Annotated in this window: 43 protein-coding genes; 22 read left to right on the forward strand and 21 right to left on the reverse strand. The window is 66.5% G+C overall.

All coding sequences use genetic code 11. The annotated features are described in order from the left end of the window. Positions 1-321 precede the first annotated feature (321 nt). Positions 322-4986: a hypothetical protein gene (locus HY699_22355; GenBank protein MBI4518550.1), complete on the reverse strand. Its 4665-nt coding sequence runs from the start codon at positions 4984-4986 to the stop codon at positions 322-324. 177 nt (positions 4987-5163) lie between these two features. Here HY699_22355 and HY699_22360 point away from each other — a divergent pair, with 177 nt between their 5' ends. Beyond that, positions 5164-8118, forward strand: a complete 2955-nt coding sequence (locus HY699_22360; protein MBI4518551.1) for an AAA family ATPase — start codon at positions 5164-5166, stop codon at positions 8116-8118. A 65-nt stretch (positions 8119-8183) separates the two neighbouring features. Here the strand turns inward: HY699_22360 and HY699_22365 are convergent, their stop codons facing one another. Next, positions 8184-9503 (reverse strand): transporter substrate-binding domain-containing protein, encoded by a 1320-nt coding sequence (locus HY699_22365; protein ID MBI4518552.1) that lies wholly within the window; start codon positions 9501-9503, stop codon positions 8184-8186. A 92-nt stretch (positions 9504-9595) separates the two neighbouring features. On the opposite strand from HY699_22365, the gene HY699_22370 reads away from it, so the two are divergent. Both HY699_22370 and HY699_22375 read left to right on the forward strand, forming a co-directional pair. Next, on the forward strand, positions 9596-10054 hold the full coding sequence (locus tag HY699_22370; protein MBI4518553.1) for a hypothetical protein: 459 nt from the start codon (positions 9596-9598) through the stop codon (positions 10052-10054). A 46-nt stretch (positions 10055-10100) separates the two neighbouring features. After that, on the forward strand, positions 10101-11588 hold the full coding sequence (locus HY699_22375) for a UDP-N-acetylmuramoyl-L-alanyl-D-glutamate--2,6-diaminopimelate ligase (GenBank protein ID MBI4518554.1): 1488 nt from the start codon (positions 10101-10103) through the stop codon (positions 11586-11588). Between the two features lie 27 nt (positions 11589-11615). Here HY699_22375 and HY699_22380 read toward each other — a convergent pair whose 3' ends face one another. From HY699_22380 to HY699_22420, 9 genes are all read right to left on the reverse strand, one after another. Further along, positions 11616-15227: a hypothetical protein gene (locus HY699_22380; GenBank protein ID MBI4518555.1), complete on the reverse strand. Its 3612-nt coding sequence runs from the start codon at positions 15225-15227 to the stop codon at positions 11616-11618. Continuing rightward, positions 15227-15589 (reverse strand): hypothetical protein, encoded by a 363-nt coding sequence (locus HY699_22385; protein MBI4518556.1) that lies wholly within the window; start codon positions 15587-15589, stop codon positions 15227-15229. The genes HY699_22380 and HY699_22385 overlap by 1 nt, the downstream gene beginning before the upstream one ends. A gap of 627 nt (positions 15590-16216) precedes the next feature. Beyond that, entirely contained in the window at positions 16217-17359 is a 1143-nt protein-coding gene (locus HY699_22390) for a hypothetical protein (GenBank protein ID MBI4518557.1), read from the reverse strand. After that, positions 17349-17981: a cobalamin B12-binding domain-containing protein gene (locus HY699_22395; GenBank protein ID MBI4518558.1), complete on the reverse strand. Its 633-nt coding sequence runs from the start codon at positions 17979-17981 to the stop codon at positions 17349-17351. Before HY699_22395 ends, HY699_22390 begins: the two co-directional genes overlap by 11 nt. Positions 17982-18116: 135 nt before the next feature. After that, a complete protein-coding gene (locus tag HY699_22400; GenBank protein ID MBI4518559.1) occupies positions 18117-18593 on the reverse strand; it encodes a MaoC family dehydratase in 477 nt (158 codons plus the stop codon). Positions 18594-18604: 11 nt separating this feature from the next. Further along, positions 18605-19075 (reverse strand): biopolymer transporter ExbD, encoded by a 471-nt coding sequence (locus tag HY699_22405; GenBank protein MBI4518560.1) that lies wholly within the window; start codon positions 19073-19075, stop codon positions 18605-18607. A gap of 3 nt (positions 19076-19078) precedes the next feature. After that, positions 19079-19591: a biopolymer transporter ExbD gene (locus tag HY699_22410; protein MBI4518561.1), complete on the reverse strand. Its 513-nt coding sequence runs from the start codon at positions 19589-19591 to the stop codon at positions 19079-19081. A 22-nt stretch (positions 19592-19613) separates the two neighbouring features. Next, positions 19614-20348, reverse strand: coding sequence for a MotA/TolQ/ExbB proton channel family protein (locus HY699_22415; GenBank protein ID MBI4518562.1), 735 nt, complete (start codon positions 20346-20348; stop codon positions 19614-19616). Positions 20349-20396: 48 nt separating this feature from the next. After that, positions 20397-21149, reverse strand: coding sequence for an energy transducer TonB (locus HY699_22420; protein MBI4518563.1), 753 nt, complete (start codon positions 21147-21149; stop codon positions 20397-20399). 416 nt (positions 21150-21565) lie between these two features. On the opposite strand from HY699_22420, the gene HY699_22425 reads away from it, so the two are divergent. Beyond that, on the forward strand, positions 21566-22777 hold the full coding sequence (locus HY699_22425) for a CoA transferase (GenBank protein ID MBI4518564.1): 1212 nt from the start codon (positions 21566-21568) through the stop codon (positions 22775-22777). A 32-nt stretch (positions 22778-22809) separates the two neighbouring features. Beyond that, positions 22810-24030, forward strand: coding sequence for a CoA transferase (locus tag HY699_22430; GenBank protein MBI4518565.1), 1221 nt, complete (start codon positions 22810-22812; stop codon positions 24028-24030). On the opposite strand, the gene HY699_22435 is transcribed toward HY699_22430, so the two are convergent. After that, positions 24005-24211: a hypothetical protein gene (locus tag HY699_22435; GenBank protein MBI4518566.1), complete on the reverse strand. Its 207-nt coding sequence runs from the start codon at positions 24209-24211 to the stop codon at positions 24005-24007. The genes HY699_22430 and HY699_22435 overlap by 26 nt on opposite strands. Positions 24212-24583: 372 nt before the next feature. On the opposite strand from HY699_22435, the gene HY699_22440 reads away from it, so the two are divergent. The 8 genes from HY699_22440 (at position 24584) to HY699_22475 (ending at position 31781) form a co-directional block, all read left to right on the forward strand. Next, positions 24584-24922 carry an EF-hand domain-containing protein gene (locus tag HY699_22440; protein ID MBI4518567.1) on the forward strand — a complete coding sequence of 113 codons (339 nt, stop codon included), beginning with the start codon at positions 24584-24586 and terminating at the stop codon, positions 24920-24922. Positions 24923-24985: 63 nt separating this feature from the next. Beyond that, positions 24986-26038: a cell wall-binding protein gene (locus tag HY699_22445; GenBank protein ID MBI4518568.1), complete on the forward strand. Its 1053-nt coding sequence runs from the start codon at positions 24986-24988 to the stop codon at positions 26036-26038. A gap of 70 nt (positions 26039-26108) precedes the next feature. Then, on the forward strand, positions 26109-26321 hold the full coding sequence (locus HY699_22450; GenBank protein MBI4518569.1) for a hypothetical protein: 213 nt from the start codon (positions 26109-26111) through the stop codon (positions 26319-26321). Between the two features lie 274 nt (positions 26322-26595). After that, the gene (locus tag HY699_22455; protein MBI4518570.1) at positions 26596-27066 is read left to right on the forward strand and encodes a MarR family transcriptional regulator; all 471 of its coding nucleotides are present in this window, start codon (positions 26596-26598) and stop codon (positions 27064-27066) included. Continuing rightward, positions 27063-28556, forward strand: a complete 1494-nt coding sequence (locus tag HY699_22460; protein ID MBI4518571.1) for an efflux transporter outer membrane subunit — start codon at positions 27063-27065, stop codon at positions 28554-28556. The genes HY699_22455 and HY699_22460 overlap by 4 nt, the downstream gene beginning before the upstream one ends. After that, the gene (locus HY699_22465) at positions 28553-29851 is read left to right on the forward strand and encodes an efflux RND transporter periplasmic adaptor subunit (GenBank protein MBI4518572.1); all 1299 of its coding nucleotides are present in this window, start codon (positions 28553-28555) and stop codon (positions 29849-29851) included. Before HY699_22460 ends, HY699_22465 begins: the two co-directional genes overlap by 4 nt. A gap of 32 nt (positions 29852-29883) precedes the next feature. Then, positions 29884-30573, forward strand: a complete 690-nt coding sequence (locus HY699_22470; protein MBI4518573.1) for an ABC transporter ATP-binding protein — start codon at positions 29884-29886, stop codon at positions 30571-30573. Further along, positions 30573-31781, forward strand: a complete 1209-nt coding sequence (locus HY699_22475) for an ABC transporter permease (protein MBI4518574.1) — start codon at positions 30573-30575, stop codon at positions 31779-31781. The genes HY699_22470 and HY699_22475 overlap by 1 nt, the downstream gene beginning before the upstream one ends. Positions 31782-31794: 13 nt before the next feature. Here the strand turns inward: HY699_22475 and HY699_22480 are convergent, their stop codons facing one another. Continuing rightward, positions 31795-32166 (reverse strand): hypothetical protein, encoded by a 372-nt coding sequence (locus tag HY699_22480; protein MBI4518575.1) that lies wholly within the window; start codon positions 32164-32166, stop codon positions 31795-31797. A gap of 135 nt (positions 32167-32301) precedes the next feature. Between HY699_22480 and HY699_22485 the strand changes: the two genes are divergently transcribed. Next, positions 32302-32628 (forward strand): hypothetical protein, encoded by a 327-nt coding sequence (locus HY699_22485; GenBank protein ID MBI4518576.1) that lies wholly within the window; start codon positions 32302-32304, stop codon positions 32626-32628. Continuing rightward, a complete protein-coding gene (locus HY699_22490; protein MBI4518577.1) occupies positions 32628-33029 on the forward strand; it encodes a type II toxin-antitoxin system VapC family toxin in 402 nt (133 codons plus the stop codon). The genes HY699_22485 and HY699_22490 overlap by 1 nt, the downstream gene beginning before the upstream one ends. Before the next feature lie 38 nt (positions 33030-33067). On the opposite strand, the gene HY699_22495 is transcribed toward HY699_22490, so the two are convergent. The 7 genes from HY699_22495 to HY699_22525 form a co-directional block, all read right to left on the reverse strand. Continuing rightward, the gene (locus tag HY699_22495; GenBank protein ID MBI4518578.1) at positions 33068-34303 is read right to left on the reverse strand and encodes a CoA transferase; all 1236 of its coding nucleotides are present in this window, start codon (positions 34301-34303) and stop codon (positions 33068-33070) included. A 181-nt stretch (positions 34304-34484) separates the two neighbouring features. After that, the gene (locus HY699_22500; protein ID MBI4518579.1) at positions 34485-35555 is read right to left on the reverse strand and encodes a CoA transferase; all 1071 of its coding nucleotides are present in this window, start codon (positions 35553-35555) and stop codon (positions 34485-34487) included. A 165-nt stretch (positions 35556-35720) separates the two neighbouring features. Next, complete coding sequence (locus tag HY699_22505) at positions 35721-36914, reverse strand: CoA transferase (protein MBI4518580.1); 1194 nt, start codon at positions 36912-36914, stop codon at positions 35721-35723. Positions 36915-37032: 118 nt separating this feature from the next. Next, on the reverse strand, positions 37033-37575 hold the full coding sequence (locus HY699_22510) for an acetone carboxylase subunit gamma (protein ID MBI4518581.1): 543 nt from the start codon (positions 37573-37575) through the stop codon (positions 37033-37035). Positions 37576-37597: 22 nt separating this feature from the next. Beyond that, the gene (locus HY699_22515; protein ID MBI4518582.1) at positions 37598-39820 is read right to left on the reverse strand and encodes a hydantoinase B/oxoprolinase family protein; all 2223 of its coding nucleotides are present in this window, start codon (positions 39818-39820) and stop codon (positions 37598-37600) included. Next, positions 39817-41967, reverse strand: coding sequence for a hydantoinase/oxoprolinase family protein (locus tag HY699_22520; GenBank protein MBI4518583.1), 2151 nt, complete (start codon positions 41965-41967; stop codon positions 39817-39819). Before HY699_22520 ends, HY699_22515 begins: the two co-directional genes overlap by 4 nt. A 325-nt stretch (positions 41968-42292) precedes the next feature. Further along, positions 42293-42532, reverse strand: a complete 240-nt coding sequence (locus HY699_22525) for a hypothetical protein (protein ID MBI4518584.1) — start codon at positions 42530-42532, stop codon at positions 42293-42295. 141 nt (positions 42533-42673) lie between these two features. On the opposite strand from HY699_22525, the gene HY699_22530 reads away from it, so the two are divergent. The 6 genes from HY699_22530 (at position 42674) to sppA (ending at position 50830) form a co-directional block, all read left to right on the forward strand. Then, positions 42674-43291, forward strand: coding sequence for a TetR/AcrR family transcriptional regulator (locus tag HY699_22530; protein ID MBI4518585.1), 618 nt, complete (start codon positions 42674-42676; stop codon positions 43289-43291). Then, positions 43291-44184: a haloalkane dehalogenase gene (locus HY699_22535; GenBank protein ID MBI4518586.1), complete on the forward strand. Its 894-nt coding sequence runs from the start codon at positions 43291-43293 to the stop codon at positions 44182-44184. Before HY699_22530 ends, HY699_22535 begins: the two co-directional genes overlap by 1 nt. A gap of 160 nt (positions 44185-44344) precedes the next feature. Next, a complete protein-coding gene (gene parC / locus HY699_22540; protein ID MBI4518587.1) occupies positions 44345-46633 on the forward strand; it encodes a DNA topoisomerase IV subunit A in 2289 nt (762 codons plus the stop codon). A 40-nt stretch (positions 46634-46673) separates the two neighbouring features. Beyond that, the gene (locus tag HY699_22545; GenBank protein MBI4518588.1) at positions 46674-47312 is read left to right on the forward strand and encodes a class I SAM-dependent methyltransferase; all 639 of its coding nucleotides are present in this window, start codon (positions 46674-46676) and stop codon (positions 47310-47312) included. Positions 47313-47354: 42 nt separating this feature from the next. Beyond that, positions 47355-49124 carry a DUF4838 domain-containing protein gene (locus tag HY699_22550; protein ID MBI4518589.1) on the forward strand — a complete coding sequence of 590 codons (1770 nt, stop codon included), beginning with the start codon at positions 47355-47357 and terminating at the stop codon, positions 49122-49124. Continuing rightward, complete coding sequence (gene sppA / locus HY699_22555; GenBank protein ID MBI4518590.1) at positions 49121-50830, forward strand: signal peptide peptidase SppA; 1710 nt, start codon at positions 49121-49123, stop codon at positions 50828-50830. Before HY699_22550 ends, sppA begins: the two co-directional genes overlap by 4 nt. 3 nt (positions 50831-50833) lie before the next feature. Here the strand turns inward: sppA and HY699_22560 are convergent, their stop codons facing one another. Continuing rightward, the gene (locus tag HY699_22560; GenBank protein ID MBI4518591.1) at positions 50834-51808 is read right to left on the reverse strand and encodes an NADPH:quinone oxidoreductase family protein; all 975 of its coding nucleotides are present in this window, start codon (positions 51806-51808) and stop codon (positions 50834-50836) included. Between the two features lie 325 nt (positions 51809-52133). Here HY699_22560 and HY699_22565 point away from each other — a divergent pair. Next, the coding region (locus HY699_22565) for a GIY-YIG nuclease family protein (GenBank protein MBI4518592.1) at positions 52134-52332 on the forward strand (199 nt) is incomplete at its 3' end.

Raw genomic sequence — 52332 nt, forward strand, 5'->3', positions numbered from 1 at the left:
GGTTTTTCGGCCAAGTACGGCGTTGACAAGCTGGTCTACTACGAAGCGCAGGGCTGCGCAGAGACCGCAATCGTGCGGGAGAAGCAGCTGAAGAAGTGGCGCCGCGCCTGGAAGATGACAAATTGCGTCCGTTTCGGCCATGGGCCTCGGCCTGACAGTACACAGTACTGCCAGACTGGTGAGGATTTGCCCGGTCGGCTGTACGTTACCCACAGATTTGTCGCACACCCCTCGAAGGGCGGCAACCTCTATTCGTTCAACGGGCTGTACAGCTCACCGGTATTGGGACACGGATACAAACCAGGTGCCGACAGCTGTCCCCTACTCACACCCGTTGACGTGATGCCCCACAGCCGCAATCAGCTCCGCAGCGCTCATGCGGCCGTTGCGGTCGCGGTCGAACTGCGGGCAGTCGGGCATGAGGAAGGGGTCGAAGGGAATCGCGACGCCGCTGTCTAGCTCGGGCTGCTCGACCACACCGTCACCGTCGCAGTCGCCGGCGCAGCGGCCGGGATCGGAGGTGGCGATGAAGAAGCGGTTGAACGGCGGCACACCGCCGGCGAGGCCGTCGGGGTTGGTGACGAATGTCTGGCGCGGGCCGAGCGGGGCGGCGTAGTCGACGTCGATCCTCGCGCGGATCTGCGTCGGGCCGTCGTAGCCGTAGTCCGGCGGCCGGGGCGGAATCACGTGGATGCCCGCCGCCGGCGAGAAGCTCACTGCCACGCCGGGCTGGAAGCGAATGCCTTTGATGGTGATCTCCAGGTCATGCACGCCCTGCTGCGTGAAGTCGGGCGAGATGCTGGTGATGGCCGGAAGGAGCGGTGTGGGCGTGGGTGTCGCCGTCGGCGGCGGATCCGGGACGCGCGTAACCGTGATCGTCCGCGTCGGGGTCGGCGAAACCGTCGGCGTTGGCGAGAAGCTGGGAGTGACGCTGGCGGTCGGGCTCGGTCCCGTGCGCCGGTTGCCGAAGTTCACCTCGTGCGGGCCCGACGGGCAAACCTCGATCGCTTCGAGATCGGTCTCGCCGTCGTCGGGGAAGGTGGGCTCGAACCCAGGTTTTTGCACTTCCCGGACGTGATACGGCGTGAGATGCGGGAACACCGGCGCGCGCAGGTCGTAACGGCCGCGCTGACCCAGCCTGGTGACCGTGAACGCCACGTCGCGCACCGTGCCCTCGTTGTCCAGCACCTCGATCGTCCACAGGTCTAGCCCCAGCTCGCCGGGGTCCTGGAAGCCGTCGCCGTCGAGGTCCTCGAACTTGACGCCGCTGATCGCCGCCTCGCAGGCGTTGGCAAAGTCGGCACCGGCCCGGTCGGGACAGTCCACGCTGAAGAGCAGGTCGTCGACCGAGTGCGCGACCGTGCGCCGCGTCCAGGCCCGCCAACCGCTGGGCACGGCCTCTCGCAGCACGAGACGGTGCCAGTCGGGATCCAGCGTGCGCGGTCCGAAGTCGTAGTGCCCGTCTTCGTCGGTGATGGTCTCGGTGAGAAGCTTGAAGCAGCCGGTGGTGTCGAGGTCGCAATCGTCCTGGGTGTAGCCGAGCTGAATCGTCCAGCCGCTGAGCCCGGGCTCGTCGCTGTCGCGTTCGCTATCGCCGTCGAGATCCTGGAAGGCCACGCCGTCGATGGTCGGCCGGCAGACGTTGCCGAAATCATGGATGCGCTGCGGTGGGCAGCCGTCCTCGTTGATCAGCCGGAGCACGTCGTGCCTGTGCACGGTCGTTCCCGTGGCGGTCCAGCCGGCGCGCGGTGGTGCGCGCAGGACGAGGTCTTCCCACGCCGGCTCCAGCTCGACGAAGCCGAAGTCGTAGCGGCCGTCGAGGCCGCTGATCGGCCGCGTCGTCTGCCGGGCAATCTCGCGGCCGGCGCGATCGGCCATGATGACGTCCCAGCCGTTGAGGGCGCGCTCGCCGAGGTCGCGGATGCCGTCGCCGTCGGTGTCGTAGAACGTCCGCCCCTGGAAGCGCACCACGCAGGGCCCCACCTGCACTTGATTGAGATCGACGTCGAGGCTGCCGAGGGTGGTGAAGAGCGGCCAGCACACCTGGGCACGCACGAAGCCCGTGCCGCGACTGGTACCGGTGACAGTGCCGTAGGTCGGATCGACCTCCGCCACGATGTTCGGCGGCGGGATCGACCACGAGGTGATGCGGGGAAGATTGGGGGTGTAGAGCTGGAACTGCCACTCGCGGATGGTGATCGACGGCTTGGTCGGGTTCACGTCGGCGGCGAAGCGGACGAAGTAGTTGCCGCCGGTGAACACGCCGTCGGTGAGCGTGGCGCCCAGCGGACAGCAACTGGAGTCGACCAGGCCGATCGAGAGATCCTCCGACAGCTCGCCCAGCCCCGGCAGCAGGCTGTCCAGCTGCTCCTTGATTTCCTCCGCCGCAGCGCTCACCGGCTCAAAGGTGATCTCGACCGGCTCGGTGCCTTCGCGGAAGGCGTTGAACATCGCCACCGTGTGCAGCTCGCGCCTGCCGCCGAGCTTGAGCTGGATCGGGCTCTCGACCGTACCGTCCTCAACACGAATGTCGACGCGCTGAAGCTCAGGCGTCACCCACACAATCATGCTGTCGCTGGCCTTCCCGAGGCAGTATTCCTCCAGATCCAACGTCGCCGTCACCGCCGAGAGCCCGGGCCGCAGGGCGGTGACCGTTCCCTTGTAGATAGGCACGGTGAGGCTGAACTCGTCCTTGACCTGGATGACGTTGTCCATGGTCACCGGCGGGGCGCCGTCAGCTTTCTCCGACCCCGTGGCCGCCTTGGAGGTAACCTCGAAGTCCATGAACGCCCGCAGGGCGAAATCGAAAGCCGGGCCGGCGAGCATGCGGCCGAGCAAGACGTATGGATTACCCGACTTGGGGATGGCGGAGATGACCTTCTGCACCACCGCAACCAGATCGAAGTGGCCGAGCATTCCCCCCAGGATCTCGAACTTGAGGCTCTCGATCTCCACCGTCCCCTCGCGGAAGAAGCGATCCTCGATCGAGCTGGTGCAGGCGGGGCCGTCGGCGAGCAGGATCATGGGCGGATCGGGCAGGTCGCGCGGGGTCATCTTGTCGAGGGCGGCGGCGATCGGGTCGGCGACGAAGCGGTTGGCGAGCGAGCCGGATTTGATCGAGAGCGACTTGGCCCCTAGCAGGCGGATGCCGGAGATGACTAGGGCGTAGTTCGAGCGTACGTCGACGCCGCCGACGTTGCGCACCGCCTGCAGGAGGTTGATGCCGATCCCCTCAGCGCCGGCGGCGAAGACCAGGGTGCCGTCGACGACGCTGAACGCCGCCGGTCTGATCTCCGGCAACGGCGGTGTCGTCTTGGTGCGCAGCTCGTCGATGGCGACCTTCAGCGCCTGCCCGAGCAGCGTGTCCTCGTCAACGTCGATCACGCGCTCCCAGCGGACGTCCGGGGCGGTGGTGATCGGCATACCGGTATCGGCGTCGGTCAGCTCGAGGTCGACCGGGCGGTCGCCGCACAGGCCGCCTCCGATGATGAGCAGCGGCTCCAGGCGGATCTGGAGCCGGCAATCGGCGGGGCAACCGTCGCCGCCCTCGGTGTTGCCGTCGTCGCAGCTCTCGCCGAACTCGGGATCGTCGTCGATGACGTCGTCGCCGCAGCGCGGCTTGGTGCAGTCGGTGCGGCAGGCGTTGGCTTCGGTGTCGCTGTTGTCGTCGCCGTCGTCGCACTCTTCCTCCGGCGCGTCGACGGTGCCGTTGCCGCACAGGATCGGCGTCGGGGTGTGCGTGGGCGTCTGCGTCGGCGTCGCGGTCGGCGTGAACGTCGGCGTGCGGGTCGGCGTGCGGGTCGGCGTCGATGTCGGTGTCAGCGTCAGCGTCGGCGTCGGCGTGTGCGTCGGAGTTCGCGTGGGGGTCGACGTCGGCGTTCGCGTTGGAGTTTGCGTCGGCGTACGGGTGGGGGTGTAAGTCGGCGTGCGGGTCGAGGTGAGCGTGGGGGACCGCGTCGGCGTTCGCGTTGGAGTTAGCGTCGACGTACGGGTCCGGGTCCGGGTGGAGGTTTGGGTAGGCACTGCCCCGCCGCAGTCGAGGCTCAACTCGAACACGCCGTCGGGCTGCAGCAGGTTGATGATCCGCACCTCATAGGTCCCCGCGTCGAGATCGGAGCAGGTGAGCGGCGATGGCCCCGCGCAGCGCAGCCCGCCGCCGAGCCGCAGCTCGATGAAGTTCGGCGTGTCGCAGAAGAGGAAGCCGCAGACGTTCGAGGTGATAGTGACCTCGGCGCCCTCCGGCAGGGCAAGCGCATAGCGGGCCTCGCCGTCTTCTAGAACTTGGCCGTCGAGGTCGGTGGAGGGGCAGTGGATGGCGGGGTTGACAGTCGGGGTGGGGACCGTGGGCGTTGGTAGGGCGGTGGGCGTGCGCACCGCCGTCGGCGTGGCGCCTGCGGGTACGCGGTCGAACTCGAAAGTCACTACGGCGCGGCTGAAGCCAAAGCCCCCGTGGCATATGGTAAGGTACCACTTGTTGCCTGTTAGCCCGGTGAATACGTTTCCATTCAACATCCCGTCGGAGCCGAATTGGCCGGGAGGATAAAGGCCAGAATTTGGGATCACGCCGAAGCCGTTCCTGCAGGCACTATGGATGTCGCCACCGCTGTCGAGCGAGTAGATGCTGAGAGCAATCAACGTGTTACACGGACCGCCGGCCAGCACCTGCGAGCGCAACCGCATCTCGAACGGCGCGCCGAGAGGGACCTCCACGGGGGGATCGTTCCAGCTGAAGCGCACGCGACAGACGATCGGCGTGGGCGGGGGCGGCACGAGGGCAGTCGTCATCTGGTTGCGCCCCGGCTCGTACTCGACCGTTGGCCGGCCCGGCGCCGGCGTCGGCGGGGTGAACGGGTAGACTTGCGCGCCGACGAGTCGCCACACGGTGTCCTGGGCGCACACCTCACCGCTGGCAGCAAGGACGGCGGCGAACGCGATCCACAGCCTCGCGCCGGCTGCGAGCGGTCTTCGTACTTCAGCCGACCGCATGCCGGCTCTATCCCTCTAAACGCTTGGATTTCACAATCGCGTGCCGGTAAGATAACGGTAAAATCTGCTGAAGTGAGGAATAAGGACCGTCGATGGAAGCCATGTCTACTTCGACTGGCCGGGTGCACGGGGCGGCACCGAGAACGGCGCCGGCGCTCGCCCTCGGCCGCTGAGCGTATGCGCGGCGTGATCCACATCCCGCCCTACCGCCTCGATGGCGAGACGCGGACGCTGTGGCGCGGTAGCAGCCAGATCCCGTTGCGCGCGAAGAGTTTCACGGTGCTTGCGTATCTGGTGCGCAGCGCCGGCCACGTACTATCCAAGGCGGAGCTGCTGTCGGCGCTCTGGCCCGGCGTGCATGTCGCCGACGCCGCGCTCAAGGTCTGCGTGCGCGAGATCCGCCGGGCGCTCGCCGACGACGCCGGCGCGCCACGCTTCATCGAGACGGTCGGCCGTGTCGGTTATCGCTTCGTCGGCGAGACCGCGCGCGACGAGGCAAGGGCACAGGCGGCGGGCGACGCCTTCGTCGGCCGAACGGCTGAGCTTGAGCGCCTGGGCAGCGCCCTGAGGCGCGCTCTCCACGGCCGCCGCCAGTTTGTGTTCGTCACCGGGGAAGCCGGCATCGGCAAGACGGCCCTCTTGCAACGCTTCCGCCAAGTTCACCTGCGCGGTGTGACTGTGGCCCGCGGCCAGTGCGTCGAGCAAGCGGGCGGCGACGAAGCCTACGGGCCCCTCTTGGAGGCGATCCGCGCTCTGTGTAGCGAGGACGGCGGTCATCTCGTCGCCCTGCTCCGCCGCACCACCCCCGCATGGCTTACGTATCTGCCGGGGCTGATCAGCGATCATGAGCGACTGACCCTGGCACGCGAGCTGTGGGGCACAGGCCAGCAGCACCTGCTCCGCGGTCTGGTCGGCGGTCTCGAAGCCATCGCCGCGCACGAGCCGCTCATGCTGCTGATCGAGGACTTGCACTGGAGTGACCGCCCGACGCTGGAGCTGCTCACCGCGCTCGCCCGGCGCACCGAGCCGGCGCGGTTGCTGGTGGTAGGCACCTACCGCTCCGAGGATACGGCCGTGGCGACGGCTTCGGTGGCGTCAACTGTCGCCGAGCTACGACTTCGCGGCAGCGCCGACGAGATCGCCCTGTTAGGGCTCGCGCCCGCCGAGATCGGCCAGTACGTTTGCGAGCGCTTTCCCGATCTCGCGCAGTCGAAAGAGCTCGCCAGCGCCGTGTGGCGCCAGACCGAGGGCAATCCGCTGTACGCGGTCAACACGCTCGACCGCCTCGTTGCCGACGGCGCTCTCATCCGCCCGCAGGGACGCTGGCGGCTCGCCCCGGGGCAGCGGCCGGTGGCAGACCTCGTGCCGGAGACGCTTGCGGCCACACTGCGGGCTCAGGTGGAGGCGCTGCATCCGGCCGACGTGCGCGTGCTCGAGGTGGCCGGTCTCGTCGGTCTTCGCTTTGACACCCACACCGTGGGGGCGGCGCTCAAGACTAGCCCCGAGCACGTTCGCGCAGTGTGCAACGGGGTGGTTGCCGCCGGGCGGATGCTGAGCGCCGCGGGTGAAGACGAGTGGCCCGATGGGACAAAAGCGGCAGAGTTCGCGTTTGCTCACGCCGTCTATCGCGATGCCTTCGCTCGGCGCGTCGATGCCGCACGGCGCGGCGCTCTGCACCGGCGCATCGCCGAGGCCCTCGATCGCGGGTACAGCGGCAACGCCGGCCCCGTCGCCGCGCGGCTCGCCGGGCACTACGAGGCGGCCGGGCTGTACGCCCGTGCGGCCGGGCATCGCAAGGCGGCGGCGGCAACCGCTATCGCTCGCTGCGCCTATCCGGAAGCCATCGCACACGTCGAGCGCGGCCTCGACCTGCTCAAGCATCTGCCCGCTTCCCGGCAGCGAGACAGCTTGGAGCTGGCCCTGCGCTCGACCGGCAGTACGGCGCTGATCGACACCAAGGGGTTTGCCGCACCGGCTGTGCGCGACACCTTCGATCGCAGCCTGGCGCTGTGTCGCCGGTTGCGGCAGGCGCCCGAGCTGTTTCAGGTCCTTGACGGCTTGCACAGCTACGCCGTCACTGCCGGCGATTTGCAGACCGGCGAGCAGTTGGCGCGCCGGATGATGCGACTCGCCGAGCGAAGGCGTGATCCGTCGCTGCTAGTGGAGGCCCATCACGTTCTCGGATGCGTGCGCTGGCGGCGCGGCGACCTGGCCGGTGGGCGCCGCCACCTGGAAGCGGCGATCGCGCTCTACACGCCCGAGGCGGGAGCGATCGGGCTGCGCTACTGCGGGCACGATCCGAAGGTATGCTGTCTTGGTAACCTCGGCCTAGTCCTGTGGCACTCCGGCTACCCCGACCGCGCCCTCCAAGCGGGGGAAGACGCGCGTCGCTGGGGACACACGGTCGGCCATCCCTACTCCGCCGCGCTGGGCGAGCTGCTGCTGTCCTGGCTTCGCGCGTTGCGCGCGGAATTTCGGCTGGCACGCGAGCACGCGGAAGCGGCGCAGGCCATCGCCGGGCGCTACGATCTGGAGGCGATCGAACTGGAGAGCGCCATGTTCTGGGGGCTGGCGCTCGCGGGGCTGGGAGAGGCGGACACGGGCGCCCGGCGGGCAATCGAGGCTTTCGAGAGGTACCAGCGATTGGCGCCGGTCAGCGCCGACCTGTGCGTGCTTCTGGCGAGTGCCTTGCTGCTGGCGGGCCGAGGAGAAACCGCCGGCCGGGCGATCGATCTGGCACAAGAGGATCTTGCCCGCCATGGGCCGGCGTTCTCGCAGATCGACATCTTTCTGATCGACGCGATCGTGCATGGCTGGAGCAGCGACGTAGAAACCGCCCGTCACCGTCTGAACCAAGCGGTAGTGCTCTGCCGCCGCTGCGGCGCTGCGGCGCTGGAGCTGCGCGCCCTGCTTGTACTATGTTCCCTGCCGGCCGCAGACAAACAACGCGCCGGCGCACTGCGGCTGCTGAAGCAGTGCCGGTCTCGCTTCACCGAGGGGTTCGAGACACGCGATCTCCGGGAGTCGGCCGGGCTGCTCGCTCAACAAGCCGTGGGGGCTGTTTCACCAGTTCGCCGCGCTGCCAACAAATGGCCGGCCCGCCGCTCGCGGCGATCGACTGCCCTCCAGTAGACCGCCTCCGATCGCAGCAGTACTCCCCGCCTGACCGCCGGCGCCGAGACGAACTTCGAGAAGGGCTAGCGAAGCTGCGGTTCCGGCCCGGGGGCATCAACCGCTGGGGGTGCCTGCTTCTTCGCTGGCTTCGGAGAACCGGCGAGGGTTCGCGACTTCGCCAGCGCGTCGGCGATGTCGGCCTTCAACGCGGCGGTCAAACCATCGGCCTCGACGCCTTCGCGCACACCGGCGTGCCACTCCATCGGCTTAACCGTGCGTGCAGCGGCCCGCAGCTGGTGCACAAGGTGCTCGTCAATGCCGGCAATGGCATCACGCAGTTGCTCCAGTGGGGGTGCCAACGCCCGCGGATCGGTGCCGCTGGTGGCCTGAATGATCTTCGCAGCCCGAACCAACGAGGCAAACAGCCGCACCACTTGCTCGGGCTCGATCCCGACCTGGCGGGCGGTGGCCTTGGCGCGTTCGAGCACGCGGGCCTCCTGCCCGCGATCCTCGATCGGCAGGCCCTGTGCGATCTTGGTGGCGGCCACCAGCGGCATCAGCCGGCAGCGCAGGTCAATGTCTTGTAGAACCGCTTCGCGGTCGGCACCGGCGGCGAAGAACATGCTGTCGCCGAGCCATTGGCGGCGCAACTGCCCGAGCCAGCCGTCGCGCTCGCGTTCGCGCAGCCAGGTGTCGAGCCAGTGCGCCAGCTCGGGTGCGGCGCGCCGCACCAGCAACGCCTTGCGGTCGCGGCTGAACGGCCCGATCAGACTCAGCTCCGGACGCAGCCAACCGCGCGCCTCGATGGTGTCGGTGAGGGCGGCGTGCACGCGCGCACCCAACACCCGGTCCGGCAGCTCGCTGTTGTCGGTGACCGGCTCAATTGTGGCATTGGGAAACAAGCGGTGCGCGAGCCGCTCGAGATGACCGCCACGATTGACGGCGATATGTACCCCCGGCCGATTGAGGGCGGCACGGTCGGCCAAACGCTCGCTGTCCTCGCGCCGGACTAACGCCACCGCGCCGGCCACTGCATACGGGCGCGTGTAGCGGCCGAGCAGTGCCCGCTCCGGGCGCACGGTCACGCCGCTGGCGACGAGGTCGAACTTGCCGGCACTGAGGTCGTCCGCCAAATCAGGCCAGCGGAAGCGCACCCACTGCACGCGCACGCCGAGATCACGCGCGATGCGGGTGGCCACCTCGGCGTCGAAGCCGGTAATGGTGTCGCCTTTGGCTAGGCTGAAAGGAGCATAGTCGCCGGCGGTACCGACCCGCAGGACGCCCGTCCGGCGCAGGGCGCCGAGATCTTGACCGAGCGCCGCGCGCCCGCCCGCCACCAGCGCCAGCGCCACCACCAACGCTTTCCAATGTTTACCCAGCCCGCAATCGACCCGCTCGCGCACACTGCCCTCCCGCTTGGCTTTCTTGGGGGAGAGTTGACAGCTCTGAGCGCGGCAGGCAAGAGACGCAGCCGAGAAAGGCAAGACGTGATGTCATGGCGGAATTGACCGCGGCGGAGTTCACCAAGGCAATTACCCTGCTGGCCGATGAAATGGGCTTGCAGCGCTTGCGCGATAAATTGGTGCATCTCAACGCGCTGGTGACGCGGCGCAAGCTCCCGTCGGCGGCGGCGTTGGCCGAGCAGCTCTACATGCTCAGCGCCGGCTTGCGGCGGCGCGTGCCGGCCACCTACGCCTTCCACACGCTGTGGACCGAACGGCTCACGGCCAAACTCGGCGAGGAGGGCGAAAAGAAGGTCGAGCAGCTGGCCGAGGGCATCAACGCCTGCCTGGATGAGCGCGAGCAGATCATTCCCGAGAAGGCCGCCGAGCTCGAGGCCGCGCTGGCGGCCTATGAACAGGCGCTGGCGGAAATCGTCGGCAACGACAGCGCGCGACTCGACATGATCTTGAAGGCGGTGCCCGCAGTCGCCACCCAGCTGCGGCGCTCGTAGGCGAGCGTGCTGTTTTGCGCACCGCCTGCGTTCAGGCCGCGCCGCCATGCAACTCGCCGAGCTGATCCTTGATGCCGGCGTGCTGGCGCACGCTGGGCCGCTTGCCGTCGAAGTGCGACAGCTCACCGCTGACTCGCGCGCGGTAGAGCAGGGGGACGTCTTCGTCTGTTTGCCCGGCTATCGCACCGAGGGCGGCGAGACCCGCGCTGATCGGCACGACTTCATCCCGATGGCGCTGGCCCGCGGCGCGCGCGCGCTGGTGGTCGAAAGAGAGCAGGCGCCGATTCACGGCGTCACCGTGGTGCGCGTGGCCGACTGCTGGGCGGCGATCGCCGCGATGAGTTGCCGTTTCTTCGGCAACCCGTCGTCATCGCTGCGGATGGTCGGGGTAACGGGCACGTGCGGGAAAACCTCAACCACGTATTTCATCGACGCGGTGCTGTCCGCCGCCGGGCAGCTCTGTGCGCGGCTGGGTACGGTGGAGTACCGCATCGGTAGCCAGGTCTGGGCGGCGGCCCAGACCACGCCGGAAGCCCCGGAGCTGCAGCGGCTGTTGCGCCTGGCCGTCGACCGCGGCGCCACGGCGGCGGTAATGGAAGTGTCCTCTCACGCGCTGGCGCTGCGGCGAGTGGCCGGCATCGCCTTCGACGTGGCGGTGTTTACCAACCTGAGCCAGGACCACCTTAACTTCCACCCCGACATGCACCACTATCTGCGCGCCAAGGGCCGGCTGTTCGAAGAGCTCGCCAGCGGCGGCAAAGCTGCCACCGCGGTGGTCAACACCGACGACCTGGCGAGCGCCCACATCATCGCGGTCAACCGCGGTAGGCTGCTGACCTACGGCATCGAGTCGGCCGCCGACGTACGCGCGCGCGGGCTGGCGATGGCGCTTGACGGCGTCAGCTTCAGCGCCGACACCCCCTGCGGTTCACTTGAGGTTAGCTTGCGTCACTTGGGCGAGTACAGCGTGTACAACGCGCTGGCCGCGATTGGGACGGGCGTGGCCATGGGCATCCCGCTGGCGCAGATTCGCGCCGGTCTGGCGCAAGCGCCGCCGGTGCCGGGGCGTTTCGAATTGGTCGACTGCGGGCAGGATTTCGGCGTGGCGGTGGACTACGCCCACAAGCCCGACGCGCTCGAACGTCTGCTCGCCAGTGCGCGCACGCTCAAGCCCAAGCGGCTGATCACCGTCTTCGGCTGCGGCGGCGATCGCGACCGCGGGAAGCGGCCGCTGATGGGCCGGATCGCGGCACGGCTGAGCGACCTGGTGATCGTGACCTCCGACAACCCCCGCTCGGAGGAGCCGGCGGCGATCATCGCCGAGATCACGCACGGTCTTGCCGGTAGCGCCACGAGCTACCGCGTCGAACCGGATCGCGCCGCCGCCATCGACTTAGCGATTACCCTCGCTCAGCCCGGCGACCTGGTGCTGATCGCCGGCAAGGGCCACGAAACCTATCAGCTGTTCGCCGACCGGCGCATTGAGTTCGATGACCGCGAGGTGGCGCGCGCCGCGATCGCGCGGCATCGCTGAAAGACTGAGAACGGGGTGCTGCCGGCGCTACTGCGGCACTACCCGCGCCAAGCCTTCGGCCACGGCGGTCGGGTTGAAGGTGGCCTTGTTGGCCAGCGTGCGGCTGCCGCCGGTGAGGAAGTTGCCGTCGCGGTTGCTGGGCTCGCGATCCATGATCAGTACCACCGGCAGGGCGGCGCTGCCGTTGCTGCGCAAGCCGGCGATGGTGCGAAAGACGTCCACGCTGTTGGGCGAAAGGTGCAACACGATCGCGTCGGGCCGCACGCTCGGGAGCAAGTCGAGCGCCTGTTTGCCGTCCAACGTCACCGCTGCGGACAACCCCGCGCCGGTCAGCTGCTCGCGCACGCCGGCCACGACATCGATGTCGGCGCTCATCGCCAGCACCCGCTTGGCACGCGGCGCCAGGCGTGCCAGCGCATCGAGCAGGCGCTGGGGCTCGTTGGGCCACAGCACGCAGTCCGACGGCCCAAAGCAGAATCCGGCCTTCTCGCTGGCCCTGGCGTACAGCAACAGCGGCACGCCTTCGGTGTCGGCGTGCGCGCGCAGGGCGCGCACCAGTTGCCAGCCGTTACTGCCGGACATGACGTTGACCGCCACTGCGCCCAGCCGCTTGCCGGCGAGCGCGGTCACGGCCGCCTCGGTGGGCTCGCAGCCGACCGCATTCCAGCCGGCCGCGGCAAGTGTGGCAACCATCGCGCAGCCGAGTTCGCCGTCAACGACGGCGATGGTAGCCGGAGCGGGTTCTTCCTCCAGAACTGGCTCAGCTTCGGCCACGAGGGTGTCGTCGAGTGCCGGTTCTCCGAGATCGTCCAATCCCGGGATGACGCAGCGTTCGATTTCGAGTGCCGGCTGGCTCTCATCCACGGCCAAGGCCTCGGCCAGGGCGAGGTGTTCTTTGCGGGTACGTTCGAGCTCGGCTTCCAATTCGCCGGCGCGGGCGTGGAGGGCGGCGCGTTCGTTTTCCCACTCGCCGGCGAGCTGCTCCAGTTCGGCGCGGCGGTCGGCGCGTTCTTGATCGGCACTCGTGGCCAGCTCCGCGATCTGCGCCTGCAGGGCAGCCAATTCGGCCTCACGCTTGGCTAGGCGCTGTTGCGCGGCGTCGTGCTCGGCTTGTGCCGTCGTGAGTTCGCTGCGCCACGTAGCCGCGGTGACCTCGGCATGAGCACGTTGCTCCGCCAACGACTCAGCTGCGGCAGCCAGCTCAGCGCGCAGCTGCTCAACGTCGCGCTGCATTGCCTCTGCGCTCTCGCTGGCGGCGGCGTAGGCGGCGGTGGTCTCGTCACGCTCGCGCTGCAAGCCACCGAGCGCGGCCTGCACTTCTGCCAGTTGCCGGCGTAGCAGCTCGGCCTCCCGGCCATGATGGGTGCGGTTCTGCTCGAACTCTGCTTGCACCGTCGCGTGACGGGCAGTCGTGGTGGCCAACTCGCTTTCGAGTTGCTGGGCACGCGCCAGCTGCTCGGCCACGGCCGCCTCCAGTTGGCGGCGCGCGGCGGCCAGGGCGTCGCGTTCCTGCGCCAGGCGCTCGGCGTACGAGGAGCGCTCGCCGGCGTCGTGCTCGTAGCGCGCGCGCAGTTCGCCGAGCTGTGCGTGCAGATCGGCGATTTGCTGATCGCGGGCATTGACCGCGGCGTTGCGCTCGGCCTGGCCACGGTCCTGCTCGGCGCGCAAAGCGGCGCACAGCGCCTCGAGCTGCTCGCGATCACCCTGCACGGCCGCGCGGGCGGCTTCGGCCGCCGCCAGTTGCGCCTGCAGTTGCGCGTGCTCTGCCTGCAGTTGCCGGGTGGTTTCGTCTAGTGCTTGCAGTTGGCCGGTGGCGTGCTCGGCGGCCGCCAGCTGTTCGGTCTCCAGCCGCGCCAACGCCTCGGCGAGGCGGGTGCGCTCGGCTTCGGCAGCCTCGGCACGTTCGGAGAGTTGCTGGAGCTGCGCCGCCCACGTTGGCTCGCGTTCGCTCCACACCCGCAACTCGGCGTTGAGCCGCTGGCGTTCGTGCTCAGCATCGCTCAACGCGGCCACGTGCTCGGCGCGCAGTTGGGCGAGCTTCTTCTCCACTTGCGCTAAGCGGGTTGCGCTCAGCTTGGCGGAGGTAGCGCTGGCGTCGCCTGCCTCGTGCGCCGTCGCCAGCGCCTGGTGCAAGGCCGCCGCCGCCGCCTGCGCCTGCGCCAACTCCTGGCTCAGCTCGTCGCGTACGTGGCGCTGTTCGTCGAGCTGCTGCTGCAAGCGAGTCACCGCCTGTTCGGTGGCGGCGGCCCCGAGTTGCGTGGCCTCGTAGGCCTCACGCAACTCGGCGTGCTGGGCCTGCAACGCCTGATGCGCTGCCAGGCTTGCGGCCAGCTGCTGCTGCAACTCGGCGGCGCGGGCTTGCACCGCTTCGAGCCGGCCAAGCACCTGCTCGTGAGCGGCACGCAACTCGCCGGCCGCTGCACTCAAGGCGGTGTGCTCGGCCTCGAGCGTGCCGAGACGTTCGCGCAAGCTTGCCATGGTGGCGGCATCGCGCTCGCGTTCGCCGGCACTGGCCTGCACCTGCTCGCTGTGTTGGCGCAGGGCGGTGTCGTAGCGCTCGACCAGCTCGCGGTGAGCACGCTGCAACTCGCCGAGCTGAAGCGTGGTGCGCTCGGCGTTGGCAGTCGCCGCCGTCAGGGCGTCGTTGAGGCGGCGGGCTTCCGTGCGCTGGCTGTCGAGTGCGGTCCGAGCATCGGCGAAGCTAGCCAATTCGCCGCGGGTGGCGGCCAACTGACTGGCCAAGCGATCGCGCTCGCCTTCGAGTGCCGCCACGGTCTCCGCCACGTGAGCAAAGCGCTGGCGCTCGGCCTCCAACGTCTCGGTGGCGGCGCGGCGGGTTTCGGCCAGCTCCTTGGCGTGTCGCCACAGTGACTCGTCGAAAGCGGCGCGCAGGCGGGCGAGTTCTTCGGCTTCGGCCGCGCGTTGGCGATCGGCGAGCGCCAGCGGTGCCGGCTGGGCCTCGGCCTCGCTGCCGGCACGAGCACTGGGAACGGCGCTGCCAACTGTGCTATGCGGCAACTCGACGAACGCCAGCGCGCACACTTTGAGGGCTTGCCCCAGCGCTTGCAGCTGAGCATCGCTGAAGCCATGCGGCTTGTTGGCGAACAGCACCAGCACGCCGGCGCGGGCGTAACCGTGGAAGAACGGCAGGGTAGCGATGGTGAGCCGGCGCGGACTAACTTCGATCAGCGGGCGCGGTACGAACGGATTCTGGTGCGCCGCTTCAATCACGCTGATGCGGCGGTTGGTGAGGCCGCGCATCGGAATGTCCCAGCCCGGCCCGGCCACGCCGCCGCCAAGGATCTGGCAGGCCTCGTCGTTTAAGCCGGTGGCGGCCAGCAGCGCCAAGCGATCGCGCCGCTGCTCGTATGCCAGGAGCGCGACGGCGGCCGCGTTCATGGCCCGGGTTATGAATTGCGCGGCTTGCTGCGCGAACTCGTCGCGCGGCAAACGCTGGCCGTAGAGATCGAGCAGCTTCTGCCGCAGGCTGTTCAGGTTGGTCCCGACCGCGTGCAGCTGTGTCGGGGCCGGGCGCTCGCCGCCCGAGGCGGCCGGTTCGGCCACCCGCGCGGGCTCAGGCGTTGTCGCCGGCTGATCGGGTTCCGCCTTGCGGCGAGCGAGTCGCAGGCCCCACGCCATCAGGCCGCCCCCCGGTACGCCGCCACAACCGCGGGCCAATCGCTCGCGCCAGTGGCGTCGATGATAAGTTCCACCTCGTCACTGCTGCTTCCCGCCAGCTCCGACCACACGAGCTGGGCCGTCAACGCGATCGATTGCCCACCAATCCAGGCGGTGAGCCGGAGCGGACGTCCCTCGTTGCTCCACAAGGCAAGTTCGGAGGGATTAAGTAACGCAGGTCGGTTCTTCGCCAGCAGGACTGCCAGACCGGAACCCGACAGCGAGGAGATCCGCAGCGGAATCGGTCCGCGGCGGCACAGATGCTCGTCATCCAAGCAAAGTTGAAGTGCCGCCGCCGCTATCGCCTGAGACTGGTTCGTCATCGGGCTTACTCCTGCCCGGCATGAACCGATCGCAAGAGGCATACCAGTTGATGCTCGGGACGGTGCGCCACCAAGAGCGCCCCGCCCAGTGATGATGTTTTTGACGTTGCGCTACCGAATAGCCGAAAGCTGACGCAAATCCGCGCGTTCCCTTTCATCTGATGTGGCAAGCGGTGGACACGGCGCCGGCCGGCCGCCAATGACGAGTCGCGCCCCGACTGCCGAGCCTTTGCCGAACGGCAAACGGCCGACGGGGGGGCTAGACGCTGAGTCTGCCGGGCCGTCGGTGCCAGGGTCGTCGGCGAAGAGCTACTGGGAATTGCGGGCGGCGAACTTCTCGCAGATCGGGTTACCCAGGCGGTCCAGCAAATCCAGGTCGATCTTGACGGCGGCAAGCTAACAATTCGTCACGGCGATCTGAGGCTGGTGGCGCGGGAGCAACGCGACCACCTTCGCCGGCGGGAACGCCCTGCTCGCACGTTGATGTTGGCAGCGTACCGAGCGCGATGTTGACCAGCGTGGCCAGCTCGTCGACGGTGACCCGCGCGCTCGCCGCATTGCTGGTGGCTTGGTTCGGGGCGGGGAATATACAGCGGGCGATCCTTCGATGCGCGCCGACCCCGGTCGCTACTTCTTCGAGAACTCGTAGCTCTTGCCCGTCTCGATCAACGCGCGAAAATTCTCCGGCTTGACGTTGGGCGGCACGCTGCAGCCGCTGCCGAGGATGAAGCCGCCGTCGCCGCCGACCTTGTCGATCAGCTGCTTGCAGTAGGCGGAAACCTCCGCCGGCGTGCCCAGGGCCAGCAGTGCCGCCGGCACATCGCCGCGCAGGCACAAGTGACCGCGGAGCACTTCCTTAGCGCGCAAGATGTCGGTGACGCCGTCCAACTCCAGCACCGCCGAGCCCCGCGGCAGCCGCTTGAACTGCGCCAGGTTCTTGTCCCAGCACTGGTCGAGGTGGAAGATCGTCACGATGCCTTCAGCCCAGCACGCCTCCACCACCGCTTGCGTCGCTGGCCACCAGAAGCGCTCGCACATGGCCGGCGGATAGAAGAAGCCGCCGGCGCGTTCTTCGGTAAACAGCCACAGATCTATGCCGGAGGCCTTGATGATACCGATCTGCTTCGCGATCAGGTCGGCCGTCATCCGCTTGATGGCCCGCTCCACCGGCACGGGGTTGTAGTAGAGGTCCTGGGTGAAGGGCACCATCGACCGCATCAGTGAGAGCGCGAAGAACGGGTGCAGGCTGTAGCCTGCGAAGAACGGCCGCGTACCGCGCTTGCTGCACTCGGCGGCGAAGCGCTCGAAGCCCGCCACCAGGCGACTGATCGTGTCGGGCACCTCGGCCGGCGCCAGGCCGGTGATACGCCAGAGAAAGTCGTCGTAGTAGAACTGCTCGAAGCCCATCTCGGTGATCTTGTCGTAGTCTGCGGGCTGGAGCATTTCCTGCTCGTCGAGTTGGAACGGCTGATCATCCGCGAGGTCCTTGCCGGGGATGCGCATCTTGAGCGGATACACGCCGCCGGCCTGTAGCTGGGCGGGCGCGTACGCTGCCGGGTAGGGATTCTCCCAACCGCCGTACTGGTCGAAGACTTTGAACACCGCCTCCACAACCACCTGGTTGTCGCCGGCGATCTGCGCTTGCGACAAGCCGGCGAGACCACCTGCCGGTTCCGGCAGCAGCGTCGGCAGCACCGGGACGCGGTCGGGCTGCTCCAGCCGGATCGCCGCCCACAGGCGTTCGTCGGGTGTCATGAATTCATTGGCCACGAGTCCCCCCCAGGCAGTACCGTACCCCCGCTGTGGCGTCCGTGGTTTGGAAGTCAGCGCCGACGTAAGCTTGCACTGCCGGGGTCGTCACGCCGCCGCCGACCAGCAGCTTGAGCCGATTTCTGAGTCCGGCCTGCACCAACAGCTCGGCTGCTTCCTTCATGCTGGGGAAGGCGGTGGTCACCAGCGTGGAGAAGCCGACGAAGTCGGGTTGGAGCGCGCGCACGCGCTCGAGCAGCAGCGCGGGCATGACGTTCACGCCTAAGTCATGCACGCTGAAGCCGCGGGCGCGCAGGAGCGTGGCGAAGATGTTCTTCCCGAGGTCATGAATATCGCCGCGCATGGTCGCTACCACCACCGTGGCGAGCGGCTCGGCGGAGCGGGTCTGAGTCAGGTGCGGTTCGAGCACGGTTGCCGCGGTCTTGAAGATCTCGGCAGCCAACAGCAACTCCGACAGGAAGTAGTCGCCGGCTTGAAAGCGCTCGCCGACGAGCGTCATGCCCTGGCGGCAGGCTTCGAGAATCGCCAAGGGGTCGGCGCCGCGATCGAGTTGACCCGCAACGATCCGCAGCGCGTCAGCGCGCCTCAACTCCACCACGGCGGCACTCAGCTCGTCTTCCATCTCGTGTCCTCAGCGTCGAAAGTTGCCTATCCCCGTCGTCTCGCCGAAAGCAAGCAGCTGGAGTTCTGAGCGGTATTACGCCGAGCGCGAAAGCCGCGGGCAAGCGCTGAAGCCGGAGGACTTAACCGGCAGTGATCAGGCCGGGTAGAAGCGGCTGATCGTGTCGACCACACACGCCGGCTTATCGCCGCTCTCAATCTCGACGGTGACGCGGATGGTGGCTTGCACCCCGCCCTTGACGTCTTCGACGGCGATCAGCTCGCCGCTGCCGCGAACGCGTGAGCCGACTCTCACCGGTGCCGGAAAGCGCACCTTGTCGCAGCCGTAATTGACCCCCATGCGGATGCCGCGCACCTCGACGATCTGCGGCAGCAGCATGTTCACCAGCGACAACGTAAGGTAGCCGTGGGCGATGCAGGCGCCGAACGGACCGCTCTTGGCGCGTTCGGGGTCAACGTGAATCCATTGATGATCGCCGGTAGCATCGGCGAACTGGTTGATGCGCTCTTGAGTGATCTGAAGCCACTCGCTGTGGCCGAGGTGTCGGCCGCGGGCTGCTAGCAGGTCGGCGGGCGTATTGAAGACGGTTGGCATATGCGTGCTCCCGGTCATGGGCCGTCGGTTCACGGCAGCGGCGGCGGTGCTCCGGCGGCGGTGGGCGGCGATTCCAGCGGGGTGGTGAGGGCGGCGATGGTGACCGCGCCGCCGGCGCGCATCTGATCTAGCACCTCGACGGAAAAGCCGTAGGGGGCGTCGTTGGCGGCATCGAAAAAGATGATGTGGTCGTCACGCGCCGCGAACATCCGCCGCAGACGCGGCGCTAACTCCTCGAAAGCCACCAGCGTCCCGTTGACCGTCAGCGTCTTGTCCGCGCTCACGCGCAGTACCAGCGGTGGCTCGGGGTCCTTGGCCAGCTCCTGCTGCTCCACTTCTTGCTTTTCCTGCTTGGGCGTGTGGACCCAGAATTTCTTGGTCAGCAGCGGCGTCACCACCATGAAGATGATCAACAGCACCAGCACGACATCGACTAACGGGGTCACGTTCATCACCGGCACGACGGGGGCTCTCTTGCCCGTCCCCACATTCATGGCCATGGCTCAGCCCCCCTGTACTTCGGGCTGTGGCGGCGGCACCGGCGCGCTTTCGCCCTGCCCGCTGCCGGGAGGAGCTGCCGGCGGCAACACCCCCGTCTTGTGTTTTTCTCCCACCAGCAGCGAGATGCCGGGGAAGCCGATCTGCTGACAGCGGGCGAAGATGTCGCGCACGTCGCCGTACTTCAACTTGGCGTCGGCCCGCAGCACCACGCGCCGGTCGGGATCGACTTCGTGCAGCGTGATTAGGTAGCCAACCGCGCTTTCGAGGTCGTACTGGCTTTCGTCGATGTGGTACTCGCCCGCTTGTGCCACCGTGATCTTGATCGGATCAATCGCCGACTTGAGGTCGGGATCGGGGTTGAAGATGCCGGGGAGCTCCACCGGCAGGTCCTGGTCCAAGCGCGGCGCCACCACCATGAAAATGATTAGCAACACCAGCACGATGTCGACCAGCGGGGTGACGTTCATGTCGGGCTGGACATCGCCCGCCCGCGCGCTGCCGCGTATCGGCTTCATGCTCCCGCCTGCGCCGGTTGTTCTAAGAAGCGCGCCGCCCGAGTTCTGCCCCGTCGGCGGCGCGTTTGCCTTGCTGCGACTGCAGTTCGCGTTCGGCGCGGTCCTCGATGGTGTCGAGCAGTTCGCCGCAGGCGTTCTTGAGCAGCAACTCCTCGCGGCCGATCCGGGTTGAGAGGTAATTGAAGGCAAGCACCGCCGGGATGGCCACGGTCAGGCCGAGGGCGGTCTCGATCAGCGCTTCACTGATGCCGGCAGACACCGACGACAGGCCGCCGGAGCCGGTGGAGGCGATCCCTTGGAAGGCGGAGATGATTCCCAAGACGGTGCCGAGCAAGCCGACGAACGGAGCGGTGGAGCCGACCGAGGCCAGCACCCCCAGGCCGCGACGCAGGTCGGCGGCGATCTCTTCCATGAAGCGCTCCATGTAACGCTGGGTCTGATCGAACGGCGTCAGCCCGGAGACATCTGCCGTCTGCTCGGCGTGCCGGTAGGTGGACAGGCCGGCGCGCACGATGCGGGCGAGGTGGCCGCGCTTGAAGTTGTCGGCCGCGGCCACCACGGCGTCGAACCGCCCCGCGTTCATGTCCTCGGTAACCTTGGCCGAGAAGCTGCGCGAAGCCGAGCGCGAGCGCCGCAGCGTCAACAGGCGCTCGACAAACACGGTCAGCGATGCCAAACCCATCAGCAGCAGCACGCCCGCCACGATGAGCGCGGGCAGTCCCATGTGTTGCCACATTTCTGCGAAACTGAATTGCATAGCTCAATTCCTCTTGTCGTGCTGGGCGCCTTTGCCGGCGCCGGTTGGTTAGGACAGTCTGAAACCGACCTTGATGATGCGATAGATGCTGATGGCCCGGCCGTTGTGCCGAGCCGGCTGGTAGCGCCACGTCTTGACCGTGTCCACCGCGGCGGTAAGGAACGGTTCTTCTCCTTCCATCACCTCGACTGAGGCCACGCGGCCTTCGGCGGTGATGACGATCTTGAGCGTCACGCTGCCGGTCTTGCCGGCGTGCTTGGCCGCTTTCGGGTACGGCGGTTGCGCGTTGGACTTCGACGGCACCGGAGCCACCGCGCCCTCGGGCAGCGCCACCGGACCGCTCTGCCCGCCCGTGCGGTAGCCGCCTTCGAGGCCGGCGGGGTCACCCTCGCCCTCTCCGTACACCGCGATGCCTTTGTCCAGACTGGGGTCGGCTTCCTTCGGCGCCTCTAGCGGCATCTCCTTGGGAGCGACCAGCTCCTTTGGCGGCGGTGGCTTGTCGAGCTTGCGCACCTTCATGTCTTTGGGCACCACCGGTGGCGGCGGCGGGGCCGGCTTCACTTCCACGGGCTCGGGCGGTGGCGGAGGTGGCGGCGGCGGCTCCGGCTTGACCACCTTTTCCACGAAGGTCACGTCCACCGGCTTCTCCTTCACCAACTGCTTGGTGCCGGCGCCCACAGCCACCAACAGCAGCCCGATCCCGACGTAGAGCACGGACGACGCCAACACCGCTGTCCACCATTGTCGCGGTTCCCGCTCTTCGGCGCCGTAATGGCCAAACACTGAGGCCGCTTGGCTCATGGTCGTCTCATCCCGTTGCTGCTGGCCCGCGCCGGGGCCGAGGTATGCCTCACTAGCGAATCCTCCGGTGTGCCCGACAAGCAACACCGTCCTTAATCCGAGTTATTACTACCATTCATCCGCCACCCACTCCACCCCGAACCTCGCACCCGCGCCTCTTCTCCGGCATCGCCAGCCACACGCTGGCGCTTGGCGGCGCCACGGTGGCACTCTGAGCCCTTGGCGCCACCGCTTTGCGTAGCCGGCCCCGCCGGTGGCCGACCCATTACTAGAAAAACGAACATCTGTTAACATGCCGGCGGCGATGAAGCGAAACCACCGAGGGGCGGTCGAACGCCAAGAGGCATGGTCTCGCTCGAGGTTCGGCCAGCCGACTTGGATTGGTCTAACAAGCGTTTAATTTGGGGAGGGCGTTCATGTCCGGCAATGCACTCACGGGCATCAAGGTGATCGAGCTGGGGCAGTTGGTGTCGGCGCCGTACTGCGCCAAGTTGTTCGCCGACTACGGTGCCGACGTCATCAAGGTCGAACCGCCGGCGGGCGACCGCGCCCGCTACTGGGGCCCCTTTCCCAACGACGTGCCCGACCCGGAGAAGAGCGGGCTGTTCTTCTTTCTCAACCGCAACAAGCGCGGCCTCACCCTCGACGTGCGACCGCAGCACGGGCGCGAGTTGCTGCTACGGCTAATCGCGCAGGCGGACGTGCTGATCGAGAACAACCCGCCGCGCTTCATGCGCGAACACCAGCTCGACTACGCCGCGCTGGCGCAGATCAATCCCGACTTGGTGATGATTTCGATCACGCCCTTCGGGCAGACCGGGCCGTACAGCGAGTGGAACGGCTACGACCTCAACGCCTTTCACCTTACTGCGGCGGGCAGCCGCTACTGCGGGCAGCCGAACCAGGCGCCGCTCGAACATGGTACGTTCGCCGCCGACTTCTTCGGCGCCACCGCCGGCGCGGCCTGGGGGCTGGCGGCAGTGTACGGGCGCCGGCGCGCCGGCGGCGGCCAGCTCATTGATGTCTCGTGTGCTGAGGCCATCGCCGCGCTTTTCGTCGGCGGCCAGAACATCGGCGGCTGTGCGCAAGACGGAGTGTTCGATCGCCGCACCGGGGTCGGGATGTCGTTGGGGGCGCCGGCCACCATCTTGCCGTGCAAGGACGGCCATGCCTGGATGCTGGCCTTGGAGCCCGGCCAGTGGAACGGCCTGGCGCGCGTGATGGGCAACCCCGAGTGGATGCAGCTGGAGATGTTTCAGGAGATGTTCGTCCGCGCCCAAAACGCCGACGCCATGTATCCGCTGATCGAGCAGTGGACAAGTGAACACAGCAAGTGGGAAATAATGGACCAATGTCAGGCCAACGGCTGCCCGGTGACGGCGGTGTTCACCGTAGCCGAGGCGGCCGAGCACCCGCACCTGAAAGCGCGTGACTACATCGTCGAAGTGGAGCATCCCCGGCTAGGGAAGGTTCGCGACCTGGGCGCTCCCTTCAAGCTCCCGGCCAGCCCCGGCGGGCCACGCCATCCCGCACCATTGCTCGGCCAACACAACGACGAAGTCTACGGTGAGCTACTCGGCCTCGGCGGCGCTGAGCTGACGCAGTTGCGCAGCGAAGGCATCATCTGACGAAGGCGGGCCGGTCAGTCGAGGTGACAGTCATGAGCAAGGCACTTCCCCTCCAAGGCATCCGGGTGGCGAACTTCGGCTGGGTCTGGGCCGGCCCGGTGGTCGGGCAAACCCTCGGCTTCTTGGGCGCGGAGGTCTACAAGATCGAGTCGCGGGCGCGGATCGACCTCACCCGCATGCTGCCGCCGTTCGGCGGCGGCGTGCGTGACCCCGATCGCAGTCTCTCGAATCACGCCTGCTGGGCCGGCAACGGCAGCATCAGCCTCAATCTCAAGAAGGCCGAGGCGCAAGAACTGGCGCGCCAGTTCATCGCCACCTGCGACGTGGTGGTAGAAAACTTCGGCCCCGGCGCGATGCAGGACATGAACCTCGGCTACGAGACCCTCACGGCGCTCAAGCCCGAACTGGTCATGTTGTCGATGCCGGCGGCCGGCCTCTACGGCCCGCTCAAGGACATCAGAACTTACGGCCTCAGCCTGACCAGTATCACCGGCTTAGATAGCCTCACAGGATACCCCGGCGGCCCGCCGGTGCCGGTGGAGAACGCTTTCTCCGATCCCTACAACGGCATCATGGGAGCCTTCGCCGTGCTCGCCGCCCTCATGTACCGCGACCGCTGCGGCACCGGCCAGCACATCGACTACTCGCAGCAAGAGGCGGTCATGCCCATGGTTGGACCGGCGTTCATGGACTACGTGCTCAACGGCCGCGTGGCCGGCCCGCTGGGTAACCGCCATCCGCTGGCAGCGGCGGCCCCTCACGGCGTCTTCCCTTGTGCGGGCGCAGACCGCTGGGTCAGCGTCGCGGTCGTCACTGAAGCGGAATGGCAGGGTCTGGTGAAAGCCATGGCCGAACCAGCATGGGCGCGCGCACCCGAGTTCGCCCAGCTCGCCGATCGCCTCCACCACCTCGACGACCTTCATCAACACTTGGCGGCGTGGACTGCGGATTTCAACGACTACGAGTTGGCGCAACTGCTGCAACGGCACGGCGTCGCGGCGGCGCCGGTGCTGAACGTCGGCGATTTACTCAAGGACCCGCATTACCGCGCGCGTGGCACGTTCATCGAGGTCCAGCATTCGTTGGGATTTCGCGAGACCATCTACGGCGCCTACGTCAAGACCAGCCGCACCGAAGCCGACGTTCGCTCCGGGCCGCAAATCGGTCAAGACAACGATTTCGTCTTCAAGAAGCTGCTCGGTGTCTCGGAGGACCGTTACCGCCGGCTCATCGAAGAGCAGGTGATCTATTGACCCGCGCGCTCGAGCCGGCGCCCAATTCCGCGCGTGCGATCGCTTTCATCACCAAGGGCAACACCAGCTGCGGCTGCGCCAGGGGCGCGGCATGGCCGGTGCGCTGGGCGGCGGCCACCGGCACGACCGCACCCAAGCGCTCGATCAACTCGCGGCGCGAGCGGCCGAAGAACTTGTCCACCCGCTCCTCCCGGATGTCCGGCTCCTTCGCCCGGTCTTTCGGTGAACAAGATCAAGGTGCCGGCGGCAAAAGGCGGCACCGGACTACGGCGGCCGAAGATGGTTTGTTGAAACTCGCCTTCAGGTCTTGAACCGCCGACGTCGGGCCTTACTCGGCACCTCCGGGTTCGGTCGCGCCCCCGGCACAGGAGCTGGCTGCGCTCCGGTCGCTATCGCTCTCTTCGGTCCACCAGCCCCTGCTGCGGTCCCATTCCCTGGTACCGTGACTCCATCCTTGCCTTCTTCCTTGCCCTCTACACTATTTCACCCAAGGGAAAATGTCTCACTGTCATTGGCACAGAGGGCGGTTTCTGAAAGATGCAACGACGGACTTTTGGATCTCGCGCGTTTAAGAGGCAATGGGCCAATAGGGGCCCCAACAACGAAGGAGATCCGATATGAAGATCGATCGCTGGTTGCTGATGGGCACAATGCTTCTGGTACCCGCATCTGCGTTCGCTCAAAGTCCGCCGAGCCCTGCGGAGCTGGAGTCGGAGCGTGCCCCCTCTTTGCGCAGGCGGACGCCGACGGGAGCGGGACGCTGTCTTTGAGCGAGTTCAAGACCTTCGAGTCCCTCATTCGGGACAAAATGACAGAGCAACACTTCAACCACCTCGATACGAACGGCGACGGCGTCCTGGGTCTCGACGAGCTGCCCAGGCGGGCCGCCTAGGTCCTCGATTCGGGCACCCTCCCTTCTAGCGTCGCCCAGCGGCCTCGCATTCGCGACCATGTCATGAGCGCCGAGGAACGGCTCAAGAAGGCACATCTCACGCTGCTGATCCGCGTCAAGAGCGTGCTGACGCCAGCACAACAACAAAAGCTCCGCCAGCTCCGGCCAGAACATCTGCCGGGGTTGGGCGATGATGCTAATCAGGAGGAGGAACACATGGGCGCATTGCACATTCTAACGAAAGTGCTGCCACCATTGCCAATCCTGGCATGCCTCATTGGGTGTGGCACGAGCAATGGGGCATCCGGCGCAAATCTTCAAAGCGCTGCATTCGGTCATAAGGTGTTTGTCGCGGTCGGCGATGGCGGGGAGATCATTACCTCAAGCAGCGGTTCCTCGTGGAACCAGCAGTCGAGTGGCGTCACTGTGGCTCTGCTCAGCGTCACCTACGGCGGCAACAAGTTCGTTGTTGTCGGAAATAGTGGCAAGTCTCTCGTGTCGAGCGACGGCACTTCTTGGAGTGCCACCACAGTATCCAGCGACGTGTCGTTCCTTGGTGTTGCATACGGCGATGGGCTCTTTGTGATGGTCGGCGACAAGGGCTCGATCTACACATCAACCGATGGAAGTGGGTGGACCTCGCAAGAGAGTGGCACCACAGGGGATCTCCGAGGCATTACCTTCGGTGCAAGCATGTTCGTGGCGGTCGGCGCGGATGGCGACATTCTCACGTCTGCAGATGCCGCGAGTTGGTCTGCGGCGACTTCGGGTACAACTGAAGCGCTCGCGGACGTTCACTACGGAAACGGCGTGTATACGGTCGTGGGGACCAAGGGCACGATTCTGCGATCCGCGGACGCCATCTCGTGGTCGACCATCGAGACGGGGATCAGTCGCGACCTCAACGCCATATCTTACGCAGAGGGGCTGTTCGTCGTCATTGGCGCCGATGGAACGATTCTCACGTCGTCAGACGCAGCGACGTTCAGTCAGCGGACCTCCGGCACGAGCGAGAACCTCCGCGGCATCGCGTTCGGCAACAATGTTTTTGTCGCCGTGGGATTTTCGGGCACCATTTTGAATTCTGATGATGGAATCACATGGGCAAAGGCGTGACGTGGATCGAGGGGCGACGCCGACGACGATTCTTCCGCCAATCGGCCTTCGTCGTCGAGCATTTGCAGTCGTGCGCAGGACGAGAAACGAGAAGATGCACGAGGGTTGGAACCCCGAAGCCGAGGCGTTGCGCGTCGAGCGCCTCACCTGTGTCGCTGCACTCGTGCTTCTACTCACCATCATCGTTGCCGTCGCTTCGTGCGGGGGTGACGACCTCGTGTTCCCCGGAGAGTTGTACACACAGACGGCGACCCCGGAGGAGACTGCTACGCCGACGGCGTGACTTGGTCGTTCACTCCTCTCGATTTTCGAGAGTTCAAAGTCGTCGACTTCCGATGAATGCACGAAGCGCCCGTAGCGTTTGAGGAGGGCGACCACCACTAGCCCACCTGTCTGGACAGCCACGGCAGGCTCACGCCGTTGGCCAATGCCGAATAGGGTTCTCCTGCGTCGTGGGCGGCGACGGACCCGGCACCATCCTCTCCGGCTGGTCCGATGAGCCAACCCGTTCCCCATCCCCTATTGACCGAGGCGTCAAATGATTGCATATTGCAAATATGCTGAAACGCAAAGGTACACCAGGCCAGAAGCTCGAGGGCGGTGCGCGTGAGCTGGTCACGCACCTTGACCGCGCGATGCGCCGGTTGGTTCTGGCCGGCAACGAGCAGGGCATCCCGGAGAGCTTCAGTCGTTCGGAGATTGCCGTTCTCGACACCGTCGGCGCAGAAGGGCCGATGACCATGGGTGTGATCGCCGCGCGCGTTCGGATGCCACTCAGCACGGTGACCAGAGTCGTCGATCGACTCGTCGTGAGGGAATTGGTTCAGCGCGAGCGTCCGGAGGACAACCGCCGCGTCGTGCGGGTCGCGCTCGCGCCCGACGGCCATTCGTTCTACCAGGCTGCGCTGAGGAGTCGGATCGCCGGGGCACAGCGCATGTTGCAGCGCTTGACCGAGGGTGAACAGCGCGAGCTGGTCCGACTCTTCCGGAAGATCGCAGATTCCATCGCGGAGGAGCCGCAGGGATGACACGGGCCGCGCCGCACACCCGGTTGATCTGCCGCCTCACGCCGCTCTGGTGTATCGCTGTCCTGGCGGGCTGCGTTCTGGTAGGACCCAACTACGTCGCCCCGACGGCGTCCGAACTCCACGTTCCATCATCGTGGCAGGGCTCTGCACCATCGACCGCAGCCGGCCTTGAAATCGCAAACTGGTGGCAGCACCTCGGCGACGCGCTGTTGAGCCGACTTGTCGCGCAGGCGATGCAGGCGAGCCCGGACGTGCAGTCCGCCCGCGCCAAGTTGCGCCAGGCGCGGGCACAGCGCCTTCTGGCGTTCGGTAACCTGTGGCCCACGGCCAGTGCCTCCGCATCGGCCCATCATACCGAGACCAGCGAACCGTCCGGCATTGGCGGTTCCCCATCCCAAAACGTTGCCGCCGGCAGCTCCCAAGACCTGTACAATGCTGGGTTCGACGCGTCGTGGGAACCAGACATCGTCGGTGGTCAACGCCGTGCCCTCGAGGCCGCGAGCGCCGACCAGGCGGCGTCGATGGCGAGTCTGCACAGTGCACAGGTGACGTTGGCGGCCGAGGTCGCACGCAACTACGTGGAGGCGCGATCGCTGCAGGCACGGATCGCCATCGTTCGAGCAAACCTTGGCAGCCAATCGGAGACCCTGGCGCTCACGCAGTGGCGTGTGCAGGCCGGCCTGACCAGTTCGCTGGACGCAGAGCAGCAACGCACCAACGTCGAGCAGACGCGGGCGACGATTCCTCCCCTCGAAACCTCCTTGGCTGAGGCGGAGCATCGGATTGGTACTCTCCTCGGCCTCGCACCCGGTGCGTTGCACGAGGACCTCGCCGTCCCGGCGCCCATTCCACAAGTTCCGGAGCCGCTCACCATCGGGATCCCGGCAGATATTTTGCGCCAACGACCGGACGTGGCCGCCGCCGAGCGCACGCTAGCCGGGGCCACCGCGCGCATCGGTGAGGCCGCGGCGGCGCGCTATCCGAGCTTCACGCTCTCCGGATCGGTCGGGGTCGAAGCAATGACGATCGGTGCGCTCACCAATGGAAGCTCCCTCGCCGCCAGCGTGGTGGGTAGCCTCGCACAGACGATCTTCGACGCGGGGCGCATCAGCGCGAAAATTGAAATCCAGGACGCGATACAACAACAAGCGCTGGCGACGTATCAGGCGACGGTTCTCACGGCGCTCGAAGACGTCGAGAACGCACTCGTCTCGCTCGCCAACAGCCAGGCACGTGCAACGGCGCTGGCCGCGGCTGTCGAGTCGGCGCGCAACGCCGCGCTCCTCGCCCGCTATCGCTACAGCACGGGCATCATCGACTTCCAGGCCGTCCTCGATACCGAGCGCACCGTTCTAACAATCGAGGAGAGTCTCAATGTGACGCAGGCCGAGAACACCGTCGCCGCCGTCCAGCTATACAAGGCGTTGGGTGGCGGCTGGTCTCCGGCCGAAGCGCTTGCCGGACCCAATATGCAGGGCACATCATCATGAGTCATCCATCGTTCTCAGCGAGCAGCGACATCACTGCGATTCTCGGAACTGGCGGCGCGAGTACCCGCTTCCGGTGGTCCCTGCGCTGGATCGGCGTTCCAGTCGTGATCCTTGTGGGAGTCGTCGCCTACTTGTTCCTGCGTTCGGGCGACCATGGCCAATCGCCGCTTTACGAGACCGAAACCGTGGCGCGCGGCAATCTCGTGGTGACCGTGTCCGCCACCGGCACCCTGGAGCCCACCAATCAGGTCGATGTCGGCAGCGAGCTCTCGGGGCTCATCGAAGTGGTCTTGGCGGAGGAAAACGACCGCGTGACCCAGGGGCAGGTGCTGGCGCGCCTCGACATCTCGAAACTCACGGACGAGATCACCAAGTCGGAGGCGGCACTGGCTTCCGCCGAGGCCAAGGTGGTGCAAACCACTGCCACCACCAAGGAGGCACGGGCCAACCTTGCGCGCCTGCGCGCCGTGTCGCGGTTGTCGGGCGGGAAGGTGCCGTCGAAGGCGGAAATGGAGACCGCCGAGGCAACCCTGGCACGGGCAGCTGCAGATGTGGCCAGCGCCCGCGCTGCCGTTTCCGAAGCCCGCGCCGTGCTGAGCTCGAACCAGACCAATCTCGCGAAAGCCTCGATCCGCTCGCCGATCAATGGGGTAGTCCTGAGTCGGAAGATCGAGCCGGGCCAGACCGTCGCTGCAGCCATGACGACCCCGGTGCTGTTCACGCTGGCGGAGGACCTATCGCAGATGAAGCTTCAGGTGAAGGTTGACGAAGCCGACGTCGGCCAGGTGGAAGACGGGCAATCCGCAACCTTCACCGTGGATGCGTACCCGACGCGGAAGTTCCCGGCCCGGATCGTCCGTGTCGGATTCGGTTCGCAGACAACTGACAACGTAGTCACGTACAAGACGATCCTCACCGTCAACAACGATGACGTCAGTCTGCGACCGGGCATGACGGCCACCGCAGAAATCACCACGGCACAGCGAGAGAACGTGCTGCTCGTGCCCAATGCCGCACTGCGGTTCACGCCGACGCTAAACAACGAGAGCAGCCACAAATCCGGCGGTGGCATCGTCGGCAGTCTGTTGCCGCACCCACCGGAACCACAAGCGAGAAGACCCGCTGCTTCTCCGGCGAAGAGCGGCGGGCAGCGGGTATGGATCGTACGCAAAGGGGAGGCCGCTGCCGTCGATGTCACCGTGGGCGTCACCGACGGGCGCTTCACCGAGGTCATAGGCGGAGGCCTTGAGCCCGGCATGCAGGTGATCACCGATGTGCTCGTCTCATCCAAATGACTGATGTCCGACCCACCACAAGAGCCGCCCCGTTGATCGAATTGAGCGGAATTGTGAAGACCTACGGCTACGGCGAGTCGACGTTCCAAGCACTACGCGGCGTGGACGTGCGGGTCGACGAGGGCGAGTTCGTTGCCATCATGGGCCCCAGCGGTTCGGGCAAGTCGACGGTGATGAATATCCTGGGCTGCTTGGATGTACCGACCTCGGGTGCCTACCGGTTCCGCGGCGTACACGTCGAAATGCTCTCGCGTGATCAGCGCGCCTTGCTGCGCCGCCACTATCTCGGCTTCGTGTTCCAGGGCTTCAATCTGCTCGCGCGCACGTCAGCCATCGAGAACGTCGAGCTGCCGCTGCTCTATCGTGGCGAAGCGGCGGCCACACGTCATGCGGCAGCGCGCGTGGCACTGGCATCCGTGGGCCTGCATGGATGGGAGGGTCACTCCGCTGTGGAGCTCTCGGGCGGCCAGCAGCAGCGGGTTGCGATCGCGCGCGCCATCGTCACCAAGCCGACCCTTCTGCTTGCCGACGAGCCCACCGGAAATCTCGACACCCAACGCAGCCGTGAGATCATGGAGTTGCTGACGGTCCTCAATCGTGACCAGGGCATCAGCGTCGTGATGGTGACCCACGACCCTGACATGGCGGCGTTCGCCAGCCGCATCGTCCACTTCGTCGATGGCTGCATCCAACGCGTCGAGCACAAGCGGGAGGTTCGGTGATGCTCTGGAGTATCGTCGTGCTGGCGGTGCGGGCGATCCGCCGCAACCTGATGCGCGCCTTCCTCACCGTCCTGGGTATCGTCATCGGCGTCTCCGCCGTCGTCAGCATGGTGACGCTCGGTAACGGGGCCACCCGCGCCGTATCGGATCAGATCTCCAGCCTGGGAAGCAACCTCCTGATGGTCAGCCCGGGGCAACGGCTAGGCCCGGGGCGAGACACGGCTGGCGCGCCGGCCTTCAAGGTGGCCGACGCGACAGCCATCGAGGCCCAAATCAGTGGTCTCAAGGCCGTCGCACCTAGCGTGAGCACCAGCGTGACCGCGGTGCACATGGCGAAGAATTGGTCCACCAGTGTGATCGGCACCACCGCCGCATACGTCCAGATCGGCAACTGGAGGCTCGCCGACGGCCGTATCTTCAACGAGGCCGAGGAGAAGGCCGGCAAGGCGGTGTGCGTGATCGGCGACACCGTGCGGCGGGAGCTCTATGGCAGACAGAACCCCGTCGGCGGCGAGTTGCGCATCAAGCAGTTTTCCTGCGCGATCGTCGGGCTGCTGCAGGCGAAGGGGCAGTCGTCAATGGGGATGGACCAGGACAACACGGTGATCATGCCGGTGCGTACGGTGCACCGCAGGCTGACCGGCAACCAGGACGTCGGCACGCTGTTGGTCTCGCTGAAGGACGGGGAGTCGAGCAACAAGGTCAAGACCCAGATCGAGCGGCTGATGCGCGAGCGCCGCAGAATCGCCGACAACGAAGATGACAATTTCAACGTGCTCGATACGAGGCAGATCGCGGAGGCGCTCTCCGGCACGACCCGTATCATGACGATGCTGTTGGGAGCAGTGGCCGCCGTGAGTTTGCTGGTCGGCGGAATCGGCATCATGAACATCATGCTGGTATCTGTAACCGAGCGCACGCGGGAGATCGGCATCCGCCTCGCCATTGGGGCGCTCGAGCGGGAAGTGTTGTTGCAGTTTCTCGTCGAGGCCGTCGTGCTCTCCGCGTTCGGCGGTCTCGTCGGCATTGTTCTGGCCACGCTTGCATCCGTGGGACTCGCCCGCGTGATCCAAGTTCCCTATCTCTTCAACCCGCAAATCAACCTGGTCGCATTCCTGTTTTCAGCCGCGATCGGCGTGATCTTTGGTTTCTTCCCGGCACGCCGCGCGGCACAACTCGATCCGATCGAGGCGTTGCGGCACGAGTAGCGGGTCTCGTTCTTCAGTGTCGGTCTGAAGCCGTGCAGCCTGACTTCGTCCACTGGTCGTTAGCCGTGGCCCCGGTCGGCGCCAAGGTCACCACGCGCACGTTGCCCGGGCTGGTGCCGTCGTGGATGTCCAGATCGTCGGCGATCAACACCGCCTGTCCGGAGGCCATTAAGGCCACGTGGTTGCACGATGCCGTCATGGTGCTGGCGCAGCTCAGGGTTTCTAGCGCGGCGCCCCCATTACTGTACAGCGTTGTTGCCGTCGCCGACCACTGTGCGCCGGCCACGTCCGCGCGCGTCTCGATGCGGTACCAAGTATCGGCCGTAAGCTGAACCGTGCCGGTGGCGCAGTGTGGAGGCGTGCTGTGCCGTCGCTTTTCACGCACCGCAGCGCCGCACGCGCTGGTGCCACCCGGGCTGGCTGATGCGGAGCGCGCGCAAGAACGCCGGCATGGACGGGCAGGATCTGGATTGAGCGCCCGGCCCTTGCACCTGCCTGATCGTTATCGTATAAAAATCGTATGTCGAAGCAGGCGATATCGGTAACGCTCGCGGCCGACAATCTGTTGTGGGTCCGAGGGCAGGCGCATGCGCGCGGCGCGGGCAGCGTCAGCTCGGTGATCGATCGGCTGATCTCCGCGGCGCGGGCCGGCGGGCACGTCCACGACGACAGCATTCGCTCGGTGAAGGGCACCGTGCACATTGCCGAGACCGACCCCGCCCTGCACGGTGCCGACGCGGCGATTGGTGCGCTGTTCCCCGGTGCGCTGGTCTCTGAGGCATCGGCCCGATACCGGCGCAGCGCCAAGTCGTCCCCACGGTCGAAACCGTCCGGACGCAAGCGGTGATGCTGAAAGCCGCGGTCGCCGATACCCACGCCCTCATCTTTCACGCGAGCGGCAGCCGCCACCTCGGTCGGCGGGCGGCCGCCGTCTTCGCGGCGGCGGAGCAACGCGCGGCCGTGGTGTACATCCCGGTCGCCGTGATGTGGGAATGCGCGCTGCTCGCCCGCGTCGGCCGGGTTGATTTTCAACGCTCAGTGCGGACGTTTTTCGATGACCTCTTCAGCAACCCGGCGTATCAGCCGATCGACTTGACCCCCGAGCAGGTGTGCCTCGCGGATGAGCGGCGCCCGAACAATGACCCGTTCGACGCACTCATCTGCGCGGCAGCGCATCAGCTCGACCTGCCCCTGCTGACTCGAGACGAAGCGATCCACGAGTCGAGGCTGGTTCGGGTTGTCTGGTAGCCTGTTGGCGACGCGCCCCCGCGACGATCGTATGTCGGTCAACCTTTCTTGCGTCGCAGCTCCGCAGGTGTAGCAACGGCCGCGGCACTGGCGAGATCCGCGATCTCGTCGGGCCGATAGCCCAATTCCCCGAGGATCTCCTCGGTGTGCTGCCCGTGCAGCGGCGGGCTGAGTCGTACGCTACCGGGCGTGCCGTGGAAGTGAATCGGTACGCCGGTGACGCGGATGGGTCCGAGCTTGCGGTGCTCCGTGGTCACGATCATCCGATTGTGGAGGATCTGCGGGTCCTCGACCGCTTCGGGAATTTCGTTGACGGGCGCCGTCAACACGTCCGCCGCGATCAGCCGCTCGACTAACTCGGCGCAGGTAAAGTCCTGGCAGCGCGCCTCGATCAGGCGGTCGAGTTCGTCCTGATTGCGCAGCCGGCTGTCGATGTCGTGGAAGCGCGGCTCATCGGCCCACGCGACGTCCAGCGCGCCGCAGAGGTTGCGAAAGAACTTCTCGGAGGGGCAGGTGATCACCGCCCGCTTGCCGTCCTTGCAGGTGTAAATCCCCGAGGGCGCGAAGTATTGGCTGCGGTTGCCGGTTCGTGGCGTGACTTCGCCGGTGAGCAGATACGGCGCCAGGCCGGTGCACTGCGCGTGCATGAGCGCGTCGAGCAGCGAGACGTCGATGCGTTGGCCCGCGCCCGTTTGCGCGCGTGCGTGCAAGGCCGTCAGCGCCGCGGTACTCACCAGCAGTGAGGTCATCACATCCACCACCGGGATGCCCATCCGCACCGGCGCGCCGTCCGGCTGGCCGTTCAGGACCAGCACCCCGGCGTAGCCCTGGGCCAAGAAATCAATCCCGGGGCGGCCGGCGTAGGGTCCATCGGCTCCGAATGCCGTCACGCCGATCCAGATGATGTCGGGGCGATGCCGGCACACCTGCTCGTAGCTGCTCCCGAGCTTGGACAGCGCGGGCTCGCGGACGTTGGTAATCAGCACGTCGGTGGTCTTCAGCAGTCGGGCGAAGACTTCCTGCGCCCCTGGCCGGCGCAGATCGAGAACCAGGTCGCGCTTGTTGCGGTTGAGGCTGAGGAACGGCGAGTGCTCGCCCTGGCGCTCGGGCCCGAGGTTGCGGCTGTCATCGCCGATGAACGACTCGACCTTGATGACATCGGCCCCGAGATCCCCGAGCAGCGTCGCCCCGTACGGCCCCGCCAGCATGGTAGCCATGTCGAGGACGCGAATGCCGGCGAGGGGGCCGGGGGAGGAGTGCGGCTGCGGGCTCATGCCAGGCAGCCGGAATAGTGTCCCCTCTCCCCCTTGGGGGAGAGGGTCAGGGTGAGGGGGTCGGTCGCGCTTGCCGAAGCCCTCACCCCAACCCTCTCCCAGAGGGAGAGGGAGATCCGGCGGCAGCACGCGAATCCCGTCTTGCAGCGAATCCGCGACTTGCAATCCGACATCCGCAATTTCACGGAATCACTCCCTGTTCCTTGAACTCCCCGACTTGCTCCCACGAGTAGCCGAGCGTCTCGGTGAGAATCAGCTCCGTGTGCTGGCCCAATTCCGGGCCCAGGCCCCAGACGGAGCCGGGGGTCTTGCTGAGCCCGATCGGGAGGCCGCGGATCTTCACCTGGCGCTGCACTTCTTCGCAGTACGTCTCCAGGAAGTAATCGTTGGCCCACGCCTGTGGGTCCTCGGCGAGATCGGCGAGGTTGTTGATGGGGCTGGCGACGATGCCGAGCGATCGCCAGCGCTCCATCCATTCGCCGGCGCTCCGACGCTTGATGGCTTTGTCGAGGCGCGTGACAAGGGCCTTGGCGTTGCGGCGGCGCTTCTGCACGCTGTCGAAGCGCGCCTCGCTGGCGAGGCCGGCGTCATCTAGACTCTGGCAGAGGCGGGACCAGTTCTCGTCGGTGTTGGCCAAGCAGAGGAAGACCCACTTGTCTTTCGCCGGGTAGCGGTTCCGCAGCGGATTTTCGGTCGCCTTGCGGGGCTGCTGCTTGGAGTACTGTTCGCTGCCCGTCGCGAGATACGCTTGCAGCGTCGGCGCAGTGAGGAACAACTGCGCGCCGTAGAGCGAGGCGTCGAGCATCTGGCCTTTGCCGGTGCGGTTGCGATGATACAGCGCCAGCATGATGCCGAGCGCGGACATCAGGCCGCCGTAGGCATCGCCCGAGCCCATGCCGAGATAGATCGGCGGCTGCGCCGGCTCGCCGAGACGCGCCATCAAACCGGTGAGCGCCTGCACGGTCATGTCGAACGACGGCTTGTTCACCGCGCCGAAGCGGCCGTAGCCGGTGTTGGTGGCGTACACCAGACGCGGGTTGATCGCGCTGAGCTTGTCGTAGCCGAGCTGCCAGCTCTCCAGCAGCTCGACGCCCATGTTGGAGAGAAACACGTCGGACTTCTCGACTAGGCGGTACATGATCTCGCGGCCCGCCGGCTTCTTGAGATCGAGCGCGATGCTCTTCTTGTTCCGATTGATCACTAGGAAGTACTGATTCCAGTCGCCGACGGGCAGCGCCTTGATGCTGCGCACGCCGCGGCCCTGATCGCCGCCCTGGGGGCGCTAGCCCTAGCTCTCCTCGTCGCCGACTTCGTCGTGATGCTGCGCCGCCACCGGCCCCTGAAACCAGACCGTCAGGTCGATGACTCGGATGCCTTCAAGTGCGGCTGCCACGCGCGTACCTCTCCGTCCGTTGGCTTAGACAATGACTCCGCCCGCGGCCAGCTCGCCGATGCGGTCTTCCGAGTACCCCAGTAGCTCGTGCAGGATCTCGGCCGAGTGCTGGCCGAGGCAGGGCGCGGTGCGGCTGAGCCGGCCTGGGGTCTCGCTCATGAAGATCGGGAAGCCGAGGGTCTTGATGCGGCCGACACCGGGGCGGTCGAGTTCGAGGATGTAACGGTTGCGCAACGCCTGCGGATCGTTGGCCGGATAGTCGAACTCCTCGATCACGTCGGCCGATAGCTGGCGTTGGGTCAGCTCGCGTTTCCAGTGCTCGGCGGGTTGCTGGCGAAACTTGTCTTCGAGCACCCGGATGAGTTCCAGGCGGTTTTCGCCGCAGCGTTTCTCGTGGCTATTGAAGCGCGGATCGTTTTGATCCAAGCCCATCATGGCAGAGAAGCCGGGCCACCACCGATCCGTGTCGGGCATGGTGACGCACACCCAGCGGCCATCCTGCGACGGGTACAGGATGCCGCTCATTGGGTTGCCGGCATCCATCCGCGCGACAGGGTGCAGGAAGCGCTCGCCGCCCATCGCCAGGAACGCTTGCACGTCGAGGCTGGCGCCGTAGATGTTGCCGGCGAACAGCGAGACGTCCACCTCCTGCCCTTCGCCGGTGGCTTGGCGATGGTGCAGGGCCAGCGAAACGCCGAAGGCGATCATCACGGCAGTGTACATCTGGCCGGCACCCGCGTAGACGGGCGGCTGGCCGGGCTGCGGCATGATGGGCATCATCCCCGTGCGCGCGGCGGCCAACTCATCGAGCGCCGGTAGATCGCGGTCCGGGCCTTTGGGTCCGAAGCCCGAGGCATGGGCGAAGATGATGTCAGGCTTTAGTGCGCAGAGACTGGCGTAGTCGAGTTGTCGCTGCTCGATACGGACCCGCGGCCAGTCGGTGACGAACACGTCGGCCTTGCGAATCAGCTCGCGCAGAATCGCACGTCCGGCATCGTCGTCGAGATTGAGAGCAAGGCCGAGCTTGTTGCGCTGCGCGAGTTCGGCCTGGTAGTCCCACGGCACCGACGGGTCGTTGGGCTGCCGTCCGTGGGCGTCCGGCAGGTTTTCGATTTTGATGACCGTCGCGCCGAAGTCGGCGAGCAGCGCCGTCCCGATCGACGACCAGAACTCCGTCGTCAGATCGAGGACGACCACGTTGTCGAGCGCCTTGCTCATGATGGAGAACTCTCACCACAGAGGGCGCAGAGGCACGCAGAGGTTTTCTGACAAAGGCTCCTGGGTGTTCATCCGCATCTCTGCGTCCCTCAGCGTCCTCGGCGGTGAGTCCGGCTTGTTACTTCGACCATTCCCGAATCACATCCGGTGTCTTGTCGACGAACTCCTGCTCATTCGGCAACGGCTTGCCGAGCCATTTCCGATAGAACGTATCCAAATCCGGCAGGAACTCGAAGTCGGGCGGCGTGCCACGCGGCACCGACTCGACTTCGAGCTGGGTACCGCAACCGGGGCAGTAGTATTCGCGGATCTGGACCCACGACGGATCGGGCTGTTGGCTGCCGCGATAGACCTCGGCGAGCGCCTCGGCGGAGTCGCGGACGTGGATCAGGGCATACAGCTTCCAGTTCACCCGGTAGTCGCCGAACTCGTGCCCGCAGCGGCACTTCACGACGCGGTCGGCGCCCTTCTGCACGATAAACAGCGCCGGGGTCAGCGGCAGCAGGATGCGCTCCGGCCACGGCACGCGGCGCTGCAGGATATCGACCCACTGCTCGAATCGCCCGGTGTCCTTGGCCTCCTTCATGATCTCTTGCACCCGAGGCCATGGCAGTTTCCCGTCTACCAGCTGCTCTATCTCGCGAACATCGTATTCAGGCATCGTCGGCTCCAACGGTTATGGTCTAGAAGGCGAAATCGTCAGGGAGATTCCAGAACGCCCGCAGTTCCTTGCCATAATCCGGCGACAACTCCATCGAGCCGCGCCACATGTCGAGCACCGCGGCGTCCATGTTCTCCTTGGCGAGAATTCGCTCGCGCTCCTGCTGCCACCACTGGCGGAACGGAACGCCGCGCGTCTTGCGGGCCTGGCGGATCTCGTCGCGCTTGCGGGCGGTGGCGGCTTCGTCAACGGTCCACTCTTTCGTCTTCTCGTCACGCTGGGCCACCACGCCGTGCACGCCGGCGGCTACCCAGTCGCGCGTCCAGCCGGCGTCGAGGTCGGCCTTCACGCGCGCCGGATCACGTTCGATCGGATCGCCCTGGGCTTGGGCGCCGGAGATCGGGTGAATGATGAGGTCGTACTCGTGCAGCTGGTGCGGCGTGACGAACGGCGCTACCGCGTTGGTCTCCATAATCTCGGCCTTGACGTTCTGGGCGAGATTCGGATGCACCGGGTCGCCGCGCTCGTGCACCAGCGGTTTGTGCTGCTCGATGAGCGCCTTCATGTTCGTGCCGCTGGCGTAGCTGGCACGGTCCGGCCACGTGGGATACGCGCCGAACATGCCGTGATTTGCGGTGATCTTACTGCGCATGCCGGCGCAGCCGCACTGGTACTCCACCCCCGACGTGTTCTTGACCATCCACACGGCGGTGTGGCCCAAGCCGCCGCGGAACTTTCCGTAGCCGCCGGAGTCGGGCTCGATGTTCCGGCCGATGAACAGGATGGGGTAGTAGAGCTCCGTGACCTCGGCGTTTCCGAAATCGGCGTTGGGGGTGTAGATGCACCACGCGCTGTTTTCGCCATCGGCCATGCCGCGAGAGGGGCTGCCGTTGCTGGCTTGTTCGAGCGTGAGTCCGGCCACGAACATCCCGGACTGGTTGATCCCGGAGAACTCGGCGGTGAGCGTGGTGGCCGCACCGGCCGCCACCTCTTCGATGAACCCGCGGCTGAAATAGAGCCGGCCGAAGGTTTCGTAGAACGAGCTGAGCCACATCACCGCCGGTGCCCACGAGACGCCGGAGGAGGCGTAGTAGTTGACCGGGAACGGGTTGGCCCACGAGCCAGCCGGCGGCATCTCGAAATCCCACGTCGCCACCGGGCCCCAGTTGAACATGTCGAAGCCGACCATGTGCGAGTAGCCGTTCAGCATCGCGGACGGGATCGCGCTCGGGTGGATGTTCTCGCCGAACGGCACCCAGCGGCTGGCACCGCGCATCGACACGTGCAGCTTGGCGTCGGCATCGATGTGGACTTCCAGCGGCAGGTTAAACAGGCAGTCGATGTTCTGGTGCGGCAGAATCACGCGCTTGCCCTTCATCGCCAGGTCCTTGAAGTTGGACTTGCGAATGCGGCCGGGCACGGCCTGGGTCTTGACGCGGGCGGCAGCGTAGCGGCGGCTGTCCTCGATGTACTCGCGGCACACGTCCTGGAAGTAATCGAGCCCGTACTTCTCGATCAGCCGCAGCACGCGGTCACGGATAGTGATACAGCCCGCCAGCCGGCCGCGCGCGTCGCCCATCACCCAGTCGGGCACGCGCGTGCGCGAGCGGATGCGCATCTCGTACCACGGGTAGTAGCGGTCATCCTCCCCGACCCGCTCCATCGAGACCGGCACACCGTCGGAGAAGCAGTCGGGGTTGAGGAAGCCGATCGAGCCGGGCGTGACGTAGCCGCCGTCCATCACGTGGCTGACGGCGCTGGCCCAGGCCACCAGCTCGCCCTTGTAGAAGATCGGGATCGCGCCGTCGAAGTCGACCGAGTGAATGCCGCCGTAATGCGGGTCGTTGTTCTCGAAGACGTCGCCGGGCTTGATGCCAGGATACGTCTCGTAGTCCATTTCGATCAGCTGGCGGATGAAGATTGACAGCACGCCGGGGTGGGCGGTGATGCCCTTCGAGGCGCACACCGCTTCGCCGGTGGGCACGTGCAGCGCCCACAACGCGTCACCGCCCTCGGCGGCGACCGGCGACGCCGACACTTTGCAGCCGACTTCCCAGGCTGCGTCCATGGTGTTGAGCAGGATGTGCCACACCGCCTCGTAGGTGCCCGGGTCCGCCTGTTTGCGCGGCAGCGTCTGCAGGCCGAAGAGGCAGCCGGTTTCCTGCAACCGGCGCTCGTTCTCGGCCAGTTGATCCTTGATGCGCCGAGCGGGTTGCTGCGCACGCGCGGTGCTCTTGGCGCTCATCGCTTCCTTCCTCCCTGCGTCAGCCAGTAAATGTTGTACTCGTCGATCTTCACGCGCCAGTCGGGCGGTACGAACAACGTGGTGTTCGGCGCCTCGATGACAGCGAGCCCGGCGACTTCGTTGCCCGGACGCAGGTCATCCATCTCGTAGATCCGCGCATCGTGCCACTGGCCCTTCTGGAAGACCGGACGAATCGCTTTCTGCGCCTTCTTCGACGGCTTCTTCCCTTCCAGGTCGTACTTGACGACCTTCGGCTTGAGGGTGTCGACCTGCGCCACGACGGCGACCTCGGTGGTGAGGTACGTCGGCATCGGCGGTTTGCCGGCGAGCGTAAACATCTTAGCGAAGACCTCCTCGAAACGCGCCACCAGTTGGTCAACGCGCTCCGGCGCGTCGAGCCGCGGCACCGGCGATTCCACTTCTACGTCTTCGAGCTGACCGTAGTAGCGGATGTAGGCGATCTGCCGGACGCTGATCAGGTTGCGGTCGAAGCCTTCGTTGAGCAGCTCTTTGAGCAACTCCTCTTCGAGTTCACGCCAGGCCCCGTCGATGATGCGGGCCGCCTGCATCTTGGCGTCAGCACTGGCCGCGGGCGGAATCACTGCCGACACGCTCTTGTGACGGCGATGCGCGTAGTCCATGCACGCGCCGCCCCAGGCCGAGAACGCCGCCGCGTGCGGCGCGGTGGCGACGCCCTTCCAGGGATACTCGGCGGCGTAACCACACAAGTGCATCGGGCCGGCGCCGCCGTAGCCCAGCAGGACGTAGTCGCGGATGTCGTAGCCGAGCATGAGCGAGCGCACGAGGTGCTCGCGCATCATGATGTTGATCAGGTTCACACATTGTTCGGCGGCGACGTACGGGTCCAGCCCCAGCGGGCCGGAGACCTTCTCCTTGAAGATCCGCAGCGACTTGTCCTTGTTCACCTTCACGCGGCCGCCGAGATAGTAATCGGGGTTGATGACGCCGAGCAGCATATCGCAATCGCCGATCGTCGGCGTCTCGTTGCCGGTTTCCTGGAACACGGGGCCGGGCGTGCCGCCGGCGCTGTCGGGGCCGAGCTTGATGCGGTTGGTGGTCGGGTCGATGCGGATGTAGGTGCCGGTGCCGGCGCCGATCGAGCGAATGTCGAGCATCGGCACGTTCACGTACATCTGCATGAAAGCGGGCTCGCGTTCCATCGGCAAGATGCCCGCGGTGATCGCGCCGGCATCGAAGCTGGTGCCGCCCATGTCCGAACAGACGATGTTCTCGATGCCGCGGTTCTGCCCGAGATAGTGGGCGCCCATCAAGCCGCCGACGGGTCCGGACATCATGGTCTCGAACAAGCGCGGGTAGCGGATGTTGGTCACGCCGCCGTAGCAGAGCACGGTCTTCAACGACCGGCTGTAGCCGTAGTCAGCGAGCTTCGATTCCACGGTCAGGAACTGTCGCCGCGCCGGCTGCGTGGCGTATGCCTGCACGACGGTGGCGTTGGCGCGGGAAATCTCGCGTTGCACCGGCGCCACTTGGCTGGAGACGGCGAGATAGACGTTGCGGCCGGCCTCTTTGATGATCTCCTCGGCGATTGCCTGCGCCCGCAGCTCGTGCGCCGGGTTAACGAAGGAGTAGAGGAAGACGATCGCCAGCGCCTCGATGCCCTCGTCGAGCAACTCGCGCACGCCCTGGCGCACCTCGTGCTCGTAGATCGGGATCACCGGCGCGCCGAACATGTCGATGCGTTCGGTGACGCCGCGGGTGAGCTTGCGCGGCACCAGCGGGGCCGCGTGCTTGCGGTACTGCATGTGGGTGATCTCGGACCAATCGAGGCCGATGAAGCTCTGCCGGCCGCGGCCTTGCACGATCAGGTCCTCGAAGCCGCGCGTCACCAGCAGCCCGGTTTTGAGCCCATCAAGGTTGATCAAGGTGTTGAGCATCGCCGTGCCGGTGTAGATGGCGGTCTCGACATTCGGACAGAATTCCCGGCCGTCTTTCGCCAGCGACTTCCCCCAGTACGTCAGGGCGTCGTCGAGCGATTCCATGTAGCCAATGCTCTCGTCGTAGCGGGTGGTCGGCGCCTTGCCGATGACAAAGCGCCCCTGCTCGTCGACGACGATCACGTCGGTCATGGTTCCGCCCGCATCGGACGCCACCAGATATCGGCTCATCGCAAACCTATGCCTCCCTCACACTCCGGCTCTCGGGTCCGCCACGAGAGTTCCTGCTGAGCTTGGGCGAGCCCGCCGTCGCGGTAGCGATAGGTGCCTCACGGGCCACTTCCAACCGGACAGCGGAACTGCCGAAACTAACGTTTGTTAAGCTACCCGCTCGGCAAAATCAAGCGCCATCCGGCGTCCCGTCAGGACTCCGGCGCGGTCGATCACGCCGAGCGATGCTCCTCAAGACCTGAAGCTCTCGGCGCCTGGCTTCGTGACGCCCGAAGCCAGCTTTGGCCTCGGCGAGCTCTGGGCCTTCGCGCTAGTACCCCAGGCATCAAGGAAGGCTTCGACGCTTCTCTCCGGCGCGCTTGTCCTGATCCATCCCGAGACAGAGGAAGTCTTCGTCGTCCTGCCACTCAATGATCCGCCGTAGCAACATGCCGGTGAGGGGGTAACCGAAGGGCACCGAGGCACCCGCCCCTGCGAAGATCGCAACGGCTCCACCTGCCTCAGCACGCAGCCGGCGAGCGGCAATCAGTTCCGGCGATAACCGCGACTTGGGCGCTTCAGACATCACCTGCCCCGTTAGTGCAACCCCGCATAAGCCACAGCGAACTGCGAAGTCAAACTGCGAAGGGACCGTCCACACTTCGCCGCAGTGATGGGCGAGCCGTTGGTGTTTGCACGCCCAGTGCAAGAACCATATGATTCACCCATGGGCGCAGCCGCCGGCAGTATTGACCATGCCCGCATTGACGGGCGCAAGGCGCGCCGGGCGGGCACGCGTGCCGCGGTCGTGGATGCCCTACTGGACTTACTCGAGGACGGCGAGCTGAGGCCGACCGGGCCGCGCATTGCCGCACGCGCCGGGGTGTCGCTGCGCTCGATCTTCCAGCACTTCACCGACATCGAGGCGTTGTTCGCTGCCGCCGCGGATCGGCAGACCGAGCGTATCCGTGCCCTCGCCAGCCCCGTCACGGGGCAGGGGCCACTGAGCCAGCGCCTCGCGGCCTTCGCCGCCCAACGCGCGCGGATCTTCGAGGCGATAACTCCGGTGCGGCGCGCGGCCCTGCTGATGGAACCCTTCTCGCCGGAAATAGCCCGGCGCTTGCGTCAGGCGCGCGCTGCCGCCAGACGCGAAATCGAGCGGGTGTTCGCACCCGAATTGAGCCCGCTGCCAGCCAGCGAGCAAAGCGAAGTACTTGCCGCCCTGGATGCCGCCAGCGGCTTCTCGACTTGGTACACGCTGCGCGCGCATCAGGATCTCGCCCCCGAGCCGGCGCTCCGGGTGATGACGCGCCTGCTCGCCAACCTCTTGTCGGAGGAACGATGATGGAGTACCTGCGCACGCCCGACGAACGCTTCGGCAATTTACCCGGCTATCCCTTCACACCGCATTACCTCGAGGCCGACGGCTTGCGCATTCACTACCTCGATGAGGGCCCAGGCGGCGCCGCCCCGGTACTGTTGCTGCACGGCGAACCCTCGTGGTCATACCTCTATCGCCGGATGATCCCCGTCATCGTCGCCGCCGGCCACCGCGTGGTGGCGCCGGACCTGGTTGGCTTCGGCCGTTCGGACAAACCCGTCCGGCGCGGGGACTACACCTATCAGCGCCACGTCGACTGGATGCGCGGCGTCGTCGAGCAACTTGATCTGCGCCGCATCACGCTCGTGTGTCAGGACTGGGGCGGCCTGATCGGCCTGCGGCTGGCCGCCGAGCATGAGCAGCGCTTCGCAGGCATCGTGGCGGCCAATACCTTTCTGCCCACGGGCGATGTCTCCCCCGGACCGGCTTTCTTGGCGTGGCGGCAGTATTCGCAGGAAACGCCCGAGTTCCATGTCGGCGGCATAGTGCGCGGGGGCTGCGTCAGTGACCTCGCCCCGGAAATCATCGCGGCCTACGATGCCCCGTTCCCCGATGATCGCTACAAAGCCGGCGCCCGCCAGTTCCCGACGCTGGTGCCGGCCACGCCCGATGACCCTGCAACTGAACCCAATCGTCGCGCTTGGGAGGTGCTGAGCCGCTGGCATAAGCCGTTCCTGACCGCGTTCAGCGACTCCGATCCGATCACTGCCGGAGCTGACGTGGCCCTGCGACAAGCGATCCCCGGCGCTGCCGGCCAACCGCATACTACCATCGCCGGCGCCGGCCACTTCCTGCAAGAGGATAAAGGCGAGGACTTCGCGCGCGTGATCGTCGCCTACCTGGCGGCCGCCTCCTAGCCCGCCTCGACGCGCATTGTCGGCTTCCCTATAATCCCGCACCGTGGCCAGAGCGGCGCTCGGCGTGCGGTGTCACAATGTGTTTGAACGATGAGCAGTGCGCGCAAGTGCCAGCCAGAACGAGGATTGAAACGTGAAGAGAGCAGCACCGGCTGAACAGATTCATCCCGTCGATCTCCGCAGCGCGGCCGAGGCGCGCTACCTCGCCTACGCGCTCAGCGTCATCACTTCGCGCGCGCTGCCGGATGTGCGCGACGGGCTCAAGCCGGTGCAGCGCCGGATCCTGTACGCGATGTACCAGAACCTGCGCCTCACCGCCGGCACCCGCCCGCGCAAGTCGGCGGCGGTGGTCGGTGAGGTGCTGGGGAAATATCATCCCCACGGCGACCTCGCTGCCTACGAGGCGATGGTGCGCATGGCGCAAGGCTTCGCCCTGCGCTACCCGCTGGTGCATGGCGAGGGCAATTTCGGTTCGCTCGACGGCGACAGCCCGGCGGCCATGCGCTACACCGAGGCCAAGCTGGCGCCGATCGCCGAAGAGCTGCTGCGCGACATTCGCCACGATACCGTCGATTTCCGCGAAAACTACGACGCCACGCTGCGCGAGCCGGTGGTGCTGCCGGCCGCCATCCCGAATCTGTTGGTCAACGGCAGCACCGGCATCGCCGTCGGCATGGCCACCAACATCCCGCCGCATAATCTCGGCGAAGTGGTCGAGGCGCTGATCGCGCTGATTCACCAACCCGACCTCGACAACAAGGAACTGTGCAAGTTCGTCAAGGGGCCGGACTTTCCCACCGGCGGCGAGCTGCTCAACTCGCGCAAAGAGCTGCGCGACATCTACGAGACCGGTCAAGGAGCCGTGCGGCTGCGGGGCCAGTACACCGAAGAGAGCGACAAACGCCGCCGCCGCCTGATCGTCACCTCGATACCCTACACCGTCAACAAGGCGCGTATCGTCGAGGAGATTGCCGAGCACATCGTGGCACGGCGCCTGCCGCAAGCGCTCGACGTGCGCGACGAATCCACCGGCGACATCCGCATCGTCGTCGAAATCAAGCCCGACGCCTCGGCCGAAGCGGTGATGGCGTACATTTACAAACACACCGACTTGCAGGCCAATTTCAACGTCAACTTGACGGCCTTGGTGCCGACCGCCACACCCGGTGTGGGCCAGCCGGCACGCCTGACACTGCGTGAACTGTGCCGCCACTTCCTCGACTTCCGCCTCGAGGTCGTTACCCGCAGACTGACCCACGAGTTACGCGAGCTGCAAGCTCGGCTGCACCTCCTGGCGGGCTTCCTCAAGCTGTTCGGCAACCTCGACCTGGCGATCAAGATCATTCGGCAGTCGGCCGCGCGCGCCGAGGCGGCGCAGAAGTTGCAGAAGGCATTTGGCCTCGATGAGGTCCAGGCCGAGGCGATCCTCGAGACCCGCCTGTATCAGCTGGCGCGTCTGGAGATCGAGAAGATCCGTGAGGAACAGCGCGAGAAGCAGAAGCGGGCTGACGAAATCGACAAGCTGCTGCGCAGCCCCAAGGCGCGCTGGCGACTGGTCGAGACCGAACTGAAGCAGGTCGCCGACACCTACGGCGATAAACGTCGTACCGTGCTGAGCGCGGCCGGCGAACTAGTGTACGACGCCGAGGCCTACGTCGTCCACGAGGATGCCACCGTGGTGGTGACGCGCGACGGCTGGATCAAGCGGGTGGGCGAGGTCAAGGACCCCGCCTCCACGCGCGTGCGCGAAGGCGATGTCGCCAGGTGGATCCTGCGCGGCAACACCCGCGACAGCCTGGTGCTGCTGTCAAGCCTCGGTACCGCGTTCGTCATGAAGGTCACCAACGTGCCCGCCACCACCGGTTACGGCGAGCCGGTGCAGTCGCTGCTCAACTTCAAGGATGGCGAGCGCGTGATCAGCGCCGCGCTGATCCCCGCCGCCGATGCTGAGACCAAAATGGCCGCACGCTGGCTGGTGGCCAGCGCTGGCGGCATGGGCTTCTTCTGCCAGCCCGATCTGGCGGAAACCACCAGGAGCGGCCGGCGCTTCGCGCGGGTAAAGGAGGGCGACGAGATCATCGTGGCAACACCCGCAGCCGGCGACGCGATTGCGGTTGCCACCGGCGACGGCAAGGTGCTGGTGTTCCCGGCCCAGGAGTTACCCGAACTCTCCGGCCCGGGGCGCGGTGTGATCATCATGCGCATCGACAAAGACGATCGCGTTGTCGGTGCCGTCTGCCATCGCCGGGCCGACAGGGTCGTCGCCGTTGGCGACGATGGTGGCGAGCGGGTGCTGTCGCTGCCGGAGATGGCCCACCGTGCGCAAAAAGGCCGTAAAGCCATCAAGCGGATGAAAGTGGTCGAACTGCGTCTCGAGGCGCGCTCGTCCAGCCGCGCGGCGCTTGCGCCCGGCGGTGCTCCGGTGCAACAGGACCTGTTCAAGAAATAGCCCGCCGGCTTTGAACGGCGGTTGAAACCGCTCAGCCGTGATGTCAAGACTCGAACGACAGCTCTACACTCACGCCTGGCGATACTGGATCAACCAGCTGCTGTTGCCGTTTAAGCTGGTGCTACCGCAGCCCCTGATCGCCAGGATTCCCGGCCTGACCACTAACCTGGACATCCGCGTGGGGGTGGTGCTCGCTGAGGTGCGCGGCACGCTGGTGGACATCGGCTGCGGCACCAACCGCCTGGTGCAGCGGTATCGGGCACAGGGCGGCGAGGGGCAAGGACTCGACGTCCATCCGTGGCCCGGGGTTGATCGGGTGGTCGCGGACACCCGCGCGCTGCCGTATCCGTCCGGTTCCGTCGACACCGTCACATTCGTCGCTTCTCTCAACCACATCCCCGACCGCGAAGCTGTGCTGCGCGAGGCTGTGCGAATCCTGCGGCCGGGCGGTCGAGTCGTGATTACTTATCTCACGCCGCTGGTCTCGCGCCTGTGGCATGCGTGGGCGTTCTGGGATGCCGACCAGCACGAACGGGGGATGGAGCCGGGTGAGAGGTTTGGCTTCACCGACGCCGAAATCGGCGCCATGTTGGAGCGGGCGGGCTTGCGGGTGTTGCGGCGCGCCGGTTTTTCTTGGCACCTGAACCACCTGTACGTATGCGAAAAGCCCGCGGCCTAGGCGCTTGCCCTGATCACGGAAACGTCGCAAGCTGCGCCTGCGATGGCGGCCACGTTGCAGATCACCATTGACGGCGCCGCGGCGGAGCCGCTGCGCTTTGCCGCCGCCGAACTGCAGCGCTACCTCGCGGCCATCACCGGATCCGCCGCCGAGGTGCGCTCGGCGCAGTTGTCTGGGCAGCTGCTGGTGTTGGGGCCGCTGCCGGAGCGGGTGCCGGAGCCGCCGGCAGACGCCGACGGCTTTGTCATCGAGCCGACCGCTGCCGGCGCCGTCATCTCCGGGGCATCGCCGCGGGCCGTGTTGCACGGTGTCTATGCGCTGCTCGAACAGCAGGGCTGCCGCTGGTCGCTCCACGGCCGCGCCCACGAGGTGGTGCCGCGTTTGCCCGCGCTGGCACCGATCCGTGCGGTGCGGGTGCAGCCGCGCTTCGAGGTTTGCGGCTACAGCGCGGACATCATGACGTGGCATTACGCCGATGCCGCACACTTGAGTGAACATCTCGAAGCCGACTGCGAGTTCATCGACTGGATGGGCAAGAGCGGCGCCAACGCCTACTTGCTCATCCGCCATCCTTTCGATTCGCAGCTGACCATCCCCGAGCTGGTGCCTGAGTTCAACCGTCGCGGCATCGCGGCCGAGTATGGCGGCCATGTCATCCCGCTGTTGCTGCCGCGCGAGTTGTTCGCCCGGCACCCGGAGTATTTCCCTTGTGCCGCCGGCGGCGCCCGCAGCGAGTTCGGCAACCTCTGCACCGCCAATGCGGGGGCGCTGCGCCTGGCCACCGAGAATGCCGTGCGCTACGTGCGCGAGTATCCGGAACTGAGCGTGCTGCACATTTGGGGGGCGGACTTGTGGGACGGCGGGTGGTGCCATTGCGCCGCCTGTGCCGGGGTGACGGTGCAAGACCAAAGCCTGCGCCTTTGCAACGCGGTGGCGACCGCGCTGGCGGAGCAGGGCGAAGCCCGGCCGGTGTGTTACTTGGCCTATCACGACACCATCGCGCCGGAGTTGCAGCTGCGGCCGGCCGAGAACGTCTACGTCGAGTTCGCCCCGCGCGAGCGCTGCTATGCGCATGCGCTCGACGACCCCTGCTGCGCCGCCAACCGGCGTTATCGCCGGGCGCTCGAAGGCTACGCCGAACGCTTCGACGGGCGGGTGCGCTTCTTCGAGTACTACGCTGACGCGATCCTATTCTGCGGCTGTGCGCTGCCGCTGGGCGAAGTCATCGCGGCCGATCTCGACTACTACCATCGCCTGGGCATTCGCCAGATCACCAACTTACAGTTCGGTGCTTTCAGCTTGTGGGCCTATCCCCTCAACTTCCTCGCTTACGCCGCGGCCGCCCGCAGCCGGCGTTGCGACCTGGCGCAGGTGCGCGAGCAATACGCCGAGGGTTTTTCTCGCCAGCGCGATCTGGCAGCGGCGGCGCTGCGGGAGTTGGAGACCATCATGGGCCCCGTCGTCACCTATGGTGACATTCGCCGGCCACCGTTGCGGCCGCGGGCGGCGGCGGCACTGCGGCCGCGGCTCGAGTCGGCAATCCAACGCCTGGGGCGACTCGCAGAGGCCCTCGCGCCGGCGCTCGAGCCGGGCGGCGAGCTGGTGGCCTTGCAGGCCCAGCTGCGCTACAACGCCGCGGTGCTCGCCGGCGTCGGTGAGCAGCTCGCCGGCCGCGACCCCCGGCACGCCTATGAGCGCGCGCTGGCGATCATGGAAAACGTCGAGCGCCGCTTCAAGGGCTTGTGGGGAGCGGAGAACCTGCCGGTCATTCATGCCTACCATGATGCCGCGATAGCGGAGGCGCGGGGATGAAGAGCCGAGTGCGCGTGGCGCTGGTCCTCTTGCTGATTCTGCTGGTGGCGGGCCTCTTCGGCCGCCCGTTGTTGATTGGTCCGCCAGGCGACGCATCGCGCTACTTGTTGCTCGAGGTTGGCGGGGCGTACGCCGAGGCGGCGCCGGCGGGGCTGCTCGGCCGCGTCTTTCGCCGCCGCGAGCACACGCTTTTGGAGCTGCTGGCCACACTCAAGAGTGCGGCCAAGGACGATCGCATCCGCGGCCTGGTCGTGCGCGTCACCAAGTTGCAGATCGGCTGGGCCAAAGCCCAAGACATCCGCGCTGCCCTCGGCGACTTCAAGGCCGGCGGCAAGCCGGTGATCGCCTATCTCGAGCACGAGGCCGGCGCCGGCAATCTCGAATACTACGTCGCCAGTGCCGCCACCGAGGTGTATCTGCCGCCCAACGCCAGTGCGCCGTTGACCGGGCTGTTGTCGCAGTTCTTCTTTTTCGGCGGCGTCTGGGAGAAGCTCGACATCGAAATGAACGTCGAGAAGATCCGCGAGTACAAGACCGCGGGTGACATGCTGGCCAACAAGTCTATGACCGCGGCTCACCGCGAGATGGCCGACTCGTTGCTCGACAGCATCAATCAGCAGTTCATCGCCGGAATCGCGGCGGCGCGCGGCTTGGACGAGGCGGCGGTGCAGGCGGTGGTGAACCAGTGCCCGATCGAGCCCGCGGCGTTCGCCGCCACCCGCCTCAGCGATGGGGTGAAGTTCCTCGACGAAATCCGCCATGACTTGGTGGGGGCGGCGGGAAAGTTCCTCACCGCCCAGGAGTATCGGCCGGCCGGCCGTTCGGCGCCGGGCTTCGATTGGCGGCCGAAACTGGCTGTGATCTACGCGGTCGGGCCGATCCACACCGGCGCGGCGGGCGGCGGGGTGGCGGATGATTCGGTTGGCGCCGATACGCTGGCGGAGGCGTTCGAGCAGGCGAGCAGCGACAGTGATATCGGGGCGATCGTATTTCGCATCGACAGCCCGGGCGGCTCGGCGCTGGCGTCGGACTTGATCTGGCGCGCCGCCCAGCGGGCCAAGGCCAAGAAGCCGGTGATGGTGTCGATGTCGGATGTGGCCGGCTCCGGGGGCTACTATATCGCCGCCGCCGGCACGCGGATCGTGGCGCAGCCGGGCTCGCTGACGGGCTCGATCGGCGTGGTGTTGGCCAAGCCCAACATTCGCGGCTTCCTCGGCAAGCTCGGCATCACCACTGAGACGTTGACGCGCGGCCGCTTTGCCCGGCTCGATGACATGACCAGCAGTGCTAGCCCCGAGGAGCGGGCCAAGGTCGTGGCTGCTATGGAGCATATCTACGACGTATTTCTCGCTCGGGTGAGCGAGGGGCGTCTGCTGACGCGCGAGCGGGTCAACGAGCTCGGACGCGGGCGGGTGTGGACTGGGAGCCAGGCCAAGGACAACGGCCTGATTGACGAACTCGGGGGTTTCATGCGCGCGATCGAGTTGGCCAAGGAGGCCGCCGGCATCGCGCCGGCGCAGGAAGTTCGGTTGCAGTTCTACCCGCGGCCCAAGAACACGATCGCGCGGCTGGCCGGCTACCTCGAGGCCCGCGCCGCGCTGCCGATGCCGCCGGCGTGGCAACGAGTGGCGGCGGTGCTGCTACCTCTGAGTTTTCCCGACGAAGCAATCCTGGCGTTGATGGCGGAAGTGGTAGAGATTCGCTGAGCACTACGGGATCAGCAGCACCTTGCCGACGCTGCGGCGCGAGGCGATTTCGTCCAGCGCCGCCGCCGCTTCGCTCAAGGGGAAGGTGGCGGAGATCACCGGACGAATCGCCCCGCGCCGGTAGAGCTCGAACAGGGCGTGCAGCGCCTGCGAGACCAGCTCGGGAACCTGGCGCTGGAAGCCCCCGAGCCCCATGCCGGCCACGGTGATGTTCTTCAACAGCACGCGGTTCGCCTCGATGGTGGGGATCTTGCCGGAGGCGAAGCCAATCACCAACAAGCGGCCGCCGAAGGCGATGCACTTGGTGGAGAGGTCGAAGACTTGGCCGCCGACGGGGTCGTAGATCACGTCGGCACCGCGGCCGCCGGTGGCTTCCTTGACACGCTCAACCCAGTCGGCGCTGTTGTAGTCGAAGGCCGCTTCGGCACCGTGCTCCCGTGCGATCGCGCACTTGCGTTGCGAGCCGGCGGTGGCGAGCACGCGCGCCCCCAGCGCCCGGCCGACTTGCACGGCGGTGAGCCCGACGCCGCCCGCGGCGGCGTGGACGAGCAGGGTATCACCCGGGCGCAGGTGGGCCCGATGTACCAGCGCCAAGTACGAGGTCAGGTAGACAATGCCGAAGCCGGCGCCGTGCTCGAACGGCATCGCCGCCGGCATACTCACTACGCCGGCCGCAGGAGCAAGGGCGACGCTGGCGTAGCCGCCCCAGTCGAGTAAGGCGAAGACGCGCTCGCCGGGCTGGACCGAATCAACCCCCGGGCCGGTGCCACGCACCACGCCGGCAACCTCGCCGCCAGGGGCAAAGGGCAGCGGCGGGCGTACCTGGTACTTACCCGCGACCATGAGCAGGTCGAAGAAGTTGCAGCTGCTGGCGCGGACATCGATCATCACCTGCCCCGGTCCCGGCTGCGGGTCCGGCAACTCCACCAGGCGCAAGCCCTTGGCCTCGCCCCATTCCGATACGACCATCGCGCGCATGTCCGGCTCCTCGATCCTCGGCTACGGGCCCCGTTGTAAGCGCGGGCGTAGGTGATGGCAAGCCGCGACTTGATGTAGGTTTTCACCGCCGCGCGCATCGACAACCGCTTGGCTGGCGCCGGGCCTGATGGTTCGCTTCCCGAACACGCTACGGACGCGCTGGCGGAGGTCCGGCCCAGTGTCCGGCTCTTGGTGCTGTGAAAGCTGGCTCCAGCACGCCACCGGCTATCGCCGGCCGGGTGCGCGACAAATTTGTGGGTTACGTGGTTCGGTGTTATGGCCGTCATTCCCGCGAAAGCGGGAATCCAGTTTGGCGTTTGGCGCTATGGACAAGCAGTTCTGCGTTTACATCCTGGCCAGCAAACGGAACGGCACGCTGTACCTTGGGGTGACCTCACAGCTGGCAACGCGGGTGTGGCAGCATAAGAGCAAGGTAGTGGAGGGTTTTTCGGCCAAGTACGGCGTTGACAAGCTGGTCTACTACGAAGCGCACGGCTGCGCAGAGACCGCAATCGTGCGGGAGA

Source organism: Deltaproteobacteria bacterium (assembly GCA_016210005.1).
Lineage (GTDB): Bacteria > Desulfobacterota > Binatia > HRBIN30 > JACQVA1 > JACQVA1.

Excerpts from the sequence above, each read along its gene's own strand:
- HY699_22355 (MBI4518550.1), bottom strand. The coding sequence starts at position 4,986 with ATGCGGTCGGCTGAAGTACGAAGACCGCTCGCAGCCGGCGCGAGGCTG.
- HY699_22360 (MBI4518551.1), top strand. The coding sequence starts at position 5,164 with ATGCGCGGCGTGATCCACATCCCGCCCTACCGCCTCGATGGCGAGACG.
- HY699_22370 (MBI4518553.1), top strand. The coding sequence starts at position 9,596 with ATGGCGGAATTGACCGCGGCGGAGTTCACCAAGGCAATTACCCTGCTG.
- HY699_22375 (MBI4518554.1), top strand. The coding sequence starts at position 10,101 with ATGCAACTCGCCGAGCTGATCCTTGATGCCGGCGTGCTGGCGCACGCT.
- HY699_22380 (MBI4518555.1), bottom strand. The coding sequence starts at position 15,227 with ATGGCGTGGGGCCTGCGACTCGCTCGCCGCAAGGCGGAACCCGATCAG.
- HY699_22385 (MBI4518556.1), bottom strand. The coding sequence starts at position 15,589 with ATGACGAACCAGTCTCAGGCGATAGCGGCGGCGGCACTTCAACTTTGC.
- HY699_22395 (MBI4518558.1), bottom strand. The coding sequence starts at position 17,981 with ATGGAAGACGAGCTGAGTGCCGCCGTGGTGGAGTTGAGGCGCGCTGAC.
- HY699_22400 (MBI4518559.1), bottom strand. The coding sequence starts at position 18,593 with ATGACCGGGAGCACGCATATGCCAACCGTCTTCAATACGCCCGCCGAC.
- HY699_22405 (MBI4518560.1), bottom strand. The coding sequence starts at position 19,075 with ATGGCCATGAATGTGGGGACGGGCAAGAGAGCCCCCGTCGTGCCGGTG.
- HY699_22410 (MBI4518561.1), bottom strand. The coding sequence starts at position 19,591 with ATGAAGCCGATACGCGGCAGCGCGCGGGCGGGCGATGTCCAGCCCGAC.
- HY699_22415 (MBI4518562.1), bottom strand. The coding sequence starts at position 20,348 with ATGCAATTCAGTTTCGCAGAAATGTGGCAACACATGGGACTGCCCGCG.
- HY699_22420 (MBI4518563.1), bottom strand. The coding sequence starts at position 21,149 with ATGAGCCAAGCGGCCTCAGTGTTTGGCCATTACGGCGCCGAAGAGCGG.
- HY699_22425 (MBI4518564.1), top strand. The coding sequence starts at position 21,566 with ATGTCCGGCAATGCACTCACGGGCATCAAGGTGATCGAGCTGGGGCAG.
- HY699_22430 (MBI4518565.1), top strand. The coding sequence starts at position 22,810 with ATGAGCAAGGCACTTCCCCTCCAAGGCATCCGGGTGGCGAACTTCGGC.
- HY699_22445 (MBI4518568.1), top strand. The coding sequence starts at position 24,986 with ATGAGCGCCGAGGAACGGCTCAAGAAGGCACATCTCACGCTGCTGATC.
- HY699_22455 (MBI4518570.1), top strand. The coding sequence starts at position 26,596 with ATGCTGAAACGCAAAGGTACACCAGGCCAGAAGCTCGAGGGCGGTGCG.
- HY699_22460 (MBI4518571.1), top strand. The coding sequence starts at position 27,063 with ATGACACGGGCCGCGCCGCACACCCGGTTGATCTGCCGCCTCACGCCG.
- HY699_22465 (MBI4518572.1), top strand. The coding sequence starts at position 28,553 with ATGAGTCATCCATCGTTCTCAGCGAGCAGCGACATCACTGCGATTCTC.
- HY699_22475 (MBI4518574.1), top strand. The coding sequence starts at position 30,573 with ATGCTCTGGAGTATCGTCGTGCTGGCGGTGCGGGCGATCCGCCGCAAC.
- HY699_22485 (MBI4518576.1), top strand. The coding sequence starts at position 32,302 with ATGTCGAAGCAGGCGATATCGGTAACGCTCGCGGCCGACAATCTGTTG.
- HY699_22490 (MBI4518577.1), top strand. The coding sequence starts at position 32,628 with ATGCTGAAAGCCGCGGTCGCCGATACCCACGCCCTCATCTTTCACGCG.
- HY699_22495 (MBI4518578.1), bottom strand. The coding sequence starts at position 34,303 with ATGAGCCCGCAGCCGCACTCCTCCCCCGGCCCCCTCGCCGGCATTCGC.
- HY699_22505 (MBI4518580.1), bottom strand. The coding sequence starts at position 36,914 with ATGAGCAAGGCGCTCGACAACGTGGTCGTCCTCGATCTGACGACGGAG.
- HY699_22510 (MBI4518581.1), bottom strand. The coding sequence starts at position 37,575 with ATGCCTGAATACGATGTTCGCGAGATAGAGCAGCTGGTAGACGGGAAA.
- HY699_22515 (MBI4518582.1), bottom strand. The coding sequence starts at position 39,820 with ATGAGCGCCAAGAGCACCGCGCGTGCGCAGCAACCCGCTCGGCGCATC.
- HY699_22520 (MBI4518583.1), bottom strand. The coding sequence starts at position 41,967 with ATGAGCCGATATCTGGTGGCGTCCGATGCGGGCGGAACCATGACCGAC.
- HY699_22525 (MBI4518584.1), bottom strand. The coding sequence starts at position 42,532 with ATGTCTGAAGCGCCCAAGTCGCGGTTATCGCCGGAACTGATTGCCGCT.
- HY699_22530 (MBI4518585.1), top strand. The coding sequence starts at position 42,674 with ATGGGCGCAGCCGCCGGCAGTATTGACCATGCCCGCATTGACGGGCGC.
- HY699_22535 (MBI4518586.1), top strand. The coding sequence starts at position 43,291 with ATGGAGTACCTGCGCACGCCCGACGAACGCTTCGGCAATTTACCCGGC.
- HY699_22545 (MBI4518588.1), top strand. The coding sequence starts at position 46,674 with ATGTCAAGACTCGAACGACAGCTCTACACTCACGCCTGGCGATACTGG.
- HY699_22550 (MBI4518589.1), top strand. The coding sequence starts at position 47,355 with ATGGCGGCCACGTTGCAGATCACCATTGACGGCGCCGCGGCGGAGCCG.
- sppA (MBI4518590.1), top strand. The coding sequence starts at position 49,121 with ATGAAGAGCCGAGTGCGCGTGGCGCTGGTCCTCTTGCTGATTCTGCTG.
- HY699_22560 (MBI4518591.1), bottom strand. The coding sequence starts at position 51,808 with ATGCGCGCGATGGTCGTATCGGAATGGGGCGAGGCCAAGGGCTTGCGC.